Origin of the sequence: Arthrobacter mobilis (assembly GCF_012395835.1) — a bacterium.
GTDB classification, from domain to species: domain Bacteria; phylum Actinomycetota; class Actinomycetes; order Actinomycetales; family Micrococcaceae; genus Crystallibacter; species Crystallibacter mobilis.
This window is the reverse complement of the sequence record NZ_JAAZSQ010000011.1, coordinates 263-56,897: the sequence shown is the minus strand read 5'-3', so window position 1 is coordinate 56,897 and position 56,635 is coordinate 263. Positions and strand designations below refer to the sequence as shown.

Genomic DNA, 56,635 nt, shown 5'->3' with positions numbered 1-56,635 from the left:
GAGGACCGCATTCCGCCGGTGGTGTCCCGGGCAGCACGTACCGCGTGCATCGGGGGCCGGGGGACCTTCCATGCAATCTCACAAGCCGCAAGCCATTGGACGCCGCCAGGTGCTGGGCCTGTTCGGCGGAACAGCACTGGCCGGCCTGCTGGCCGGCCTGAACCCGCCGCCAGCTGCAGCTTTCTCCACCGGACAGGCCGCCGTCGTTCCCGCCACCCTGTCCGCCCGCGCCAAGGCCGAATACGCCACGGTCATGGACGCCACGGCGGGCCTGCGGGGAGGCCGCTGTTTCATCCGGCGGACCTCCACCTATGGATGGCAGCTGGGGTACCAGGTGGACCGCCTCCGCTGGGCGGTCTATACCTTGAAGGCCCCCACGGTGCCCGGGCCCAGACAGTCCTATGACCGGGTGCCCCAGCTGCACACGGCCTACATCCGGCTGGCCCGGAACCGCCACCGCTGCACGGACAGGACCCGCTGGAAGTACCCCGGAACCTGGTCAGTGCAGGAGTCCCACGGCTTTCTCAGAGCGCTGCCCGGTGCCGCTTCCGCCGCCTACTCGCTGCCGGCCGGTTCCCGCAGTATCTGTCTGCACACGGCCTCGCACGTGGCCAACGGGCTGGTACGGGTGAGCCTGGTGGACGGGAACGGCCGGCAGGTGGCCCTGGCTGGAGCGAAGACCGGCCGGCAGCTGCTCGAAGACGGCACCGTCACCGCCGCGCAGATAGCCGCCGGCGCCGTCTCCGGCTCCGCCCGCTACGTGGACACCTACGTTGCCGGCTCCTCCAGTGGCAGCGAGCACGCGCAGCTCCTGGCCGAAGACCTGGACCCGGCCCGTCGGTACACGCTGAAAGTATGGCCAGTCAACGTGACGCTTAAGGGCCGGATCAACAGGTATGCCGCCGTCTACGGTGCCTCGGTGGAGACCCAGCGCCCCGATGGGAAGACCACCTGGATCACGCTGGAGCGGATGGGCACGGCGGAGGCGACCCACTCGGCCCACGAGTACGCACTGAACGTGGACATCGGCGGCCGGAGTTTGTTCATCGGCGGCGTGCACGGCTACGAGGCACTGGTGTCCTTGGCGGTGTACGTTGACGGCAAACGGAGGAGCCTCAGGACCGGTCAGGTGGCCACGGGCAGGTTCGTCCGCATCCAGCGCAAGACCAGGCTCGACCATCCGGGCATCCCCAATAACGGCAAGGCTGCTGATGCCTGGGTGAGCTACTCGTTGGGCAGTCATGGACTGGTGGTCCGGCGTAAGGTCACCTGGGCGGTAGCCGGCACCTACCGCAGGCCCTATTTCGTCATGTGGCCCACCAGCCTCGAACGCGTCACCTGGGTGGGTGCCGACCAGACCTGGGACGCGAACCGGAGCCTGGGCAAGTCCGCGGACGCGCTGCTGGGATATCAGAAGTCGCTGACCTGCGTGGCCTGGAACCCGGGCTCGCGCCACGTGGGGGTTTGCGATTATCCAGAGGACGCAGTGGCCGGCTGGAAGTGGGGAACAGCGGACAAGCCGCAGGTGTACTACGAGGACCGTGCCGCCGGGCTGAAAAAACTCTATGTCTGCCCCCTGCCGCCGGGCAGGAGCCGGGCGTTTGCCGGCGGATCGACATTCCGGGCGGAATCCAAATACCGCATGGGCGTGGTTCCGGATGCGGATTCACTGCTGGACCGGCCCTGACCGGGGCCGGTGGCCAAACCCGGTAGGGTGGAATGGCAGGAAAAGGGTGCCGGGAGTACCGGAACGGGGAGGCAGGGGACTTGACGAAGCCGCGCGAAGAGCCGCTGACCATGGGGCGCAGGACCGCCCTGGGCTTCGCCGCCGGGTTGGCCTTGCCGCGGATCGTCACCCTTTCGGCGGGGGAGGTACCCGGGGAACCTTCCCGCCAGTCAGGGGACCTGCTGGGTCCGGCCGTGGCTGCCCGGATTGAGCTGGCCGAGGCCGGGACTATACGCCGGCCCTGGATCGGCGCGCGGGTCCGCGGAGAGCCGGCCGAAGCCTACCAGGGCGCCAAATACTATGACGCCACCCGGGACCTTGAGACCGAGCTGAAGGCAACCTTCGACATCGTCTCCTACTACCGTGCCGTCGGTGCCGAAACCGCCCGTTCCTACACTGCCGAAGTGGTGCCCGAACTGGAGCGCAGCCCGTCACGCAACATCATGTACGCGCTGGAAATCTGGAAGGAAAACCGGGAATTCATCCGCGAGATGGACGCCAAAAACGGCGTCTACCGGGACCTGGCGCGCCTGTTCCAGGCGATCGTCGACGGCGGGCACACGGACAGGGTCTACCTGGCACCCTTCCACGAAGGCAACGGGGCGGGCAGCTACCCCTGGCAGATGTACCGGGACACCGACGCCAACAGCCCCGCCCTGTACAAGGAGGCCTACCGGCGGATTGTGGAGCTGGCCCGCTCCATGGGTCTGGGCTCCCGGTTCATCCAGTGGTACCTGACCAGCAACGGCGGGGACGGGGACCCGTCCAACCTGGCCGAAGGGTTCGTGGGGGACGAGTGGGTGGACCTCGTAGGGGTCTCCTACTACAACCGTTCCAACGCCGAGGGCTACAGCGAGACCTGGCTGCCGGTGGGAGCGGAACTACGCCGGTTCGTCGGCCAGGTCGAGGCCATGTCTTCCCGCGGCATCTGGCTGTGCGAGACCGGCTGCGCCGCCAGCAACCAGGGCGAAGACAAGGGCCGGTGGTACTCGGACCTGATCCGGCTGGTGGCCTCCCCGGAACTGCCGCGGATCGAGGCAGCGATCCTGTTCCTGATCGATGCGCCCTCCACCGACATGCGGCTGGAAAACGCCGAACAAAAACGGCTGGTGGGCCAGGCCATCAATGCTGCCGCGCGGGTGAACCGGGCCGACCCGCCGGCGGACTACAGCCGGAACCTGCTGCCGCCGGCGGTCTCCGTGCCGGCGTCCACCGACACCTGGTCCCTGGCCGGGAAGGGCTCCAGCTTCGAGATCACCGCCAATGCCCCGTCCGGCATGGACAAGGGCACCACCAGCCTGCGGGTTGCCAAGCCGAAGTCGGACGGGAAATCCGACAACGACTACGCGGTGTACCGGCAGGTCCCCTCGGCCGAGACCGATTTCGAGCGGGGCAAGCCGCACGTCCTGACCTTCAAGGCCCGGGCCTCCTTCGACGGGTTCCGGCTCAGCGCCGGCCTGCGCCAGCCCGACAACGACGCGCTGTTCTCCGGCGACAGGGGCCTGCGCCTCGGCACCGTCTGGCAAAGCTTTACCGTCCCGTTCGCCGTCACCTCGGAGGACCAGGGCTCCTGGCGCTTCCCGTTCTTCCGGTACGGGCTGAACAAGGAAGCCGGCTGGTTCGAGATCACGGACCTGCAGATCGCCCGCGGCAGCTATCCGGGACCGAATATCGCCAAGACCCAGCGTCCGCGGGTCCGGGCCGCGGCGGACGCCGGCACCATCCGCTGGTCCTGCGAGCACGGGGAGATGTTCAAGGTGACACTGTCCGGGAACCGCACGCTCGCGCTGCCCTCCGGGCTGCCGCACGACGGCCAGGAACTGACCCTGCGGGTGAAGCAGGACAAGGCCGGAAACCGGCGGCTGGCCCTGGCCTCCGGATTCCGCAAATCCTCGGTGGCGCCGGAGCTGTCCAGTGCACCGGACGCCACCAGCCTGCTGACGTTCCAGTACGACGCCGACGCACGCAAGTGGGGCCTGGTGCGGGTAGTGCGCTGGGACTGAGCCCCGACAGGCGGCGCCGGCGGCTCAGCGCCGCAGTTCCGCCAGCACGCCGTCGGTGAACGCCGGCCATGCCTCGGCGGCCCACGGGCCGAAGTCGCGGTCGGTCAACGCCACGCAGGCCGCGCCGGCGTCCGGATCCACCCAGAGGAAGGTGCCGGACTGTCCGAAATGCCCGAAGGCGCGCGGTGAACTGCCGGTGCCGGTCCAGTGCGGGGACTTGGCGTTGCGGATCTCGAAGCCCAGGCCCCAGGCGTTGTCCTGCTGCCGGCCGAACCCGGGCAGCACCCCGGCCAGGCCCGGATACACCACCGTGGTGGCCGCGGCGACGGTGGACGGATCCAGGAGCGCCGGACGCTGCAGCTCCGCGGCGAAGAGCACCAGGTCCGCCACGGTGGACACCGCTCCGGCGGCGGGGGAGCCCTCCAGCGAGGTGTCCGCCATGCCCAGGGGATCCAGCAGTCCCTCGCGCAGGTAGTCGGCGAAGGGGATGCCGGCGGACTGCTCGAGGGTCTCGGCCAGCACCTCGAAGCCGGCGTTGGAATAGAGCCGCCGCTCGCCCGGCCGGTAGCGCACGGTGCGGTCGGCAAAGTCATAGCCGCCGCTGTGGGCCAGCAGGTGCCGGACGGTGGATCCTTCCGGGCCTGCGGGCTGGTCCAGCTCCAGCGCACCCTCCTCCAGTGCCACCAGCACCGCGCCGGCGGTGAGCAGCTTGGTCACCGAGGCCAGCTTGTAGCGGCGCCGCTGGTCCCCGTGGCTGCCCAGGACCTTGCCGTCGGCTCCGACGACGGCGGCTGCCGCGTTCTGCACGGGCCAGCCGCCGATTGCCTTCACGCTCTCCATGCTGTCTTGCTGCTCCTTATCTGGCGGGGCCGCCGCCGTAGTAGGCCGCCAGCCGCTTCAATCCTTCGTCGAGCCCGACCTCGGGCACCCAGTCCAGCACCTGGCGGGTCTGCCGCTGGTCGAACCAGTGGGCGGTGGAGAGCTGCTCGGCCAAAAACCTCGTCATCGGCGGCTCGTCGCGGACCCAGCCCCGGGCACCGGCCACCAGCCAGGCCTTTTCAACCACCGAACCGGCACCGCGGGCCAGCCAGCCGGGCACGCTCCAGGACGGGGGCCGTACGCCTGCCGCCGTGCAGATGCCGGCCAGCAGCTCGCCGACCGGGCGCGGCTGGCCGTTGGTGACCACCAGGGCCTGCCCCCGGGCCTGGTCCATCCGTTCCAGCGCCCGGACGATCGCGGCGGCGGCGTTGTCGATGTAGGTTGTGTCGATCAGCGCGGCACCGTGGTCCAGCAGCGGCAGCCGGCCGGCCGCGGCCCGTTTCACCACCCGTTCCACCAGCTGCGTATCACCCGGGCCCCAGACCACGTGCGGGCGGACGGCGGCGACCCGGAACGACGGCGCGTCCGCGGCCAGGGCGATCAGTTCGGCCGCGGCCTTGGACCGGGCATAGTTGCCCCGGGCCCGCTGCGGGTCCGCCCGTCCGGCACCTTCGCCGGCGAGGGCGTGGCCAAAATGGGCCACGGAGGGAGAGGAAACGAAAACAAAGTCCCGCGCGCCGGCGGCGCGGGCGGCATCGAGCAGGTTGCGGGTGCCGCCGATGTTGACGGCTGCGAACTCGTCCCAGCCCCCGGTGAAGGACACCTTGGCGGCCAGGTGGATCACGGCATCGGCCCCCTCGACGGCGGCCCGGACGGCGGCCGGATCCGTGACCGTGCCGGAGAGCACCTCCAGGCCTGGCCCGCCGGCAGTGTGCCGGCGCTGGAACGTACGCACCCGGTGTCCCTTGTCCGCGAGCAGCCGCGCGACGGCGCCGCCCAGCAGCCCGCTGGCCCCGGTGACCAGCACCTGGAGGCTCACGGCCTTTTCGCCTTTCCGCCGGCCAGCACCTCGGCGGCCCAAACGGCCAGCTCCGTCCGGTCGATCTTGGAGTTGTGCCGGATATCCGTCGGCAGGTCCTTCACTGTCAGCACTGCCGCCAGCTCCAGATCCGCCCCGTTCAGCACGGCGCTGCGGACCGCCTGGGCCAGTTCCTGCGGGGCCGGGCCCGCCGACTTGGCCGGCGGTACCGTCTCCAGGACGGCCACCGCCACCTGCGCGCCGGCCGGGCCGATGCCGACGACGGCAGCCCGGCCCGCGCCGTCGGCAGTTGCCGCCAGCTGCTCGGCCGCCACCGGCGTGCGCACGCCGTCCGCAGTAGTCAGGATGTGTCCCAGCCGGCCTTCGACCCACAGCCGGCCCTCGGCGTCGAGATGCCCGACGTCGCCGGTGCGGTGCCAGCCCGGCAGCGAAGCACTGTGCTCCTGCGTGATCCAGAGCCGGTCGTACCGGTCCTTGACATGCGGGGCGCTGACCAGGATCTCCCCCGTGACACCGGGCTCGGCGGACGCCTCATCCGCCACGCTGCCGTCCGGACGCAGCGCGGCCACGGCCACGCGCGCCCCGGCCACTGCAGTGCCGACGCAGACACCGTTGCCCGTGCCGGCGGCACGGATCTGCTCCAGGCTGATGTCGGTCACCGGCAGGGCCTCGGTCATCCCGTACGGGGTGTGCAGCGAGGCCGCGGGCAGCAGGTCCTGGACCTGCGCCAGCAGCGGCTCCGGGATGGGCGCACCTGCGGACAGCAGCAGCTCCACCCCTGCGAAGGCGTCGCGCTGTCCCGCCTGCAGGGTCCCGGCGGTGGCCAGCACATTGGCCAGGGCCGCCGGGGAGGCGAAGACGGCGGTGGCGCCGACGGCGGCGGCCGCGTCCGCCAGGGCGGCGGCACTGAGCGTGCGCGGGGCGGTGACGTCCATGTCCGGGGTGGCCGACGTGGCGCCGAGGGCCGGCCCGAGCAGCGCGAACGGGGCGAAGCCGGCCACCAGCGCGGTGCCGGCCTTCAGTCCGTAGGTCTGTTTCAGGGTGTCCCGCATGGCGGCCAGCTGCCGGTGGGTGTAGACGACGCCCTTGGCCGGGCCGGTCGAACCCGAGGTGAAGAGCACCGCCGCGTCCGCGTCGGGATCCGCCGTTGGCCGGCTAAGGCGCTCCGCGCCTGCATCGGGACCAGGTGGCCTGTCCGCCTCCAGCTCCGGCACGGTGTGCGCCACCCCGTACAGCCGGCGCACGGTGCTGCCCAGCTCCGTCGCGCTGATCCGCACGCCTGGCCAGCCGAACAGCCTGGCTGCGGCAAGGGCGCGTTCGACGCCGACCAGCCAGTCCGGTCCGGCCCCGCGGATGGCCCGGCTCAGGCCCTTGGTCCCCAGGCCGGTGTCGGCGACCACGATCACGGCACCGATCCGCAGGCATGCGTAGGCCAGGCAGGTCAGGTCGATACCCGGCGGCACCAGCAGGCTGACCCGGTCCCCGGCCTTGACCCCGATGCCGGACAGTCCTGCGGCGAGCCGGTCCACCCGCTGTGCCAGCTCGGCCCAGGTCAGTGTCACCGGCCCGGGCACGGCTCCGTCCGGTACCCGCGGTGCCATGTCGACGACGGCGGGGGAGCTGTCCTGGCGCCGCCCGTCCAGCTCCGCCAGCATCGGCACGAAGGCCTCCGCCTCCACCGCCGCCGGTCGAGGAAGGCCGTCGGCGGCCGCATCGGGATTGGCGCCGCCCCGGGACCCCAGCCAGCTGAACACCGGCCCGGCAACATCCACGTCCTCGGGCAGCAGGTGCCCGGCGCCCTCGAAGCGGTGCACATCCGCGTGCGGCAGCCGGTCCATCAGGTCGCGCAGGTAGCGGTCCGAGAACACCGGGTCCTCCGGGCCCCAAAGCAGCAGCGCCGGCACCTCCAGGTCCCGGATGTCTTCGGCCACCCGGGCCAGCGCCGGCCAGCTGGGGTGGGATTCGCCGGCCGGGATGTCCGCCACGAAGTTGCCCACGCCGGCCCGGCGCGCCGCGCCGCGGTACGGTGCCCTGAAGGCCGCACGCACTTCCCGGGCCAGGGCCGGCCGGGCCAGCGCATGGGTCACGCGCACGAAGGCGTCCGAGGTCGTTGTGCCCCACCGGTGCACCGCCGGGTGCAGGGCCAGCTGCAGCGGTGCCGGCAGCGGGTGGCCTGCCGGGTGCACGGCGGTGTTGGTCAGTACCACGCCGGCCAGTTGTTCGCGGTGCCGGGTTGCCCAGCCCAGGGAAATGATTCCGCCCCAGTCATGCCCGACCGTGACCACCGGCCCGGACAGGCCGAGCGCACCGGTCAGGTCGCCCAGGTCCGTAATCCGGTCCTCGAGCCGGCGGATGACCCGCGTGCGTGCCGAAAAACCCATGTCCAGCTGGTCGACGGCGATAACCCGCCACGGTGCGGACTGGCCGCTGCTGCCGGCGGCGAGCAGGCTGCGCCAGAGGTAGGACCAGGTCGGATTGCCGTGCACGCACAGCAGCGTCCCCACCGGGTCCAGGCCGCGGGCGGCCAGTTCCTCGCCGTTGTCCAGCAGATGCCAGTTGTGCCGGCTGCCTGCCGGGTCCGCGGCAGCGGTGGATGGAACGCGGATCCGCCGGGACCAGGCTGCCGGCACGCCGGGCCAGAGCTCTGCTACCACGCAAGCTCCATCATCGTGGTGTTCAGCCCGGACCCCACGCCCATGCAGAGCACCCGGTCCCCGGCGCTCAGCGACAGCGATTCCTGGGCCAGGGTCATCGGCAGCGAGGCCGGACCCACGTTGCCCCATTTCGGGAAGGTGATGGGCACCCGGTCGCGCGCCAGGTTCACCGCCTTGATGATGGCGTTGGTGTACGAGTTGGACACCTGGTGGGTGACGTACCGGTCCATGGACCGCCAGTCCCAGCCGTCCGCATGCGCCTCGTGCCAGGCGGTCACCACCAGGTCCAGGCCGCCGTCCAGCAGACCCTTGGTGTCGGTGAACATCCCGTCCGGGCCGCCCACGCACAGCTGGTGGTGCTCAGTGCCCGCGCGGGAGACGCCGCCGAGGATCCGGTGCGATCCCGGATGCGCGTCCGCCGGGCCGATGACGGCCGCCGCGGCCCCGCAACCCAGGGTCAGGGTGGCGAACTCACGCAGGTAGTCTTCCCGCGTGGACCCGGGGTGGTTCAGCCGCCGGAAGGTGTTTTCCTGGGTGGGCTGCGCGTCCTCGCCGGCCACGATCAGGGCGTACCGGATCTGGCCCGAATCGATCATGTTCGCCGCCAGGGTCACGCCGTTGACGAAACCCAGGCAGGCATTGGCCAGGTCGAAGTTCACCGCCGAGGAGGGCAGGTTCAGCCCGTGGTGGATCTTCACGGCCACGGAGGGTTCCAGGTTGCGCCGGGTCACCGAAGTGTTGATCAGCAGGCCGATCTGCGAGGGATCGACGCCGGACTCGGCCAGGGCCTTGGCGCCGGCCTCGATTGCGGCATCGTCGAATCCGGTCCCGGGGGACCACCAGCGACGTTCGGAGACGCCGGCCACCCGTTCCAGCAGACGCCTCGACAGGTGCAGGCGCTTCAGGCTGGGAGCCAGGCGTTCGTCGAAGTCCGCGGAGCTGACCACCACCGGGGCCTCAACGCTGCTCACGGCCAGCAGTGCCGCATTGTCATGTCGAAACGTCGCGTTACCGCTCAATATCCAGCCTTTATCTAATGTCCTGTCTGCGCCGCTGCCGCCGGTTTCCCGAAGAGGGCGCCGAAATCTTAACTATGCACCCGGAGACACCGATCCCGCACATGCCCGAACTTGCATAGATTCCGCTCCCCGGAGGGTCCTTCAGCACCCTCACTGATCCTCCACAACCGGGTTCCGGCGGCGCGAAACGCCCTGGAAACCGCGTCATTGCCGGGATCCTGGTCCTTGACAGGATAAATTGTTGGCAGGAAGACAGCGCTGCGGGAGACATACTTTGCATTTGAAAAGTCTGACGGTGCGGGGCTTTAAGTCATTCGCCTCCGCCACCACGTTCGACTTTGAGCCCGGCGTCACGGCTGTAGTGGGACCCAACGGCTCCGGAAAGTCGAACGTGGTGGATGCTCTCGCCTGGGTCATGGGGGAACAGGGCGCCAAGACCCTCCGCGGCGGCAAGATGGAAGACGTCATCTTCGCCGGCACCGCCGGCCGGCCGGCCCTGGGCCGGGCCCAGGTGTCCCTGACCATCGACAATACCGACGGCGCCCTGCCGATCGAATACTCCGAGGTCACCATCTCCCGGACCCTCTTCCGCGCCGGCGGTTCGGAATACGCCATCAACGGCAACAACTGCCGGCTCCTGGATATCCAGGAGCTGCTCAGCGATTCCGGCTTGGGGCGCGAGATGCACGTGATCGTCGGGCAGGGCCAGCTGGACCGCGTGCTGCACGCCACCCCGGAGGACCGGCGCGGGTTCATTGAGGAGGCCTCCGGCATCCTCAAGCACCGCCGGCGCAAGGAAAAGACCGTCCGCAAGCTGGAGGCGATGCAGGCCAACCTCACCCGGCTCACGGACCTGACTGCCGAGCTGCGGCGGCAGCTGACGCCGCTCGGCAGGCAGGCCGAGGTGGCGCGCCGGGCACAGCAGGTCCAGTTCGAGGTCCGGGACGCCCGGGCCAGGCTGCTGGCCGACGAGCTGGTCCGGCTCACGTCGGTCCTGGAGCAGGAAGCCGCGGACGAGGCAGCGGCCAGGACCCGGCAGGCCGAGGCGGAGAAGAACCTGGACGCCGGCCGCCGGCGGTTGGCCGAACTGGAACTGCTGGCCGCGGAAGCGACGCCGCGCGTGAACACGGCCCGGGATGCCTGGTACCGGCTTTGCGCGGCGCGGGAGCGCTTCCGTGCCCTGGCGAACCTGGCGGGGGAGCGCCGGCGGCTGCTGGGCAGCGCCGAGGCCCCCGCCGATGCCGGCCGGGACCCGGAGGTGCTCGAGCAGCAGGCCGCCCAGGTGCGCGAGGAACAGGTGGACCTGGAATTCGAGCTGGAAGAGCGTCAGGCGGCGCTGGAGGAAGCCGTCGGCCGGCGGGCCGCGGCCGAGCAGGCAGCAGCCGAGGAAGACCGGCGGCTGACCACTGTGCTGCGCGCCGCCGCGGACCGGCGGGAGGGTCTGGCCAGGCTTGCCGGGAAGGTGGGCACCGCCCGGTCGCGGGTGGAAGCTGCCGAAGCCGAACTCGGACGTCTGCGCGGTCTGATCGCCGGAGGCGAGGACCGGCGCCGGCAGGCCGAAGCCGAGTTCGCCGCGCTGGAGTCGCAGGCGGCAGGTGCCGAGGCGGGCGAGGAGCGGCTGGACGCCGCGTACGAGGAAGCGGTGGAAGCCCTCGAGGCCATCGAGGCCGAACTGGAGGACGCCGCGGCAGCGCGGCGCGAGGCCGAACGGGAGCGGGCCGCGCTCGCCGCGCGCAAGGAGGCTCTCGAGGTGGGGCTGCACCGCCGGGACGGCAGCGCCGTCCTGCTGGCCTCCGGGATCGACGGCGTGCTGGCCCCGCTGGCGGACCTGATTACCGTAAAACCCGGTTACGAGGCGGCCATCGCGGCAGCCCTGGGTTCCGCGGCCGAAGCCGTGGCCGTCCGCGATGCGCACGCAGCGGTCCGGGCGCTGGAGCTGATGAAGGCCGGCGACGCCGGCCGGGTGCACCTGGTCATCGCGGACGCTCCGGCCTCCGCCGGCCGGGGAGCGGGCGCCGTCGAACGTACCGATGCCGGGGCCGCCATCCTGCCGGCCGGAGCCACGCCGGCCACCTCCCTGGTCCAGGCCGCCCGCGGACTGGACGGCGCGGTCGCCGGCCTGCTCCGCGCCGTCGTCGTTGTCGAGGACCTGCAGACGGCCGGTGACATCATCGCCGTCCGTCCGGACCTGACCGCCGTCACCCGCGAGGGGGACGTGTTCACCTCCTGGCTCGTCCGCGGAGGTGCCGCCGGCGGTCCCAGCCTGATCGAACTGCAGGCTGCCGTGGAGGACACCGCCGCCCACCTGGAGGACGCCACGGCCCGCCTGGAACGGGCCAAGTTCGCCATCGCCGGCGCTTCCGCCCGCCGAAACGAGGCCAAGCAGCGCGCCGAGGCCGCCCTGGAGGAACTTAACTCTTCGGACGCACGGATTGCCGCCGTCGCCGAGCGCCTGGGCACCCTCGGCTCGATGCTGCGTTCCACGGAGGCCGAGGGTGCGCGGCTTGCGAAACTGGTGGCGGCCGCGGAGGAGAACCTGCAGGCCGAGCAGCAGGCGCTGGCAGAGATCACCGCCCGCTTGGGCGCCGCCCGGGATGCCGGCGACGAGCCGGAGGCCGGGGAACCGTCCACCCAGCGCCGGGATGCGCTCGCGGCCGAAGCCGCCGGCGCCCGGCAGGCCGAGATGGACGCCCGGCTGGCGCTGCGCTCGGCCGAGGAGCAGCTCACCGCGCTCAGCAACCGGGCCGCGGCGCTGGAGCGCGCCGCGGCCACCGAGCGGCAGGCCCGCGCCGCCGCGGCCGAACGCGCGCGCCGGCGGCAGCTGCAGGCAGCCAAGGCGGCAGCCGTGGCCCGGGGGGCCGAAGAGGTGCTCGCCTGGCTGGAGGTTTCCGTGGACACCGCGGCCCGGGAGCGGGACGCGGCCGAGGAGGTGCGCGCGGCCTGGGAGTCCGAACTGGCCGAGGTCCGCACGGCCACCGCGGCACTGGCCGAGGAACTGCGCAAGCTGACGGACGCGGTACACCGTGACGAACTGGCCCGGGCCCAGCAGCGGCTGCGGATCGAGGCGGTGCAGACCCGCGCCATCGAGGAGCTGGGCATGACCGCAGACCATCTGGTGGCGCACTACGGGCCGGACCAGCCGGTCCCGGTCACCCAGGCCCCGGCGGGCGGAAAGGGCAAGCCGGACAAGTGGGCCGCGCTGCGCGCCGAGGTGGACGAGGACGGCAACCCGGTCCTGGAGACGGTGCCGTTTGTGCGGGCCGAGCAGGAAAAGCGTCTGAAGAAGGCCGAACGGGACCTGGCTGCCCTGGGCAAGGTCAATCCGCTGGCCCTGGAGGAATTCGCCGCGCTGGAGGAACGCCACCAGTTCCTGAGCAGCCAGCTGGAGGATCTGAAGGCCAGCCGCAAGGACCTGCTGGACATCATCCGCGAAGTGGACGAACGCGTGGAGCAGGTCTTCGCCGAAGCCTTCAAGGACACCGCCGAGCAGTTCGTCCGCGTTTTCGGCCGGCTGTTTCCCGGCGGCGAGGGCCGGCTGGTGCTCACCGACCCGGACGACATGCTGGCTACCGGGATCGAAGTCGAAGCCCGGCCTGCCGGCAAGAAGATCAAGCGCCTGTCGCTGCTCTCCGGCGGCGAGCGCTCGCTGACGGCGGTAGCACTGCTGGTGTCGATCTTCAAGGCGCGCCCGTCCCCGTTCTACGTGATGGACGAGGTCGAGGCGGCCTTGGACGACACCAACCTCGGGCGGCTGATCACCATCTTCGAAGAGCTGCGCGAGTCCAGCCAGCTGATCGTGATCACCCACCAGAAGCGCACCATGGAGGTTGCGGACGCGCTTTACGGGGTCACCATGCGCGGAGATGGCGTCTCCACCGTGATCTCCCAGCGGATCACCGCCGCCAGCGCCTGAGCCCGGCCCGCGGCTTCCGCCCACCTCGCCTGCCCCACCCCGCCCGGCCAGGTCAGTGCCAGGCGTAGCGGTCCACGAAATTGCGCAGGATCTGCTGCGGGACGGTGACCTTGCTGCGGCGGACCACGGTGATGATCTCCTCCGCCTGCTCGGGCGGGAAGTAGCCGGCGTGGCGGTAGATCCGGATCCGGGTCACCAGGCCCTCGACGTCCAGCTCAGGATGGAACTGCGTGGCGTAGAGGTTGCGTTTGATGCGGAACATCTGCACCGGGCAGCTGGCTGATGCGGCCAGCAGTTCGGCACCGTCCGGAAGCCGGGAACAGCCTTCCTTGTGGCCTACGAACGCACGGAAGCGTTCGGGCACCCCGGCCAGCAGCGGATCGCGGGCGGCGCCGTCGGCGAGGACTATTTCGACGTCGCCGACGGGCTCGCCGAACCGCCGGTCCACGCTGCCGCCCTGGTGGACGCCCAGCGTCGACACGCCATAGCACGCGCCAAAGAACGGGAAATCGGCCTCCACCACTACATCCAGCAGCCTGGCCAGTTCGGCTTCCACCCGCAGTTGGGCCGGGGACTTCAGCTCCGGCGGGTCGCTCGACGTGAACGGGCTGCCTCCGAGGATGATGCCGCTGTAGTACCCCAGGTCGGTCTCCGGCATCGGTGCCGCCTCCAGCCGGACGCGGTGCAGTTCCGCCGGCTGCAGGCCTCCGATGCGCAGCACCGCCGCGTATTCTTCGTCCGCAGCCGGGTCCTCCGGCCTTGTCGACAGGAACAGGAAGGGTTTCATGACACGATGCTGCCGGCGGCCGGATCCCCTACTTCACGAGTGCGGCCGCCGGGAAATTCTTCCACGCCTGCCGGAACCGGGCCGCCGAGTCTGCCGCCCCGGCCTCTTCCAGGGCGTGCAGCCGGCCGTAGGTGAAACCGTTCTCACCCAGGCCAAAGGACTCGGCACCGAGCCGGCGCAGCAGCTGCCGGGCGACGACGCTGTCCTGGTGCCCGCCCAGGATGTCCTGGACCTCGTGGGCGGCGTCGGCCAGCCGCCGCGCCTGCTTGGGAGCGACCGAGGCGGCGGCCTCGGCGGCATAGCGCAGCCGTTTGGCACATTTGCGCGCTTCGTGCAGCAGCAGATCCGGGTTCTCCCCGGCGGGTGCACGCCTGGCCGCCTTGACGGCGCGCTTGAGCCGTTTCAGGTCCCGCTGGACCAGCTTCGGGACCACCTTGCGGGCAGGCTGCGAGCCCAGCTTCGTCAGCGGCGGGTCTGCCAGCAGCGCGTCCAGGGCATCCAGCAGCCGGAAGTACCGCTCTTCGTCCAGCGCCCGCAGCACCGCGGCGCGGGCGTCCCGGGAGGACTGTCCGAGGTCGATCTCGAGCCGGCGGCTGACCGGGCCCATCACCAGGTCGGCATCTTCGCTCTCGAGCATGCCAGCCACCCGCTCCTGCATCACGGCGGCATCCCGGGCATCGCCGAGGACATGGGCCAGCCACCTCAGCTCGCTGCGCAGCCGGCCGGCGGTGTCCGGCTCCAGCAGTTTCCGGTACGTGGCCAATGCCGAACGCAGGCGCCGGGTGGCCAGGCGCATCTGGTGCACCGAATCCTCGGCGTCCTGCCGCACCAGCGGATCCTGCTCCTTGAGCGCGCGGACCTGCTGGTCCAGGTAGGCGAGCACGACGGCGGCGGCGGGACCTTTGCGCCTTGGCTGCGGCGCCGCGGCCACCGCAGGGACCGGACGGCTGCCCAGCGCGCGCCTGAGCTTCGATTCGTGGGCGGCGGGCCGGATGCCGGCGCCGGCGAACAGGTCCTCCCCGGCATCGAGCAGCTCCGGCCGGCCGTCGGCCAGCTCGAGTTCCCACTCCCGCCACCGTGCGCCCACGGCACCGGTCACGGGAGAACGGGCCTGCACATGGTCGTCGCTCATATCGGCCAGGTGCACATCGCCGGGCCCGCGCAGCCGGTGCACGACCCGCCGGGTCTGCAGCCGTGCCACCGGAACCAAAATCCTGTCCCTTACATGCACGCGAACCAGCTGCAGCAGCGGAGCGGGCACATTGCCGGCATGGTCGCCGAGCGGTTCGTGGAATTCACGGCGGCCGCCGGCTGCCGGCATCTTCAGGTGCCAACCGGCGTCCTCGCCGCCGGTCCGGCGCCGCAGCGAGATACCCCGGGAGGCCAGCAGCAGGTCCTCGGTGTCGAAGTACACCGCTTCCAGCTGGTGCTCGACCGGCTGCTCGACCCGGCTCACGCCCGGCAGCTCGTGAAGCGGCGGCAGCGGGGAATGGTCGTCGACGTCGTATTTGCGTTCCAGCTCCACGAAACCGGAGGAGGCCATAGCCAAATCTTATGTCCGCGCCCGCGGAACCGACAGCCTCCAGGATTTCGGCCATGGTCCGCAATGTGAGGCAGCGTTAATACGCAGTTCACACCCGCGCCGTAGATTTGCCGGAGCGGATCGAGGACACCGAGGAAAGGACAGCCATGGAATCGGCACCGATTGCGCAGTGGTGGGACCGGCTGGAACCGGGAATCCGGGAATGGTTCATGGACAACCCCGGAACCGTCGTCCTGCCGCGGACGGTGGTCAACGCCATCAATGCCGCCGTGGGGGACGGAGACGGTCCCGGGCAGTTCGAAGTCTCCGAAGCGGACCGGCAGTTCGTCCGGGAACAGGCCGAAGCCCGCCGCAACGGGGACGCCGGCAGCTGACTGACGGTCCGGGCGCTGTGAGAAGCTAGGGACGTGAACGACGTAACCCTGATCATTCTCTACGCTGTCATAGCTATCGCCGTCGTCGGTTCCGTTGCGATCCTGCTGCTGAAGGGCCGCAGGACTCCGCCGGGCACCTACACCACCACGCGCGACGCCAACGACCAGGCACCGCTGGCCGGCGCCGGAACGGACACGCTCGAGGCCCCGCCGGCACGGCCGGAAGCCCCTGCACCGCCGGCACCCGAACCCGAGCTTCCGCCGGCCGATGTCGAGGTGGCCGAGGACCTGACCGGCATCGAGGCTGTGCCGGTCGAGACCCCGGCGCCGGTCCAGGGCCGGCTGGCCCGGCTGCGCGCCCGGCTGGTCAAGTCCAACAACGCCCTGGGCAAGGGCCTGCTGGCGCTGCTCTCGCGCGACAAGATCGATGAGGACGTCTGGGACGAGATCGAGGAGACGCTGCTGCTGGCGGACCTCGGGACCGAACCGACCACAGAGCTGGTGGACGCGCTGCGCGACCGGGTCAAGATCGCCGGCAGCCAGGACCCGGACGAGGTCAAGCAGATGCTGCGCGAGGAACTGATCAAGCTCGTGGACCCGGGGATGGACCGCAGCCTCGCCGTCCAGCGCCACGCCGACCGGCCCGCCGTCGTCCTGGTGGTCGGCGTCAACGGCGTCGGCAAGACCACCACCGTGGGCAAGCTGGCCCGCGTGCTGGTGGCCGAGGACAAGGACGTGCTGCTGGGGGCGGCCGACACCTTCCGCGCCGCGGCGGCCGAGCAGCTGGCGACCTGGGGACAGCGCGTGGGCGTGCCGACCGTGAAGTCCGACATCGACGGCGCCGATCCTGCCTCGGTTGCCTTCGAGGCGGTGAAGGCCGGCATCGACCAAGAAGTGGACGTCGTCATGGTGGATACCGCCGGCCGCCTGCAGAACAAGGTCGGCCTGATGGACGAGCTCGGCAAGGTCAAGCGCGTGATCGAGAAGCTGGCCACGGTGGACGAGGTGCTGCTGGTGCTGGACGCGACCACCGGGCAGAACGGGCTGAACCAGGCCAAGGTGTTCTCCGAGGTCGTCAACATCACCGGCATCGTGCTGACCAAGCTGGACGGGACCGCCAAGGGCGGCATCGTGGTAGCCATCCAGCGCAGCCTGGGCGTGCCGGTGAAGCTGGTGGGCCTGGGCGAGGGCCCGGACGATCTGGCCCCGTTCGAAGCCGAAAGTTTTGTCGACGCCTTGCTGAACTAGCCGGGAGACAGCTGATCTGCCGAAGGGCGGACGCGTCGGATAACGCGCCCGCCCTTCGGTTTGCCCCGGCAGTATTCCCACCGGCTGCCGGAGCGGCGTAGGATCGGCCCCTGAGCGGAAGAGGGCTGAGGCATGGGCAAGCATGTACGGGCCGGCGACCTGGACATCTGGGCCGAGCAGGCCGGCGACGGGCCGGACGTCCTGCTGATCGGCGGCCTGGGGGACACCGTCGAGTCCTGGCAGTTCCAGCTGGACGGGCTCGCCGGCAGTTTCCGGCTGACCACGTTCGACAACCGCGGCGCGGGCCGGACCGCCATGCCGCCGGGTCCGGTCACGGTGGAGCAGATGGCCGACGACGGCGCCGGCGTGCTGCGGGCGCTGGGCATTTCCTCGGCCCACGTGGCGGGCTTCTCCGGGGGCAGCATCATCGCCCAGGAGCTGGCGCTCCGCCATCCGGGGCTGGTCCACAGCCTCGTCCTGCAGAGCACCTGGCCGGTGATGGACACCTACCTGCGCCGCTGGGCGGACCTGGTCCGCTGGCTGGCGGAAAACGCCCCGACCGAGCGCGACTTCCTGCAGATGTTCTTCCTCGACATCTACACCAACCGGGCGCACGACGACGGGACGGTGGACCGGTTCATCGAGGACGTGCTGGCCTTCCCGCACAAACAGCAGACCGAGGAGCTGGTGCGTTTCCTGGACGCCTTCCGGGCGCACGACACCACGGAGCGCCTGCCGCAGATTGCCGCACCCACGCTGGTACTGGCCGGCGGCCGCGACTCAACCGTCCGCCCGGACCTGTGCCGGAGTGTGGCGCAGCTGATTCCCGGCGCACGCTTCGAGCTGCTGGAGGGCGAGGCCCACCAGCCCTTCCAAGAGGTTCCGGACGAGTGGAACGCCCGTGTCGCGGCGTTCTGGCGCGAAGTGGAGTAGCTAGGCGGGACGGTCCGGGCCTTGCTGCGGTTCCCGGATGAGTGTCTCGCGGCCGGATACCAGCCACACCAGCGCCGCGGCCAGGGCGATGGCGCCGGTGACCGCGAAGGCCCAGCCGTAGGAGAGCTGGTCCGCGAGCGCACCGGCCAGGACCGGCCCGAGGATCGCCCCGGCGTCGGTGGCCATCTGGAAGGCCGCCAGGACCTTCCCGCCGTTGCGTTGGTTGCCGACAATGTCGGCCACCGCTGCCTGCTGCGAGGGGTTCAGCAGGCCCGAGCCGAAGCCTGCCACCACCGAGAGCACCACGAACAGCGGCACGTTGTCGGAGAATCCCACCGCACCCAAGGCCAGTCCGGTAACTACCAGTCCGGTGATGACCATGGGCTTGCGCCCGATGGTGTCGGCCAGCCGGCCGGAGAAGGTCAGCGCCAGCGCGTTGCCGACTGCGAACACGGCCAGAGCCAGGCCGGCGGTGGAGGGACCGGCCAGCAGCACCGCCCCGGCAAAGAGCGGGATCAGGGACATCCGGACGCCGAAGTTCGCCCAGCCGTTGGCGACGGCGGCCACCAGCGAGGCCCGGTAGGTCCCGTCGCTGAGCGCCTCCCGGACGGTCAGCGGCGGCTGGACCGGGCCGCCGGCGCTGCCGGCGGCGCCCCGCGGCTCACGGAGCATGACGGCGACGACGGCGGCCGCGACCACCAGGGCTGCCGCATACACCAGGAAGGGTACGCGCAGCCCCCAGCCGGCCAGCAGCCCGCCGACCACCGGGCCGAGGATGCCGCCCATCAGGAAGGTGCCGGCGTAGGCGCCGGATACGCGCCCGCGGCCATCCGGCGGGGAGAGCCTGATCAGCAGCGCCATGGCGGAGACGGTGAACATGGTGGAGCCGATGCCGCCCAGGCCGCGGTACAGCAGCAGCTGCCAGTAGTCCTGCGCGAAGGCGCAGGCACCGGTGGACAGGGCGACGATCAACACTCCGGACACATAGACCTTCCGCTCGCCGAGCCGGGCGGTCAGGCTGCCGCTGGCCGGGGCGAAGACCAGCCGGGTGAACGCGAACACGCTCACGATGACCGACGCCGCCGCGACGCCGACGTCGAAACTTGCGGCGAACTGGGGAAGCACGGGGGCGACCAGTCCGTAGCCGAGGGCGATCACGAACGCGGCGGCGAGCAGGACCTTGATGTCCCGCGGCAGCCGCACCCGCGGGGCGGGCTCGGGACGGCCGGCGATGCCGGGCAGGCGGCGGAGAAGGGGCATGCTTCCCAGCGTAGTGCCCGAGGGACCCCAACCGGGCTTGCGAGGTTCGGGAGGGCACGGAGCGCTATCCGCCGAGGGCCCGGCCTCGGGCGCGCGGGATCCGGTCCGCCGGTTTCCCCCGTTGTGGGAATCTGCCCACGATTTAAACATGCAGCGGATTCCCAAAACGGGGGAGGGGGAGCCGGCGATGAGGGACCGGCCGGTCAGGTTCCGGAAACATGGCCGAAACACCGGCTTTATCGCCTTTTTACGCACCCGCCTTTCTTGTAACCAAGCAGAAATCTTCCGCTGGATCGGCGGAAACACTGCGGCGGCACTCTGGTGTTGGCGGGAATGGCCCGCCGGCGACGAGAGGACGTGAAAATGGATCTGACGGCAGGTCACGTCTGGGTGATGGTTTCCGCTGCCCTGGTGCTGCTGATGACACCGGGGCTGGCATTCTTCTATGGCGGAATGACCCGGGCCAAGGCAGCTTTGAACATGATGATGATGAGCTTTATCTCCATCGGCCTGGTCGCCGTGGTCTGGGTGCTCTGGGGCTACTCGATGAGCGGCGGCGAGGGCATCGCCCAGCTGTTCGGCAACCCGTTCGCGTCCTTCGGCATGGAAGGCCTGATCAGCACCGAGGATCTGATCGGTGCCGGCTACGGAGCCACTTTCGCCATCATCACCGTGGCGCTGATCTCCGGGGCGATCGCCGACCGTTCCAAGTTTGGTGCCTGGGCCATCTTCGTGCCCGTCTGGGCTACCCTGGTCTACTGCCCGATGGCCTTCATGGTCTGGGGCGGCGGCCTGCTCAGCGCCGATGGGGCCATCGGTGCCTGGGCCGGTGAGGCGATCGACTTCGCCGGCGGCACCGTGGTGCACATCAACGCCGGTGTGGCAGGCCTGGTCCTGGCGCTGATCATTGGCAAGCGCAAGGGCTTCGGCAAGGACCCGGCCCAGCGCCCGCACAACATTCCGCTGATCATGATCGGGGCCGCCCTGCTGTGGTTCGGCTGGTTCGGGTTCAACGGCGGCGCCGCCGGTACTGCCGAGGAAGCCGGCCTGATCTGGGTCAACACCATGGCCGCCCCGGCCGCCGCGATGCTCGGCTGGCTGGTCACCGAACGGATCCGCGACGGACGCCCGACGTCCCTCGGTGCGGCTTCCGGCGTCGTCGCCGGCCTCGTGGCGATCACCCCTGCCTGTGCCAACGTCTCCCCGCTGGGGGCGATCGGCCTCGGCATCGTGGCCGGTGTCCTGGCGGCACTGGCGGTCGGGCTGAAGTACCGGCTCGGCTACGACGACTCCCTCGACGTCGTCGGCGTCCACCTCGTGGCCGGTCTGGTCGGCACCCTGGCCCTGGGTTTCATCGCCCTGCCGGCCGAGGGCGCAGCCGGCGGCCTGTTCTACGGCGGCGGCCTGGCCCAGCTCGGCGCGCAGGCGGTAGCGGCGCTGTTCGCCGTCCTCTACTGCGCGGTCCTGACCGCCCTCATCGGCCTGGCCATCCACAAGACCATCGGCTTCCGCGTCAGCGAAGAGGAAGAGACGGCCGGCGTGGACCTGACCCAGCATGCCGAAACCGCCTACGAGTTCGGCGGCCTGGGCACCGGCGGCGCCTTCCAGCCGCTGGCAGCCTCCGGGGCAGCCGCAGCCACCGCCGCCAAGGAAGAGGTCAAGGCATGAAACTGGTCACCGCGATCATCCGTCCGGAAAAGCTCGACGACGTCCGCGGCAGCCTGGAAAGCTACGGCGTCCAGGGTCTGACCGTCAGCCAGGCCAGCGGCTACGGCCGCCAGCGCGGACACACCGAGGTCTACCGCGGCGCCGAGTACACCGTGGACCTGCTGCCGAAGGTGCGGATCGAGGTGCTGGTGGCGGACGAATGGGCCGGCGACATTGTCGACGTGCTCGTCTCCACCGCCAACACCGGTCGGGCCGGGGACGGCAAGGTCTGGGTCGTCAACGTCGAAGAGGCCCTGCGCGTACGCACCGGCGAGCGCGGCGAAGCCGCCATCTGACCCTCGCGCCAGCAGACCGCGAAAGCACCGCCCCTCCCTCTCAAAACCGGCCGGTAGTTGCAGGGCAGTAATTGGCCGGCAGATGTTCCCGCGGTACAGACCTTGGCCCGCCGCCCCCGAACCCCCGCACTGCGGGTGGGCCGGGGCGGCGGCCAAGGTCATTCCAGCGGGCGGTCCTGGCGGGAGGTTCCCCACCCTGCGGGGCCATGCGAACCTGCCGGATATTCCTCCAGCGGCACCTGGTTCTCCGCCCACGCCTGCAGCACGGGCTCGACAATCCGCCAGCAGTCCTCGGCGATGTCGCCGCGGACCGACAGCAGCGGATCCCCGGCGAGCACTCCTTCCAGGACTTCGCCGTAGGGAAGCAGGTCCGCCGAGTGCAGCTGCGCTTCCATGACCGCCCGGTCCAGCGTGAAAATGTCACCGGGGCCGTTGACATCGATCTCCAGCCGCAGGGTCTCCGGCCCGAAGCCGATGCGCAGCCGGGTGGGCTCGTCCACGCCTTTGAAGCCGGTGGGCAGGTGGTTCACCGGTTTGAAGGTGACGATGGCCTCCTTCTGCGGCCGGCCGAGCGCCTTGCCCGAGCGCAGGATGAACGGCACCCCGGCCCAGCGCTCGTTGTTGATCGAGACTTCGATCTCGGCCAAGGTCTCGGTACCGCGGGACGGGTCGATCCCGGCCTCGGCGGTGTAGTCCGGGATCCGCCGGCCCTCGATGTCGCCGGCCGTATAGCGCGCGCGGCGGGTGCTGCGGGCGAAGTCCGGGTTCACGGAACTGGCCCGGAGCACGCTGCCGATATGGTCGCGCAAATCCCGTTCCTTCAGACTCGCCGGGGCGTTCAGGGCCATCAGTGCCATCACCTGCAGCAGGTGGCTCTGGATCATGTCCCGCAGGGCGCCGGCGTGGTCGTAGTAGCGGGCCCGGCCTTCCAGGGCCAGGGACTCGTCGTAGTAGATCTCCACCTTGGCCACGTGCTGGTTGCTGAAGAGCGGCTCGAGCAGCCGGTTGGCAAAGCGCAGGCCCAGGATGTTGAACACCGTGGCCTTGCCCAGGAAGTGGTCCACGCGGTGGATGTTTTCCTCCGGCACCAGCCGCAGCAGCGTCCGGTTCAGCGACCGGGCCGATTCGAGGCTGGAACCGAACGGCTTTTCCAGCACCAGCCGGGTGCCCTCGGGAATGTCGGCGGGCCCGAGCACCTCGCAGGCCTTCTGGCTCACTGCCGGCGGCAGCGCGAAGAACACCGCTACCGGGCCCTCCAGGGCGGCGAGCAGGCCGGCCAGCGCCCCCTTCGCGGTCACGTCCAGCCGGTGGTAGTCGGTCTGGCCGGCGACCAGGCGAAGCTGCCGAACGCCGTTGTCATTGTCCGGGCGCTCGCAGTCCCGGAAGGCCCCGGCCACCCGGTCGCGCCACTGCTGCCGGCTCCAGTCATCCGAACCCGCGCCCACCAGCGTCAGCCCGGCGGTGCGTCCCAGGGCCAGCAGCCTGCCCAGTCCGGGCAGCAGCAGCCGGCCGGTCAGGTCCCCGGAGGCGCCCAGGATGAGCAGGGTGCGGATCCTCACGGGCCGGCCTGCCACGGCCTGGGCCGGTGCGCCCGTCGTTTCTGTGCTCACAGGTCCCACCTTGCCACGGGCCGCCGGTTCAGGGAATGTCCGGCGGGCACAACCGGCAGTAGACAAATTGGCTACCGTTGATTGGTAACCTAGGTAGTTGAACTCCGGCCCAGCCCGGGGAAGATGTCCTCGATAGACGAAAGAAGCACGGCGCGTGTTCAATTCACTCTCCGACCGGTTGACCTCCACCTTCAAGAACCTGCGCGGCAAGGGACGCCTGTCCGAGGCCGACGTCGACGCCACCGTCCGCGAGATCCGCCGTGCCCTGCTCGATGCCGACGTCGCCGTGCCCGTGGTGCGCGAGTTCGCCGCCCACGTCAAGGAGCGCGCTCTCGGCGAGGAAGTCTCGGCGGCGCTGAATCCTGCCCAGCAGGTCGTGAAGATCGTCAACGACGAGCTGGTCCGCATCCTCGGCGGCGAGACCCGGCGCATCCGCCTGGCCAAGACCCCGCCGACCGTCATCATGCTCGCCGGCCTGCAAGGTGCCGGCAAGACCACCTTGGCCGGCAAGCTGGCCAAGTGGCTCAAGGGCCAGGGCCACAGCCCGCTGCTGGTGGCCGCCGACCTGCAGCGCCCCAACGCCGTCACCCAGCTGCAGGTCAACGGCCAGCGCGCCGGCGTGCCGGTCTTTGCGCCGCATCCGGGCGTGCAGTCCGAGTTCGAGGCCGCCACCGGCGATCCGGTGGCCGTGGCCCGCGACGGCGTCGCCGAGGCGCGGCAGAAGCTGCACGATGTCGTCATCGTCGATACCGCCGGCCGGCTGGGCATCGACGCCGAGATGATGCAGCAGGCAGCGGACATCCGCGCCGCGGTCAACCCGGACGAGGTGCTGTTCGTCATCGACGCGATGATCGGCCAGGACGCGGTCAATACCGCCCAGGCGTTCCATGAGGGCGTGGACTTTACCGGCGTCGTGCTGTCCAAGCTCGACGGCGACGCGCGCGGCGGTGCCGCGCTCTCCGTCGCCTCCGTGACCGGCAAGCCGGTCATGTTCGCCTCCACCGGCGAAGGCCTGGATGACTTCGAGATCTTCCACCCGGACCGGATGGCCAACCGCATCCTGGACATGGGCGACATCCTCACCCTGATCGAGCAGGCGGAGAAGGCCTGGGACAAAGACGAAGCTGCCCGGATGGCGAAGAAGTTCGTCGACCAGGAGGACTTCACCCTCGAAGACTTCCTCGCCCAGATGCAGCAGATCCGCAACATGGGCTCGATGAAGAAGCTGCTGATGATGATGCCCGGCGCCGCCGGCATGCGCGAGCAGCTGGAGAACTTCGACGAGCGCGAGATCGACCGGGTGGAGGCGATTGTGCGCTCCATGACCCCGCACGAGCGCCTGGCGCCGAAGATCATCAACGGCTCGCGCCGTGCGCGCATCGCCCGCGGGTCCGGCGTGCAGGTCTCCGAGGTCAACGCCCTGCTGGAGCGTTTCGGCCAGGCCCAGAAGATGATGAAGAAGCTCGCCCAGGGCGGCGGCATCCCCGGCATGCCCGGGCTCGCCGGCCCCGGCGGCTTCAGCGGAGGAGCCCGGAAGGGCAAGCAGGCGTCCAAGGGCAAGAAGAAGGCCCGTTCGGGCAACCCGGCCAAGGCAGCCCAGGAGCTGGCAGCGGCGGAGGCCCGCAGGGCCAATGCCGCCAAGGCGCTGCCCACCGGGGCGGCCTTCGGTGCGCAGGAGCAGGAGTTCGACCCCTCGGCACTGAACCTGCCCAAGGGGTTCGAGAAGTTCCTCGGCAAGTAAGGACCAGGGAGGACGGACGGCGGAGCGGCTCCAGCTCCAGGGATTCCACGTATGCGCCTGCACAGCTTGCCCGAACGGATGGTCTTCGTCCACGGTGCCGGACTGTACGGTGCCGCCGCGTGGACCAACCTGCACGGGATGGCGCTGGAGTACGACTGCCTGTTCCTCCGCCGGCACGGTTTCGACCCGCAGGCCGAACCGCTGCCCACCGATTTCGACGCCGACATGCGGATCGTGCTGGAGAACCTGGGCACGGGCGGGCATGTCGTGGCCCACGCCGAAGGTGCGGTGGCGGCGATGATGGCCGCCGTGGAGCGCCCGGACCTGGTCCGGTCCCTGGCGCTGTTCGAGCCCGCCTGCCTGTCCCTGACCGCGGACCTGCCGGTAACCACGACCTACCGTGAACGCCGCGGACCGCTCTTTGCCGCCCGGGACCGGCTCGACGACGAACAGTACAGCCGCGAGTTCTCCCGAGTGCTCTTCGGGCTGGAAGCCGGGCCGTTGCAGACCGGGCCGGACCGTGTGGCCGCGCGCCGGCTCCGGCTGCAGGCCCCGCCGTGGGAGGCGCCCCTGCACATCGTGCCCGGACTGCCCACCCTGGTGGTCACCGGCGGCTGGGAGCCGCTGTACGAGGAGGTGGCGGAGTACCTGGCCAGCACCGGCGCCGTCCACCGCCACGCGGGCGGGAACCACCGGCCGCAGGACACCACCGAGGGCAGGGCGCTGTTGACGGCATTCCTCCGTTCCGTGACCGGGCGGGTGGGCCGCCCGTAGGGTCCCCGCGGGCCAGGACGGCAGCAGGGGTCTGCGCGTTTACGGCGTGCGGGGAAGGGCGGCGGACGATAGCGTTGACCTATGAGCCAATCCGCCTGGGAGCCGATCGACGGTCAATTGTGGTGGCCGTGGCCGCTGGACGAGGCCGGGGTCGCCGCGCTCGTCCGGGAACTGTCGGACCGTTCCCTGCTCGGGGCGTTCACCGGCGGCAGGCCGCGTGCCGGACAGACAGTGGTCGGAGTGGTCCTGGCCCGCGATTCCGAGGGCCGGGTGGCCGTGCTGGACGCGGCGGGGGAGGCAGTGCCCGGTCCGGACTACCGGATGGCTGCCCAGACGCTGGCCCTGGCGCTGGGTGCTGCCGTGGAGTTGGATGACTTCGACTTCGAGGCCCCGCCGGCGGATGCCGCCCTTGAGCTGGAATCCACGCCGGAGCTGCCGGATCCGCCGGACGAAGCCGCCGACGTCGAATCCCTGCGTACCGTGCTGGTCGGCAGGTTCCGCCGGGCGGACCTGGTGCTGTTCGGGGCGCTGAACCACGTGGACCTGTATGTTCTGGAGGACGTAGCGCCGGGGGACCGTTCCCTGGTGCTGGTCCGGGGCGAGGTGGCGCCGGGGCTGTTCAACTGGCCGGTCGAATCCAAGCCGGTGGTCGCGCTGATGAACCTGGACGGCTTCCGGGCCGTCGAGGCGTGGCTGCCCGGCAAGCGCAAGGATCCCGCAACCAATTTCTGGCACGCGTGGGAGCCGCCGGCCAAGCCGTTTCCGTCCACCTCCCGGGCCTCCGGCTCCGCCCTGCGCCTGCTCGGGCGGCTGGTCCGGCCGGGCAGCCCGGACACCGCGCTGCTTGCTTCCTCGCTGGGGCTGGGCCCGGACACAGTGGCCCGGCTGCGGGAGCTGCTCTGCGAACAGGACGGGCCCCAGGTGCTGGTTGCTGCCGCCCGGCTGCTGGGGTTGCCCGAACTGGCCGGCCAGCTGGCCGAGGGAACGGTGGATCCGTTCGTAGTGGAGAACATGTCCTGCCTCCCGGCGCTGCCGCTGGGCAAGGCCGTCCTTGAGGTCATGTCCACTCCGGGATCCGGTGGGTCGCCGGCTGCCGTCTGGCACCGGGCAGTCCTGCAGCGGCCGGGGCTGCTGGCCGGCAGCGCGGCAGTGGCCGGTGCCGCCGCCGCCGCCCTGTACCGCTCGGCTGCACGGCGCCCCTCCGGCGCCGCGGGACTGCTCCGGGCCGGGGCACTGACGCTGGCGGCCCAGGCTGCGGGGGACCTGGCCTTCTACGGCTACCTGAAGTACCGGAGCCGCCGGCGCTGAGCCTGTCCGTCCGCGAAGCGTCGGGGGCAGCCTGCGGCTAGGCTTGGGCCCATGCGTTCCGTCCTGCACCTCACCGGCCACATCCTCACCTCCCCGGCCGAGGAACGCGCCGAAATGTGGGTGGTGGACGGCCGGATCACCTTCCATGATCCCGGCCGTGTTCCGGACCGCACGCTCAGCGGCTGGGTGCTGCCCGGCTTCGTGGACGCCCACTGCCACGTGGGCCTGGACCAGCACGGCGAGGCCTCCGCGGAGACGGCCGAGCGCCAGGCCGCGGCGTCGCGGGATTCGGGCGTGCTGCTGATCCGCGACGCCGGCGTGCCGGGGGACAACCGCTGGGTCCAGGCGCGGGCGGACCTGCCCCGGCTGATCCGCTGCGGACGCACGATCGCTGCCAGCAGGCGCTACTACCGGAACTTCGCCGTCGAGGTCGGACCGGGAGGGCTGGTGGAGCAGGTGCGCCTGCAGGCCCGGCGCGGGGACGGCTGGGTGAAGCTGATCGGGGACTGGATCGACCGGGCGGCAGGGGACCTGGCCCCGGCGTTCGACGGCGGCGAACTGGCCGACGCCGTGGCTGCCGCGCACGCCGAGGGCGCGCGGGTGACCGCGCATTGCTTCGCCGAGCAGACGCTGGATCTGATGCTGGATGCGGGCATCGACTGCATCGAGCACGCGACCGGGCTGCTGGACCGGCACCTGCCGCGGTTCGCGGAGCAGGGGGTGGCAATCGTCCCCACGCTGGTCAACATCGCCAGGTTTACCGAGTACGCGGCCCAGGGTGAGCCGAAGTTCCCCGCCTATGCCCGGCACATGCGGGACCTGCACCACCGCCGCTACGAGACCGTCGGCAAGGCCCATGAGGCAGGCATCAGGATCATTGCCGGCACCGACGCCGGTTCCGTCGTCGGCCACGGGCTCATTGCCGAGGAGTTGCTCGAGTTGACCAAGGCAGGGCTGCCGCCGGCTGCGGCCCTGGATGCGGCGTGCTGGGACGCCCGGCGGTGGCTGGGGGCCGAGGGGATCAGTGAAGGCGCCAGTGCCGACGTCGTGGTGTTCGCAGCCGATCCGCGCGCGGACATCACCGAGACGGCCCGCCCGCGCCATCTGGTGCTGCGCGGTGAAGTCCTGCGCTGAGGAGAGGTGCAGGGCTGGAACAAACATGAAGCTTCAAGTATTATATTTACGTGAACCTTCAAGCAAAGAACCAGGACCTGCTCCCCGCCGACCTGACCATGGGCACCGTCATGCTCAAGGTGGGGGACATGCAGAGGATGACCGCCTATTACCAGGAGGCCCTGGGCCTGGAGCCGCTGGCCGAGGGGCTCGGCGGCGTCTACCTCGGCCGCGGCAACCGGCCGCTGGTGCACCTGGCCCCGGCCTCCGGGCTGCGGCTGCCCTCCCGGGGCGAGGCCGGCCTGTTCCACACCGCCTTCCTCTTTGCGGACCGGTCCGCGCTCGCGGCCACCATCGCCTCCGCCGCGCGCTATGAGCCGCGCCTGTACGCCGGAAGTGCGGACCATCTGGTCAGCGAGGCCTTCTATTTCACCGATCCCGAAGGCAACGGCATCGAGCTGTACTTCGACAAGCCCCGCGATACCTGGGAATGGATCCTCGGCGCGGACGGCCGCCGGGAAGTCCACATGGACAATGTGGCCCTGCCGCCGCACCTGTACCTGCAGAACCATCTGACCGAGGAAGCGGCCGCAGGCCAGCGCGAGGCGGGCGCCGCCATCGGGCACGTCCACCTGCAGGTCGGCGACACGCAGACCGCGGAGGAGTTCTATGTGAACACCCTGGGCTTCGAGCGCACCGCCGGCTGGCATGGCCAGGCCATCTTCGTTTCCGCCGGCGGCTACCACCACCACATGGCGATGAACGTCTGGAACAGCCGCGGCGCCGGTCCGCGCAAGGACACCCTGGGCCTGGGCGAGGTGCTCATCCATGTTCCGCACGAGGATGAGGTGGGCGCCCTGGCCGAGCGCCTGACGTTCGCCGGCGTGGCCCACCACCACACCGGGGCCGAGCTGCGCTTCGAGGATCCGTGGCGCAACCGGCTGCGCGTGGCCGCCGGCTGACCTGCCGGTTTCCGCACGCCGCGGCAGATGGCTAGTCTGGTCAGGACCAGGTAGTCCAGTGCGGGAGCAGGCATGTCCAGTATCACGGAAATTTTCGTAGCCACCCATGATGCGGCGGTCCGCCGGGCTTCGGCCCTGGACGCCGCCGCGGCGGGCAGCCCGGCCGCCAACGTGCCGGATGCCCCGCACGTGCGGATCAACGGCATCAGCGACCTGGAGGTCGAGATCCTCGGCTCCCTGGCCGGCAAGGCGGTGCATGCCGATGAGGATGCCGCCCTGGACCTGGCCGACGTCGCCAGCGATTCGCTGATGGTGGCGCCGGATTCCATGGTCCGCTCGCTGGCGGAACTGCTCACCCGGACCGACGACGAAGGCGACTCCCTGATCCCCCGCGTCGCCGACGTCTGGGCCGCGGAGGAGGACATGCCGTTCGGCGCCGCGGAGGCCGAGGAGATGGTCCGCCGGGTCGCCGAACTGGCCGCGTCGGTGCCCGAGGATGACCGCCACCAGCTGTACGTCTGGAGTATTTCCTCCTGACCGCCGGGGCCCGGTGCCGTCAAGTCGCGCAAGGCGCACATATTCTGGCACAATGGACGGGTACTCGATCCGGGCGGACCCCTCTCTCCGCGCGTGCATCTTGTCCTCAGAGCCCCAACCATGGCCCGCCCCACGGGAGCAGACATACGGGCTCGCCCACTTTCAGAACCAGGAGAGACCACAACAGTGGCCGTTAAGATTCGTCTCAAGCGCTTCGGTAAGATCCGTGCGCCGCACTACCGCATCGTCGTCATGGACTCCCGCGCCCGCCGCGATGGCCGCGCCATCGAGGAGATCGGCAAGTACCACCCGACCGAGGAGCCTTCGTTCATCGAGGTCAACTCCGAGCGCGCGCAGTACTGGCTGGGCGTTGGCGCGCAGCCGACCGAGCAGGTTGCCGCGATCCTGAAGATCACCGGCGACTGGCAGAAGTTCAAGGGCCTGCCGGGCCAGGAAGGCACCCTGAAGACCAAGGGCGCCAAGGAAGCCTTCGTGGCTCCCGAGAAGGACTCCGTCATCCTCCCCGAGGCCATCACCAAGAAGGGCAAGGCCGAAGCTCCGGCCGAAGAGGCCGAGTCTGCCGACGAGACCGCAAAGGCCGAGTAAATGCTGGCAGAGGCGCTCGAGCACCTGGTCCGCGGCATCGTTGACAGTCCTGAAGACGTCAAGGTCGCGATGAAGAACAACCGCCGCGGTGACATCATCGAGGTGCGCGTTCATCAGGATGACTTGGGCCGCGTCATCGGCCGGCAGGGCCGGACCGCCCGCGCGCTGCGCACCGTGATCAATGCCCTCCCGGGCGGCGAGCAGGTGCGCGTGGACGTGGTGGACACGGACCGCCGCCGCTGACGGAACCCGCCCGCCCGGCGCCCGGCGCAGGACAGGCAAAAATTGCATAACCTCCGGCTCCTGCACCAGATCCTGGTCCAGGAGCCGGAGGCATTTTTCGGATGAGGAGAATCATGCAGCTACAGGTTGCCCGGATCGGCAAGCCCCACGGCATCCGCGGGGAAGTCACCGTGCAGGTGCTCACCGACGCCCCGGAAGAGCGTTTCGTGGTGGACGCCGAGTTCGTGGTGGAGCCGGCCCGGCTCGGGCCGCTGACGCTGCGCAGCGCCCGCTGGAACAAGGAGATCCTGCTGCTGGGCTTCCATGAAGTGCCGGACCGCAACCGGGCCGAGGAACTGCGCGGAGCCAGGCTGTTCGTCAACACCGAGGATGTCGAGGATGACGAGGACGCCTGGTACGAGCACGAGCTCGTGGGCCTGTCCGTGCTGGTCGACGGCCGCGAGGTCGGCAAGGTCTCCGGGCTGAACACCATGCCCGCCCAGGACCTGCTGGTGGTCGAGGCGCTGGACGGGCAGGAAGTGCTGGTGCCGTTCGTGGCCGCGATCGTGCCCGAGGTGGATGTCCAGGGAGGGTTCGTCGTGCTGACGCCGCCGGCCGGGCTGTTCGAGCTCAACTCCCCGGAAGCCGCCGGCGAACCGGACGACGGCGGCGGGGAGCGCTAGGTGCGGATCGACGTCGTCAGCATCTTCCCGGAGTACCTCGCGGCCCTGGACCTGTCCTTGATCGGCAAGGCCCGGCGGGACGGGTTGCTGCAGCTGAACGTGCACGACCTGCGGGACTTTACCGCGGACCGGCACCGCACCGTGGATGACACCCCCTACGGTGGCGGGGCCGGCATGGTGATGAAGCCGGAACCCTGGGCCCTGGCGCTTGAATCCATCCTGGATACCGCCGGTTCGGCAGGGCGCGAAGCGGCCGATCCGGTACCCGAAGCCGGCCGTCCGGTCCTGATCGTGCCCTCTCCGGCCGGCGAGGTCTTCAACCAGGCGCTGGCCTGGGAACTGGCCGAACAGGACCACCTGGTCTTCGCCTGCGGCCGCTACGAAGGCATCGACGAGCGCGTGCTGGAATGGGCCGCAGGGTCTTTCACCGTCCGCCCGGTCAGCCTCGGTGACTACGTGCTCAACGGCGGGGAAGTGGCCGTGCTGGCCATGGTGGAGGCCATCGGCCGGCTGCTTCCGGGCGTCGTCGGCAATCCCGAGTCGCTGGTGGAGGAATCGCACGCGGACGGGCTGCTCGAGTACCCCGTGTACACCAAGCCCTCCGAGTGGCGCGGCCGCGACGTCCCCAACGTCCTGCTCAGCGGCAATCATGCCCGGATCGCCCGGTACCGCCGGGACGAACAGCTCCGGCGCACCGCAGCCCGCCGCCCGGACCTGATCGAGGCCCTGGACCCGGCCGCCCTGGACAAGGCGGACAAAGCTGCGCTCGAAGCGCTCGGCTACGCCGTCACGCCCGCCGGGGTCCGGCCGGTGCCGGCCGTGGAGCCGTCCGCCTGAATTGTTGCCGCACCGTGTGATGTGGCAGAATGAATGACTGTGTTTGCTGGGTTCGCGCCTGCCACAGGGGGCCGCGCAGCCTGACAGCCAAATACGCCGGCGGCCGATTCCCGGACGCGCCGGAATGTGAACTTTCGGCCTCCGCTCCGCGCACTGTGCGGGCAGCGGGGCCGTGACCAAAGTGAATGACCTGTGGCGTTCACCAGGAGTGAGAGAATGCATATCCTCGACGCAGTCGACGTCGCATCCCTGCGCAGCGACATCCCCGAGTTCCGCCCCGGTGACACCGTCAAGGTGCACGTGAACATCATCGAAGGCAAGAACACCCGAGTCCAGGTGTTCCAGGGCTTCGTAATGGGCCGCCAGGGCGATGGCGTCCGCGAGACCTTCACCGTCCGCAAGGTGTCCTTCGGCGTCGGCGTGGAGCGGACCTTCCCGGTCCATTCCCCGATCCTCGAGAAGATCGAGGTTGTCACCAAGGGCGACGTGCGCCGCGCCAAGCTCTACTACATGCGTGACCGCCGGGGCAAGGCCGCCAAGATCAAGGAAAAGCGCGACTACACCGCCGCCAAGTAATCCGGCCTGCCTGCGCAACGCCGAATTAGCTGAACCACCTGAACTGGCAGTGCAGCAGCCTCCAGCCGACCAAAGCTCCACGGGTCGGCAGGCAAAACGCCGGTCCGGATTTCCGGGCTGGCGTTTTGCGTGCCTGGCCCTGGTGTGCGCCGTCCTGGCCAGCGCCGTCGTCCGGGCCACGCTGGTGGATGTCTACTACATTCCCTCGGGCTCGATGGAGCCGCTGCTGCGGACCGGGGACCGGGTCCTGGTCTCCCGCACCGACTACCGGTCGGAACCGATCCGCCGCGGGGACCTGGTGGTGTTCGACGGCCGGGGCAGCTTCGCCCCGTTCCGCAGCGGGAATCCGCCCTTTGTCGACGCCGTCCTGGGGCTGGGGCAGTGGCTCGGCGTGGCCGGCAGCGGGACCGTCTATGTCAAACGGGCCATCGGGCTGCCGGGGGATACCGTGGCCTGCTGCGCACCGGACGGGCGCCTGACGGTCAACGGCGCGCCCGTGACGGAGGACTATGTGTTTCCCGGCGACGCTCCCAGCGGGATGAAGTTCATTGCCGAGGTGCCGGCCGGACGGCTGTGGCTGATGGGTGACCACCGTTCCAAATCCGCGGACTCACGGTCCCTGCTGGGGGCACCGGGTGGCGGTATGGTTCCAATAGACCGGGTAATCGGCCGGCCGGTGGGCATCATCTGGCCGCTGGAGCGCAGCACGCCGCTGGCCCGGACGGCGCTGGGCGGGACTGCAGGAACGGACGAAGGACGGTGAACGAAGGACTGTGAAGATGGAGCAGGATCCCGCGGACAACCCGGAAACCCGGGCGGACGTTGAAGGGCCGGGCCGGCGCAGCCGGCGGTCGGGCAAACGCCGCGGATCCGCCGCCAAGTCCCCGCTGCTGTCCTGGCTGCGCGAAATCGGCATCATCATCGGCGTCGCGCTGGTGCTGTCGTTCCTGATCAAGACCTTCCTGTTCCGCGCCTTCTACATTCCCTCCACCTCGATGGAGGACACCCTGGAAGTCGACGACCGGATCTTCGTCAACCTGCTGGTGCCGGAGCCGTTCGCGCTCGGCCGGGGCGACGTTGTCGTCTTCCGGGACGATCTGGGCTGGCTGCCGCCGAACGGCGGCGGCGCGGGCCAGAACTGGTTCCAGCAGGCACTGACCTTCGTGGGGCTGCTGCCGGACAGTTCCCAGCAGCACCTGGTCAAGCGCGTCATCGGTGTCGGCGGCGACAAGGTGGTCTGCTGCGACGCGGACGGGCGGATTTCGGTCAATGGCCAGCCGCTGGAGGAGCCGTACCTGGCGCCGGGGTCGGACAATGAACGGATTCCCTTCGAGGTCACCGTGCCCGAGGGCAAGCTCTGGATGATGGGGGACAACCGCAACCACTCTGCCGACTCGCGCGAACACCGGCAGGAGCCGTCCGGCGGCTTCGTCGATGCACAGTCGGTGGAGGGCAAGGCCGCAGTGATCGCCTGGCCGCTGGAGCGGGCGGGCTTCCTGGGCAGCTACCCCGAGGTGTTCGAGTCCGTGCCCGCCGACCCGGCGGCCAGGCCGGTCCAGCACGGCGCCCAGTAGCAGCAGGACCCCGATCCCCATGAGCAAGGACGCTACCCTCCGCTTCGAGCGATCCTTCGCCGCCGGCGGCCACCGCTTCGTCGCCGGGGCGGACGAGGTCGGCCGCGGTGCGCTTGCGGGGCCGGTCAGCGTCGGCATGGTGGTGGTGGACACCGCCGGGCTGAAGCACCTCAAGGGCGTCCGCGACAGCAAGCTGCTGGCCCCTGCCGAACGGGAACTGCTGGTGCCGCGCATCCGGGCGTGGGCGGCTGCCTGGGCCGTCGGGCATTCCACCGCCGCCGAAATCGATGAACTCGGCCTGACCGCCGCACTGCGCCTGGCCGGGACCCGTGCCTGGCTGCAGGTCGCCGCCGTCGTGCGGCCGGACATCGTCATCCTGGACGGCAACTACAACTGGCTCTCGCCCGCCCAGGCCACCCTGTTCGACGCCGGTGAGCCCGGCTGCGATGCCCCGGTGCACACGCGGATCAAGGCCGACCTGCAGTGCCTGAGCGTGGCGGCCGCCAGCGTCCTGGCCAAGGTCGAGCGGGATGCGCAGATGGCACGGCTGGCGCTGGAGCATCCGGGCTACGGCTGGGAGGTCAACAAGGGCTATGCCACCGAGGCGCACCGGGCCGCGATCCTGGCCCGGGGTGCCTCCGAGTTCCACCGCCGCAGCTGGCGGCTGGCCCCGGCGCAGCCGCCCGGGGTCTGAACTGCCGCCGGCGTGGGGGAAGATAGAGGTATGAGCGCCGAAGATCTTGAGAACTATGAGACGGACATGGAGCTGCAGCTCTACCGCGAGTACCGGGACGTTGCCGGGCTTTTCAGCTATGTGGTGGAGACGGAGCGGCGCTTCTATCTGGCCAACCACGTGGACCTGCAGGCACGCTCGGCCGACGGCGAAATCTACTTCGACCTGACGCTGCAGGATGCCTGGGTCTGGGATGTCTACCGCTCCGCCCGCTTCGTCAAGAGCGTCCGGGTGATCACCTTCAAGGACGTCAACATCGAGGAACTGACCAAAAACGATGACCTGGCCCTGCCCAAGGGCGGTGCTCTGGGCAGCTAGGGCCGAGGGACCCACCGCGGGCGAAGCGAGCGGCGGGCAGGCCCGACGCGCTAGCGAGTGGGGTGCTCCCGCAGTGGCAGCGAAGCGGCCACGGCGGGAGCACCCCACTCTGGGGGACCCGTCCCTGGGGGACCCGTCCCTGGGGGACCCGTCCCTGGGGACTTGTCCCTGGGGACTTGTCCTCCACAGGGCCGGCCACTGGCCGGGTGTCCACCTCCGCGCTGCGGCCTCTGTGCCTGCGGCCCGCGGCCGGACACGCTGGAGGGCATGAGACCCAAGGACATACTCGGCAGGCACGGCGAGGAGCTCGCCGCCGGTTTTCTCGAACGCTCCGGCCAGCATGTGGTGGACCGCAACTGGCGCGGACCGGCGGGGGAGCTGGACATCGTTGCGCTGGAGGGCGCCACCGTGGTGGTCTCCGAGGTCAAGACCCGGCGGACCCCGGACTACGGGCATCCCTTCGAGGCGATCACCCCGGCCAAGGTCCACCGGCTGCAGATTATTGCCCGGCAATGGCTGCGTGCCCACGGGATGGACGCTGCCGGCCTGCGGATCGACGCGGTGGCGGTCCTCGATGACGGCACCGGGGATCCGGTCATCGAGCAGCTGAAGGCGATCGGCTGATGGCACTGGGCAGGACCTTCGCCGTGGCGCTGGTGGGGCTGGACGGCTACCTGGTCGAGGTCGAAGCGGACATCTCCCAGTCCCTTCCGGCATTCATCCTGCTGGGACTGCCGGACGCGGCACTGAACGAGGCCAAGGACCGGATCAAGTCGGCGGCGAAGAATGCCGGCATCCCGCTGAGCCGGCGCAAGATCACTGTCAACCTGGTGCCGGCATCGCTGCCGAAGAAGGGCTCCGGCTCCGACCTGTCGGAACGTCAATAAGGACGTTATTTGATGAAGGGAAGGAACCGCCATGACCACCAAGTACACAGCACCGGCCGGATTCGTTCCGCGTCCCGCACAGCCGGACGGTCTCGGGGCCGACGACTGGCTGGGACCCTCGGCCGGGCTGGTCAGCACCAGCTGGGACGAGGGCCTCACGATGGTGCACGTTAACGTGGAGGACTATGTGACCGTGGACGAGGCACGGCAGCTGCTGGTCGACCTTACGGCGGTGCTGGCGAAGTTGGAGGGCGCGGAATAGCCTGAGAGTCCACCGGGGCCGCCTGTGACTGGATTGAGGGGTGGACGGCTCCGGTGTCGGCCAACCTGCAACGCTTCCGCGTCCGGCGGGTCCTTTCGTCCGGCGTGAAGTAGAAGCTACCGTGGCCGCATCCGTCGGGCGGACTTCCTGTTCATGCCGTCCTGCCCCATGTGCCCGGGGGGCTCTCCAGCGGTGCGGACCCCGGTTGCTGCCCTCAGCGGCACCGGGGGCCCTTTGCTCCGGCTGGACAGGCGCACCCTGTATTTCCTTCGATCCGGCACCTATGGTGATATGACCGCCGAAGGACTGCGGAGCTGGTCAAGGAGCTGGCCGGCATGATCCCGCAGCTGCTGGCGGCGGGCCACCTTAGCGTCGAGTAGGGCCGGCCAGAGCGGCCTGGAGCGGTGGGGGTCCAGGCCGCTTTCTTGTGTGTGCCGGTTTACAACGGCTTTCCACAGGCTGTGGAAGGGCCCCGGCCGTATTGGGGGATCGGTCGGGACCCTTCCATTCGTTGCCCCGCCGGCCTGGCACTTGGGGGATGCCGGGCACGTCGGACCACGGACAGTCTGCCAGCTGCAGGCAGCCTTGCCTAGTCCGGGGCGCATGGAAGGTGGGTCTTTGCACAACGGTGTCTCAAGCCTTTGCTCCTCTTCGCAAGGTGCACCAGCTCTGCGGAATGGCCTCAGGCAGGGTGGAGTGCCGGTGGGTCAAGGGTTCGGACGCGTTGTCCGGCCATTCAAGCTCAAGTAAGCTCCCGTCCGGCCGGTGCGGCCAGGGGCCGGTACCTTCACGCGAGACGAGTTCGAACTCGATGCCGGGCTGGGCTGCGGTCACCTCGGCGGCATGCGCGTAGGCGTCGGCGAGGGTCGCGTGCGGTACGGGTTCCCCGGTGACGGGGGAGTAGGAGGAGAACAGGGCGGCCCATTCCTTGGCGGGGGCGGCGATGGCGGTGGTCATGACCGCCATGTGTACGGCAGGGCCGGCGGCCCTCACCGGGCCGCCGGGGGTCCGGCTACTGCCCGAGGTTGTCGCCGCGGATCTGCCGGATGCCGTCTAGGAATTCCGGATCCTGGGCCAGCCCTGCGGCGATCTGCCGGGTGAACTGCGGACCTGCCAGCCAGATCTCTTCGGGGCCTGTGACGATCAGTGCGGAGACATCGGTGCCGATCACGTCCCGGACATCGTGTGCCCGGGCGTAGTCGTGGAGGACCTCTTCCGCCGTCCCGGTGTCAATCGGCGCAATGGCGGCAGGAGCTTCGGTCGTCTCGATCACGGCATTGAACCCGTTCACGAAATCGTCCGTGGGGATGGCGACAACGTGCCCGCCGGCCATCATCTTAATGCCCTTCCATTCCTTGACCGGGTAGCCGTCGGGAGGTGGAGCCTGATCCGGGCTACCGTGGGAAGGCTGGTTTTCCTTGGGCATGTTCCTCACCTTGCCTGCAGTGAAACGAGGACGTTTATCACCAGAAAGATGACCGGAAGTGCCGGCAGGACGGCGCCTGCTCCCACAACCTTTGCCTGGAGGACCAGACGGTTCCTGTCCTGCACCGGCTTGGTGATCTTTCGATGGGGCATGCCCCTTTCGGCGCCGGGGCTCATCCCGGTCAGCCTGGAGATGCCCGTGGATCATATTGTGGGCAGCCGGCGTTACCGGCGCGTCACACAATCAGAGCAAGACGTCGATGGCCAGCTTATCCAGACCGGCACGCAGCCGGGCACAGGCGTCCTCGATGCTCTCGATCGGGCTGACTTTGACGGCGAGGTCGGTGCCGGCCAGGCCCACATAGTCGACGGCCGCCTGCCGGCCGCGCCCGTCCAGGGAGGTAAGCCGGACCAGGACCATATTGGGGTGCCCGTCAATGGGGGACTCGGAAGTCTCGGGGTTCGGAGCGTTCCGGTCAGGCGTGGTCTTGGTGCGCATGGGTCCCCATGTGTGCGGTGGGCGGCGGGCTCCTCACCGGGCCGGCCTAAACGGGTTGGCAATCCGGTAATCGATACGGTGCCTGCCGGGGTTACGGCGCTCCCGGCAGGTTCTGCTCCGGGAAGTCCTGGAGGAACAGGTCGGCGACCTCGTAGTCGACGCCGCGCCGGCGGTTCAGCTCGGCGACCGCGAGCATGTGGAACCGCGCCAAGCCCATACCGGGCCGGCGAGGCAGGGACAGGATCGGCACCGGGTCGGTCTGGTCCGCTTCCAGGCCGGTGCCGTCAATGTCGGAAACCCAGGAGCGCACCGCCGTCGCCTCGAAGCCGTCCCGGGTGCAGACCGAGGTCAGGGTGACGATCTCCTGGGGCAGCTCCGGGTCGATGAAGCCGAAGACCGGCCAGGCGGTGGTCCGGCGCTTGGTGGTGCCCATGACTGAATCCTCCACCCGGGCGCCGGAGTTGGGAAGACCGGGCCGCCACGCTGTGGATAAGCGCAGCGGCCGGCGGTCCGGATGCTGCGGCCAGGCCTGCCTGGTGGCGCCGGCCGGCAGGCTCCCGGTGCTGGCGGATGTTCGGGTACACCAGCAGGGCCTCCACCCTGGTGGCCGTGGCGGCATCCAGTTCTTCGGCAGCCAGCTTCTTCTGCGGGGTCCCGGGGGTCATGATGTCGTCTCGGCCGTGCTGCGAAATTCGCGCGGATGAGACCAGCTGGATGGACAGCAGCAGATCGTTGCTATCGCTGTTGGAGGCCAGCGCAGAGGTTCTCCTGACATTCACACTGCCGGGCCTGACCTCCAACTCAACGGCTTCCCGGCCTCCTTCCCGTGGTCCGGCAGCCGCTCCCGGCAGTTCCTGCAGGCGGCCAACGTCGTCGCCCCGCAGGTGGCCGCTGCCCTGCTGGCCGAAGCCTCTTGACGCGGGTACCGCGCCGCGGCCTGACGTCAGGTGGCGTCGGGGCCGGGGATATCGGTCCTGAGGCGGCGCAGCAGCCAGGATCCCGAGGGTGTCCGGAACTCCGTCACGACCCCGTATTTGCTGCTGAAGAGGGCGGAGGCGTGGTATTCCGCGTCCTCCAGGTAGACCAGTGACAGCAGTACGTCATCGCCCCGGCGCTTTGCCCCGGTGATGCGCAGGTCGTCGGAAAAGCCGCCCCAGATCCGCATTCTCAGCGGGTAGAACAGCTGGACGGGTTGCGGCATCCAGTCATTGCGCTCGTGTCCCAGGGACTCCGCCGAGCCGTCGGCGTCCCGGAAGACCAGGCCTTCGCCGGGACTGTAGGAGGTGACACAGCCGTCCTCTTCGAGCCGCCAGGACCCTGTGTGCCCATCGACCCTCGCCACGGCGTCGGTTCGCTTTCCGTCGGGATCACTCACCTCGACGTCTGCGGCCAGCGGAGGCCGGATGGCCTCGTTGCGCGTCACCGACAGGAGGTACAGCAGGGCGTCGAAATCTTCGCGTGCGTCCATCGCGCGGCTCCTCCTTGCCGGTGCCAACCAGCGCTGTCCTGATGGTCCCAACATATGCGGAACAACGGTCCGGCGGGAGCCTCCGTCTGCACTCGTAAGTTTGGACCGGTCGGGCTGGATAAATACCGAGCATCGGGCGGCGCGGCGCGCATGGGTGGGGCGGTGATGCGCTCCGTATCGTTTAGCCATGACTCCAGAGACCCCGGCACCCGTGGATCCGAGCCTGCGCGCCCTGGCGGCGTCCGCGGAGCGCGGCGACGAATGCCCGTACATCTACCTGCTCACGGGCGGCTGACTGGTCGCCGGCTTCCCGGCCAGCAGCGGCCCGGTTCCGGGAAGCGACGGGGCAGGACCCGCAGCGCCAGCTGGCCCGGACACCGAAGGCCAGGGAATTCCGGGGTCCGCAGGAGCAGCTGCAGTCGATGATCTTGGACAAGATCAATCCGATGATGGCCGCCTTAGGGCCTGGCGGGGACGACGGCGAGGTGTTGAACCTGCTCGGTGCCTCCATGACCACGCCGGGCGGCCAGGTGCTCAGCGTGCCGGCGCTGCGGGTCCAGCTGCACACGGTCAGCGCCTGGTGGGCAGCCCGCCACATCGTCGAGGAAGCGCCCTCACGCGGCGGGGTTGTCGGCTTCGTGGGCGTTCAGACGACCTTCTGAAATCCGGACCTGCCCGGCCTGGGAGCCCGGCCGCGAAGTTCTAGCCGCCTGAGACGCCCTGCTCTGGCCCGGCTTCGCTACGCCGCTTCGCGCGGGCTTTTACAACGCCCACAGTCTTTACAGCGCCCACGGTCACGGCCACACTGGCCCCAAGCTCATGGGCCATCGCCGGGGAAGGGGCGGGCATGAGACAGATTCTGATTCGCCAGGCTGACGGGACGTGGAGGGAGCCCGCGGACGCCGGCTATGCGCTGGAGGCCGACCTGCAGGAACTCCTGGCGGCACACCCGGACCTGATTCCGGGGGTCGGCCCGCAGGCGGCGGTGTGCCGGGAGTTTCAGTCCGCGGCCGGTCCTGCCGACATCGTGATTGTTGATGCAGACGGCGAGGTGACGCTGGTCGAATGCAAGCTGGCGGCCAACCCGCAGGTGCGCCGCGAGATCGTGGGGCAGATGTTTGATTATGCCGCCCGGCTGTGGAGGATGGACGTGGAGGAATTCGATGCCCGGTGGCGCGCCCGCACCGGCGACTCCCTCTTTACCGACCACAGCGGGAACCCTCTTTTCCGGGACACCGTCGCGCGGAACCTGGCCGAGGCGAGGTTCCGCATTGTGCTGGCCGTGGACGCTATCAACGAGCCGTTGAAACGGATGGTTGAGTACCTGAACGCCATGTCCGGGCCCGGCACCTCGGTCATCGCCGTCGAGTACGCCCGCCGCGCCCTGGGCCCGGTCGAGGTCCTTTTGCCCGAGGTCTACGGGCAGGAACTGGCCGAAGCCAAGTCCGTCGCCGAGGATGACCGGAAGGTATGGGACGCGCCGACCTACCGTGCCTGGCTGGAGACGAACGAACCGGCGCTGGTCGGCAAGTTCGACGCCTTCATAGCGGAGGCCGCTGCCCGGGACCGGGTCTTTGTCGGATCGCCGCGGGCCACCAGCCCGTCCGGGGGCCTGCCGGTCCGCGATGCCCGGGGAAGGCAGCTGGGTACGGTGTCGCTGTTCCACTTCAGCGTGCAGGGAACCTCGATTGAGTTCAGCTTCATCAGGATGTCCAGGATGCCCGAGGAGGAGCTGCCCGACCAGGAGCTGCTCGAAAGGTTCCTGCATGACCTTGGAAACATCCCCGGGCTGGCCGAAGTCGCCGCCAATCTGCGCTCAAGCCGGTTCGCTTCCAGAAAACCGAACATACCCTTGTCGGCACTGACCGAGGATGCGCTCCGACAGGCCGTCGCAGCTGTTGCCGTCCTCGCCGAGCGGCCCTGACCCTGTCGAGTTCTGTCGCAATACAGCATCGGTAACGAGCCGCGCGAGGAGTACATCGGACGGGAGGGATGGGGCGCCCATCTGTGCGCGGATGACCTTCGCCTGGTGGAACGCGACGGCAGCGGCCTGTGCCTGTGAACAGTCCGCTAGGTGTGCGCCTGCCTTCCAGAGGAAACCAACTACCGCGCGTTACCACTCCACCGACTCGGACAGCCTCAGCTTCTCCACGACGTCGTCGGAATCATCGAGATGCTCCACCGGACAGTCACCGCCGTAGTGCCTGGAGGGGGAGCACAGCCAGAAGACCAAGTCCTCGTTGCCCAGGCCCAGTTCCCGGGCGGCGGAGACCAGCCTAGGGATGGCTTCCAGTACACGGCCGGTGCGCCGGTCGAACTGAAACCCCGGGTACACGGTCTCCTGCCACAGCCGCACGCCGAGGAGGCTGCCGTTGCCGGGCAGGAGGTCCGGGTCTGTTCCGAGCAGTATGGCCACCTCGGCGCGGCCCGGCAGGCCCCACTCACGGTCCACGTACAGCCAGAACGCCTCGGTCGCCTCGTTCACCCCGGCCTCCACACAGTTGCAACGGACCTTAATTGTGCAGCCTCCAAGGCCCGCCGGGTTAGAGCCAGATGCCGGGTTCCTGGTAGGTCCGGTGGGGTGAACTGGCCGGGGTGCCCGTTGTGCCCGCGCGGTTGCCTGGCCGCGGTCCGTGCCGCCTTGGGCTGGGCGTTGAGCATCCGCCGCTCGGCCTTCTTCCACGCGATCCCGGCCAGGTCCCGCTCGCTGACCCGGCGGCCCTGGGAGTCGGTGTAGGGCAGGCGGCTGTAGGGGTGCTGTTCCGCGCCGAGGGGCCCGTAGGCGCCGGCGACGTAGATGGCTCCGCCACTGTAGCTTCGGCCGTCGCAGCCGGCTGCGGTGGTCAGCGGCCGGTGAGCAGATCCTTCATCTTGTCGATTTCGGCCTGCTGGTCCTTGATGACCTTTTCCGCCAGGGCGATCACCTCCGGGTTGGAGCCGTTGGCGACCTCCTCCTTGGCCATCTGGATGGCGCCTTCGTGGTGCGCGGTCATCTGGGTCAGGAACAGGCGGGCGGCGTCGTCGCCCCGGGCGGCCTTGAGCCTATCCAGGTCCTCTGCGCCCATCATGCCTTCCGTGGCTCTGCCGGCGTCCATCTGGTGGTGCCCGCCGGAGGTGCCGGCTTCGGCCCAGCCCTGGAGCCAGCCCTCCATTGTTTTGATTTCGGGGCCCTGGGCGGCCTTGATGTCGTCGGCAAGCTGTTTGATCTGCGGGTCGAGGTCCTGCTTGGCGAGCATGATCTCGCTCATCTGCACGGCCTGCTCGTGGTGGGGAATCATCGACTGCACGAACCTGGTGTCCGCGCTGTTGTGGTCGGCCGGTGCACTGGCGGTGGCCGCCGTTGTGGGGGCCGGGGTCGCGGCGGTGTTGGAAGCGGTGTCGGCGCCGCAGCCGGCCAGGACAAGGGCGGCGGCGAGGGCGGTCGCCGAAACGGAGGTAAAGCGCTTCATGTCATTGCCGTGGTTCATCGTTCCCCGCCTCCCGTTTGCTGTCTTCCGGGGCCGTTTCCAGAATATCGGCAGACCCGGCTGCGGGTGAATCCCGCGGTCGTCCCTTCGTCTTGGTCCTGCCCTGATGTGGCGGCGCGCCGGGCCGGTGGGCATGGAGCGCGATCGGCGGGTGTGCCTGCATAGGCTGGGCAGGAAGCCATCGCACTCCCTGGGGGGAACCATGACCGATCACCGCCGTACCTTCCGGGCCAGGACACTGTCGTCGCTGGCCGCCGTGACCCTGTCCGCCTTCGCCCTGGCCGGGTGCGGGCCCACTACTGTCGAGAGCGCACCGCCGGCAGCCACGGCCATCGAGGCGCCCCGGGCGCAGGAGACGAACACCCCGGCGGCCGCGACCACCCCTTCCAAGACCGCGGAGTCGAAGAAACCGGCTCCGGCCCCGAAGAAGGAGAAGCCGGCCGCCAAGGGCACCGCCCTGGCCCTGCTGGAGACCACCCCGGTCAAGGGCCGGGCCCCCAAGACCGGGTACGACCGCGATGAGTTCGGCAGCGGCTGGCAGGACCCGGACCGCAACGGCTGCGATGCCCGCAACGACATCCTCGCCCGGGACCTGGTGAATGAGACCTTCAGGCCCGGCACGAACAACTGCATCGTCACCTCCGGCACCCTGGCCGATCCGTTCACTGCCACGACCATCCGTTTTGTCCGCGGCAACGCCACCAGCACCGCCGTGCAGATCGACCACGTCATCCCGCTGTCCCTGGCTTGGCAGACCGGCGCGCAGCAGCTGGCCCCGAACCAGCGGGAGGCCTTCGCCAACGACCCGCTGAACCTGCTGGCCGTGGACGGGCCCACCAACGGGTCCAAGTCCGACTCGGACGCTGCGACCTGGCTGCCGCCGAACCGGGCCTTCCGCTGCGAATACGTGGCCCTGCAGACCGCGGTCAAGGCCAAGTACAAGCTGTGGATGACATCCGCGGAGAAGGCCGCCATCGCCCGGGTGCTCTCCTCCTGCCCGGACCAGCCGGTCCCGGACGATGACGGCGGGGTCACCGTCCCGTTGGCCGCCAAGCCCAAGGCCGAGCCCAAGGCCGCACCGGAGCCGGAGACCCCCGCGTTGCAGGAACCGGCCCCCGGCGGGGACATCTTTTACCAGAACTGCTCGGCGGTCAAGGCCGCCGGCAAGGCCCCGATCCGGGCCGGCGACCCCGGCTGGGAGCCCAAGTTCGACCGCGACGGCGACGGGCTCGGCTGTGAGTCTTGACCGCCGGGGGCGGCCTGGCCCGCGCCTGCTGTTGAAGGAAAAAGGAACGGACCCGCAGGTCTGGGTGCCCAGGCCGTTCACAGACCAGGACGCCGGCCCCGAACAGTGACCTCCCACGGCTCCCTCACCATCCTGCTGGAACCGGAAATCGCCCGCGGCGTCGCACCTGTGGTCGGCCTGGTCGCCGGGTAAGCCGCTGAAACCAGAAGGCGCCCCGCCCGTCCCGGGCGCGGCGCCTTTGCTCTGTTCGTGGCCGCCGGTGGATCAGCGGTTCAGGGGGAGTATGGTGTACAGGATGGTCCGTCAGAAGAACCTGTCCTTCGGGTCGTTGGTCTGGCGCATTTCGTGGGTTGCCGGGATGTTCAGTTCCTGCCGGGCCGGCGGTGCGCGCCCCCAATTCACACGCTGTGACCCATGTCACGTGCAAAACGGTAGGATGGGCGCCCGGTCCCGTCCCGGCAACACGCAGCAGGTTTCCCTGAGGAAGATGCCCGGACTGCCGGTCTCGCCGAGAAGACCTGCCACGTCCTGCACATCCCACGGTGTGGCTTGCGGCCGTGGCAGCCGGCACGGCGCCGTTCCGGCCAGTGTCCTGTCTTATTTGAGGATATTCAGGGAATCGTCTTGTCCACCCCGGTAGGCTCGCAGCAGTACCAGCCACACCCGGACGCCCCGCCAGCGGCCGGACCACATCTTCACGCACCTGAGGACACCGCATGCCACAACCTGCCTTCCGGCTGACCGCCGGGGCGACAGCCGCCACCTGCCTGTCGCTGTTGTTCGGTTCGATCATCCCCGTTACCGCGGCGGCCGCCGAGCTGCCCGACAAGGCGGCCGGACCGGTGCGCGAGGCAGCTGCGGACGGAGGCTCCGACCGGTTCATCGTCAAGTTCCGGGACAAGGCCGCCGGCAACTCCATGCTGCGGGACCGTGCCTATGACCGGGCCGCCGGTGCCGTGGGAACCGGGGCGGAGGAGAAGCGCACCACCGCCGGCGGGGCGAAGGTCATCGAAACAGGCCGCCCGCTCGATGCAGCCGAGACCAGGGAGCTCACCGAGGCCCTGGAATCCCGCGACGATGTTGAATACGCCGAACCGGACCTGCTGCTGACGCCGGTCATGGTGCCCAACGACACCCACTACAACCTGCAGTGGGACCTGTACGAGGACCTGGGCGGGATGCGCATGCCCGAAGCCTGGGACCTGTCCACCGGGGAAGGCACGGTCGTGGCAGTGGTCGATACCGGCATGACCGCCCACTCCGACCTGGACGAGAACGTCCTGCCCGGCTACGATATGATGTCCCATCCGGGGATGAGCCGGGACGGGGACGGCCGCGATGCGAACCCACAGGATGAGGGCGACTGGTACGGCTGGGGCGAGTGCGGCACCTCCGACAGCAGCACCTCCTCCTGGCACGGCACCCACGTGGCCGGCACCATTGCGGCGGTAGCCAATAACGGCAAGGGCGTCACCGGCATCGCCCACCACGCCAAGGTGGTGCCGGTGCGTGCCCTGGGCGCCTGCGGGGGTTACCTGTCCGACATCTCCGACGCCGTCATCTGGGCCACCGGGGGCAGCGTGCCGGATGTTCCGGCCAACCCGAACCCTGCCGATGTGATCAACCTCAGCGTCGGCGTACGGTCCTCCTGCACGGCGAGCATGCAGACCGCCGTCGACTTCGCCGTGGGCCGCGGCGCCGCCGTGGTCGTGGCCGCCGGCAACGAGGACGAGCCCGCCGCCAACGTCATGCCGGCCAACTGCGCCGACGTCATCACCGTGGCCGCCTCCGGGCCGGGAGGCACCCTGGCCCCCTACTCGAACTTCGGCGATGCGGTGGATGTGACCGCCCCCGGCGGGGACATGTCCGCGGGGGACGAAGGCGGCATCGCCTCCACGGTCAACGCCGGTGCCACCACGCCCGCCAGCGAGGACTACGGCTACTCCCAGGGCACTTCCATGGCCGCCCCGCACGTGGCCGGGCTGGCCGCCCTGATGGTCTCGGCCAACCCCGGCCTGACCCCGGCCCGGATCGAGGAACGGCTCAAGGCCACCGCCCAGGCCTGGTACTGCAGCCCCGGCTGCGGCGCGGGACTGGTCGACGCTGCCGCCGCCCTGGGGGCACTGCCGGCCGTCGTCGCCGCAACCCCGTCCATTATCGGAGCCCCTGTCGTCGGCGCCGAACTCACCGCCTCCGCCGGCACCTGGTCCCCGGCACCGCTCACCCTGGCCTGGCAGTGGAACCGGAACGGGACCGCCATTCCCGGGGCCACCGGAGAGGCCTACACCCCCGTGGCCGCCGATCTTGGAAGCGCCCTGACCGTGACCGCCACCGGCACCCGGGACGGCTACCGGCCGGCCTCGGCCACCTCGGCCGCCACCGGCAAGGTCGGCCCGGGCACCCTGTGGCTGGCCCTGCCGTACATCACCGGGCCGGTGATGGTCGGCTCCGAGCTCACCGTGACTATCGGCAGCTACTCCCCGGGGGCCACCCTGTCGTACCAGTGGTACCGTTCCGGCACGGTCATTGCCGGGGCGACCGGCAAGGCTTTCAGGCCGACCGCGGCCGAGGAAGGCCACACCCTCACGGTCCGCATCACCGCCAGGCAGGCCGGGTACACCAGCCTGAGCAGCGAATCGGACCCCACCTTCCCGGTGGACAAAGGCATCCTGTCCTACGGCTCGCCGAAAATCGGCGGGACCCTAAAAGTCGGGAACACCCTCACCGCCTACAAGGGCACCTGGACCGCCGGCACCTCGTTCAGCTACCAGTGGCTGCGCGACGGCAAGGTCATTGAGAGCGCCACCGGAAACACCTACAGGCTCACCGGGCAGGACGCCGGCAAGACCATCAGGGTGCGGATCACCGGGACCCTGACCGGCTACAACGGGGACACCCGGGTCTCGGCCGCCACCGCGAAGGTCGCCAAAGGCACACTGACGGCTGTCACCCCGAAGATCACGGGCACGGCCAGGGTCGGCAGGACCCTCACCGCCTGGAAGGGCACCTGGAGCCCGGGCAGCTCGTTCACCTACCGGTGGCTGCGCGACGGCCAGGCCATCAAGGGTGGCACGAAGGCCACCTACAAGGCGACAGCCGCCGATGCCGGCCGGAAACTTACCGTCAAGGTCACCGGCTCCCTGGACGGATACACGACCTTGGCGAAGACATCGGCGGCCACCGCCACGGTCGCCAAAGGCACCCTGACAGCGGTGCAGCCGAAGATCACCGGCACCGCGAAGGTCGGCAGCACCCTGACCGCCAGGACCGGCACCTGGACGTACGGGACCACCATCAGATACCAGTGGTACCGCTCGGGCAAGGCCGTCAAGGGCGCCACCGCCAAGACCTACAAGGTGCAGGCCGCTGACCGCGGCGACCGTCTCAAGGTCAGGGTCACCGGCGCCAAGCCCGGCTACACCACCACAGCGAAATACTCCGCGGAAACCAAGCGCCCCTGACTCACAGCGGGGCCGGGCCGGCCCGCTGCGCCGCCCGGCCCGGCTGGGCAACTCCCCAGTCTGCCCGGAACCGGGGCCTGGCTGGTAGCGGCGGGCATATTGTCCACACCGGTCCTGCCTGCCGGACGCAGGCTTCACAGCCGGCAGCGCCGTCGCCTAGCCTGAGCCGAGGTGGTGGAACTGCTGGGCCCGTTCGATGCCGGCGCCATGCCAGGGAACGGGGAATGGCAGGCGCCGTTGGCCGACCATGACGGCCTGGGCGTGGAGGAGCTGCTGCTGCTGGACGCCCTGCCCGTCCGGCAGGGCGTGCCGGCCAGGAAGCTTGCAGTGGTGGCCGGGCTGCCGGTCCAGCGGGTGCTCGCGGGCCTGGGACGGCTGGAGCTGAACTCGCTGGCCGTCCAGGACGGGACCGGCTGGCGCCGGGCCCGCCGCCAGTAGCTGGGCCGCCCTGCTACCTCCCGGAACCAGTTGGAGCAGCCCGGATCAGCGGGAGGATCCGGGCTGCTCCGTGCGCCTCCTTGAGTTACCCCCGGCGGGGAACCACAGTTGAGGGATGACGCGAAGCGATGGACCCGGACCGGACGGCCTGCCGCGGTGGCCTGCGGAGTTTGCCGCCGCTATGGACGGATTTATGCGCTACCTCAGGGCCGAGCGGGCGCGGAGCGAACATACGGCCCGGGCGTACTCTGCCGACATTGCGGACCTGCTGTCCTACGCGCTGGCCGGCGGGGCCGCCACCTTGGAAGACCTCACGCTGGCCACCCTGCGTTCCTGGCTCGCAGCCATGAGTTCGGCAGGGCAGGCGCGGTCCAGCATCGCCCGCCGGGCGGCCTCGGCCAGGGCGTTCACGGCCTGGGCGCTGCGCGAGGAGCTCATCCGGACGGACCCCGCCTTGCGGCTGCGGGCACCAAAGCGGGAGAAAACCCTGCCCGCGGTCCTGCAGCAGACCCAGATGCAGGCACTGTTCGGGAACCTGGCGGCCGGGGCTGCGGAAGGGGATCCGGTGGCCCTGCGGGACCGGGCAATGGTGGAGCTGCTCTATGCCGCGGGCATTCGGGTCAGCGAGCTGGCCGGCCTGGACCTGGAGGACGTGGACCACGAACGCAGGACTCTGCGCGTGCTGGGCAAAGGCAATAAGGAACGCACCGTCCCGTTCGGGATACCTGCGTCCAAGGCCCTCGATGACTGGCTGCGGCGTGGACGCGGCCGCCTGGCCACCGAGGCCAGCGGGCCTGCCCTGTTCCTGGGTCGGCGTGGCCGGCGCGTGGACCCGCGCCAGGTGCGCTCCCTGGCGGCCAGGCTGTTCGGCCAGCTGGGGGACACTGCGGCGACGAGCCCCCATGCCCTGCGGCACAGCGCGGCGACGCACCTGCTCGACGGCGGTGCGGACCTGAGGTCGGTCCAGGAAATCCTGGGGCACAGCAGCCTGGCCACCACCCNTCGACGGCGGTGCGGACCTGAGGTCGGTCCAGGAAATCCTGTTTTTTACATTTCGGTGGACAGGCTCCGCCGAAGTTACGAGCAGGCCCACCCGAGGGCCTGACTCCACAGTCAGGGCAGGGCAGGTGTGCGACAAATGTAGTTACACTGGCAGAAACCGGGCGCGTACGGCAGAATGAGTGCCGTACTCTAGGGAGGGACCTGAATAGCAAGACTGTAATTACCATGGCGCCGTGCTGGACGGCTGTCCTGCTGCTGCAGATCGTAGGGGAAGACGTATCTACAGCAAATAGGAGGATGGGATGTCTGTTGTGATGACGCGCGGGGTGCTTTTCGTGCATTCGGCACCGACTGCACTGTGCCCGCATATTGAGTGGGCCATCGGGTCCGTCGTGGATAAACGCACGGATCTTGAATGGACCCCTCAGCCGGCTGCGCCGGGTATGTTCCGGGCCGAGCTGTCGTGGGTCGGTCCGCAGGGGACCGGGGCCCTGCTGGCCTCTGCCCTGCGCGGCTGGGCCCATCTGCGCTATGAAGTCACCGAGGAGCCCAGCAGCGGCGTGGACGGCGGACGTTGGTCCCATACTCCCGAGCTGGGCATTTTCCACGCCATCACGGACGTCCATGGGAACATCATGGTTTCCGAGGACCGGATCCGCTATGCCTACGAGGCCGGCGCCGGTGATCCGGCAGCTGTCTACCATGAGCTGTCGCTGGCCTTGGGCGAGGCCTGGGACGAGGAGCTCGAGCCGTTCCGCCACGCCGCCGAGGGCGCACCGGTCCGCTGGCTGCACCAGGTGGGCTAGCCCGCCGGGACCTGCACGTCCCGCCTCCTGCTGAGAACGTCGAAGGGCGGCCAAGCCGAAGCTTGGCCGCCCTTCGTGCATCCCGGATCCCGCTGCGCGGGGCAGCGGTGCCCCGCGCGCTAAATGCTGCGGAAGACGACGACGGCGTTGTGCCCGCCGAAGCCGAAGGAATTGTTCAGCGCCACAATGTCGCCGGCGGGCAGGTTCCGGGGGGACGTGACGACGTCCAGCGGAATCTCCGGATCCTGGCGCTCCAGGTTGATGGTCACCGGGGCCTGGCGCTCGTAGACGGCCAGGGCGGCCATCACGGACTCGACGGCACCCGAGGCACCGAGCAGGTGCCCGGTCTGCGACTTGGTGGCCGACACGGCCAGGTTGTCCACGTGCGCGCCGAAGGTTGCCTTCAGGGCCGTGTACTCCGGCTTGTCGCCCACCGGGGTGGAGGTGGCGTGCGCATTGATGTGCACGACGTCCTCAGGCTGCACGCGCGCGTCGAACAGAGCGGCCTTCAGGGCACGGGTGGCGCCCAGGCCCTCGGGGTCGGGTGCGGTGATGTGGTAGGCGTCGGCGGTGACGCCGGCACCGGCCAGTTCGGCATAGATCCGGGCGCCGCGGGCGAGGGCGTGTTCCTCGGCCTCGAGCAGCAGGGCACCGGCACCTTCGCCCATGACGAAGCCGTCACGGTCGACGTCGTAGGGACGTGACGCGTGCTCCGGGTCGTCGTTGCGCCTGGACAGGGCCTGCATGGCACCGAAGGCCGCGATCGGCATCGGGTGGATGGCTGCCTCGGCACCGCCGGTCATCACCACGTCCGCCTTGCCGGTGCGGATCAGGTCAATGCCCATGGCGAGAGCCTCGGTGCCCGAGGCGCAGGCGGAGACGGGCGTGTGGGCCCCGGCGCGGGCGCCGAGGTCCATGCTCACCGCTGCCGCAGGACCATTTGGCATCAGCATCGGCACGGTCATGGGCAGCACGCGGCGGGGTCCCTTTTCGCGCAGGGTGTCCCAGGCGTCCAGCAGCGTCCACACGCCGCCGATGCCGGTGGCGAAGGCCACGGCCAGGCGGTCGTGGTCGATCTCCTCAATGCCCGAATCCCTCCACGCCTCGCGCGCGGCTACGACGGCGAACTGGGTGGAGGGGTCCATGCGCTTGGCCTCAACGCGGCTGAGGACCTCGCCGGCCGGGTTCGAGGCACGGCAGGCGAACGTGACCGGCAGGTCGAATTCGGCTACCCAGTCATCCTCGAGGGTGCGGGCACCGGAGACGCCCTTGAGCGCGTTCCTCCACATGGTGGGCACGTCGCCGCCGATGGGCGTGGTGGCACCGAGACCGGTGATGACTACTTTGCGTGGCATTGGCTCAATCTCTCAAAGTGTTCGGGGAAATCTCAGCGGTAAATGCACAAAGGGGGCGGCCGGACCGGGCCTGTCGGCGCGGTCCGGCCGCCGTCCCCTCGCGGATGGCTATGCCTGGGCCTTGGCGATGTAATCGACGGCGTCGCCGACGGTCTTGAGGTTCTTGACCTCTTCGTCCGGGATGCGCACGCCGAACTTCTCCTCGGCGTTGACGACGATGGTCATCATGGAGATGGAGTCGATGTCCAGGTCGTCGGTGAAGGACTTGTCCAGCTCCACGGCCTCCGGGGCCAGGCCGGTCTCTTCGTTTACGATCTCGGCAAGGCCTGCCAGGATTTCTTCGTTGCTCGCCATGAATGGCTCCTTTTCTCGTGGCGCCGGCACGGTGTCCGGCAGGGGTGTCAAACCGCTGTTGACGGCTTGGTACGGGAACTCTGTGGATACTACGGCAGGACGATCACCTGCGCGCCGAACACCAGTCCGGCGCCGAAACCGATCTGCAGGGCCAGCCCGCCGGAGAGCTGCGGGTTCTCCTGCAGCAGCCGGTGCGTGGCCAGCGGGATGGACGCGGCGGAGGTGTTGCCGGCGTCGGCAATGTCACGGGCCACGGCGACGCTTTCGGGCAGCTTGAGCTGCTTGACCATCTCGTCGATGATCCGCATGTTCGCCTGGTGCGGCACGAACGCGGCGAGGTCCTCCGGCTGCACGCCGGCGGCATCCAGGGCGCGCTTGGCGGTCTTGGCCATCTCCCAGACGGCCCAGCGGAAGACGGACGGGCCGTCCTGGCGCAGCGTGGGCCAGAGCTTGTGGCCGTCCTCCCCGAGGTCGGCCGCGGCGGCGGCCAGCGAACCGGCGGCCTCGGCGGCGAGCGAGATTTCGCGGACCTCGTTCAGCGAGTGGGTCATGCTGATCACGTCCCACTTGCTGCCGTCGGAGCCCCAGACCGAGGGGCTGATGCCCGGGACGTCCGAGGGGCCCACGACGGCGGCGCCGGCGCCGTCGCCGAGCAGGAAGGAAATCGTGCGCTCCGTGTTGTCGATGACGTCGGAGAGCTTCTCCGCCCCGACCACCAGCACGTAGTCGGCCGTCCCGGAGCGGACCAGGGCGTCGGCCTGGGCGATCCCGTAGCAGTATCCGGCGCAGGCGGCGGAAATGTCGAAGGCCGGGGCCGGGGTCGCGCCGAGCCGGTCCGCCAGCGCGGCGGCCGCCGACGGCGTGGCGTAGGGGTGGGAGATGGTGGAGACGATGACGGCGCCCAGCTGGGAAGCTTCGATGCCGGCTTTCTGCAGCGCTTCGCGCGCTGCCCCTTCGGCCATATCGATGACGGAGACATCGGCCTTGGCGCGGTGGCGGGTGACGATGCCGGTGCGCTGGCGGATCCATTCGTCCGAGGACTCGATCCACTGGCAGACGTCGTCGTTGGTCACGATGACGTCCGGACGGTAGGCGCCCAGGCCCAGGACGCGGGAGTGCGCACGCGTCGGAGCCTGCAGCATGGCGGGGGTACTCACTAGTTGGTTTCTCCAGATTCGGTGACAGAGCTTGCATCGGAGACGGCCGGGACGAGGCTGGTGTGCTCGGCGATGAACGCACGGGCGGCATCCAGTTCGTCAGGGGTCTTCAGCGCCATGGTGGCTACGCCCTTCATGCCCCGTTTGGCCAGCCCGGTCAGGGTTCCGGCCGGCGGCAGTTCCAGGATCCCGGTAATGCCGACGGAGAGCATTTCCTCCATGCACAGATCCCAGCGTACCGGCCGCGAGACCTGGGCGATGAGGCTGTCGAGGTTTTCTTCGCCGCCGGCGACCGGTTCCCCGTCGTAGTTCGACAGCAGCGTCAGCACCGGCGACGCCGGGGAAAGCTGCGGCCGCAGGGCCTCAAGCGCCTGCATCGCCGGTTCCATGTGGTGGGTGTGGAAGGCGCCGGCCACCTTGAGCGGGATGATCCGGGCCTTGGCCGGCGGGTTGTCGGCCAGCGACTGCAGCTGGGCCAGGGTGCCTGCGGCGACGATCTGGCCGGCGCCGTTGGCATTGGCCGGAGTGAGGCCGGCTGCATGGATGGCGGCGAGCACCTCCTCCGGGTCCCCGCCGAGCACGGCGCTCATCCCGGTTTCGGCCTCGGCGGCGGCCCGGGCCATGGCGTTGGCCCGCGTACGGACAAAGGTCATGGCGTCGGCTTCGTCGAGGGCCCCGGCGATCGCCGAGGCGGTAATCTCGCCTACCGAGTGACCGGCGACGACGGTGGACAAGTCCAGCGGCGCCCCGGCCGTTAGGGCACGCGCCGCGACCAGGCCGGCGGCGACGATCAGCGGCTGGGCCACGGCGGTGTCCTTGATCGTTTCCTCGTCCGAGGTGGTGCCGTGGGCGGCCAGGTCAAGGCCGGCAATGCTGCTCAGCTGCTCAAGATGGTCGGCGGCGCCGGGCACGTCCAGCCACGGGCGGAGAAAACCTGGCGTTTGGGAGCCCTGGCCGGGGCAGACGATTGCAAGCACGTATCCAGCTTTCCAAAGAGGTTGCGGTTCTTACGGTGTTTGGGCGAACTAAGCTCGCCGGAACGCTTTGTAGGAAGTCTACAATGACCGTACCCTACTGCCGAGTAGGCCCGCGGTCCTGGGCGGGGCGTGCCGCAGCCAGCAGGCGGCCCACAGCCAAGGCCGTCTGGAGCACGAAGGCCTCGCGGGGCAGCAGCGGATCCCAGCCGGTGACGTCGCAGACCCGGCGCAGCCGGTAGCGTACCGTGTTGGCGTGGACGAAGAGTTCCCGGGCGGTCGCCTCCAGCGAATGGCCCAGCGACAGGTAGCTGGAGAGGGTCTCCACCAGGCCGTTGCCGGCGTTGAGCAGCGGCACGTAGATGTACTTGTAGAGCTCGCGCCGCGCCGCGTCATCGCCGGACATCACCCGCTCGGGCCAGAGGTCGTTGGCCGCCACCGGCCGCGGGGCGCCGGGCCACGCCGGAGCGGCATTGAGCCCGGCGAAGGCGGCCTGCGCCGAAGCGCTGGCCTCGATCAGCGAGGCCGCCTCCGGGCCGTAGACCACCGGGCCCGGGCCGAAGAGCTCGCTGAGCCGGGCGAAGGCCGAGTCGAGGTCGCCGTCGTGGTAGCCCAGCCCGCCCAGCACCAGGATGAGGCGGTCGCCCTGGATGCCCACCAGGGTGTCGTCGGCGAAGCGGGAGCTGGCGCGGCGCAGTTCGTTGACGAAGGACGGGCTCGGTTCGGCGGGGGAGCTGCCCACCATCACGGTAATCCGGCCCTGGGACTTCCAGCCCACCGCGGCGATCCGGGAGCGCAGCGCATCGGAGCTCTCCCCGCGCAGGATGGCGTCCACCACCAGGGCCTCCAGCCTGGTGTCCCAGGCGCCGCGGGTCTCGGCCGCCCGCGCGTAGACGTCGGCGGCCGCGAAGGCAACCTCGCGGGAATAGCGCAGCACGGCCTCGCGCAGCGGCGCCTCCCCGGTATCACCGGCCAGGTCCGGCACCTGGTCCTCCACGGCCTCGACCACCACGCGGATCAGCTGCAGGGCACGCTGGAGGCTGATCGAGCGGGTCAGCTCGGTCGGGGCGGTGCCGAACACGTCGTTCATCACCCAGGCCGGGGAGGCGGGCCGTTCGTACCAGGTGACAAAGGATGCGATGCCCTTCTGGGCCACCAGGCCCAGCGCCGCCCGCTCGTCCGGACGCAGGGTCCGGTACCAGGGCAGGTCACTCTCCAGCCGCTTCAAGGTGGCAGTGGAGAGCGCACCGATCTTCGAACGCAGCCGTTCCAGCAGTTCGGGATTGCGCTGCTGCCCCGCCCCGGTGTTGCGGGCATGCGGGGCTGCGGGAGGTGCGGAACGGGGCTGGGACATGCATTGAGCATACGCGCGCGGCGGCGCGCCGCTCCATTTCCGATTTGTGCGGTTCCTACTAAATCCCGCCCCACCCCCCGCGTAAAACGCGGTCCGCAGTTGTCCCCTGGTGGCGGTGAAGAAAGTGGCGCCGGCCATTCCCCGGGAGGGGAATGCAGCGGCGGCGGGCTCCCGTTGCCGGGAACCCGCCGCCGTCCTTCACTTGCCGTCCTGCTGGACTGTGACTCAATGGGCCGGCGCAGGCCGGTCCCGGGAGCCGTCCGGGTCAGGCATCGCCCCCGGCATTGCCGGAGGTGCCGGCGTTGACGTCGTTGAGCTTGTAGCGCTCGAACGCCTCCTTCGGGGCATTCTGGTCGACTTCGCCGCGGCGGGCGAGCATCTGCAGCGCCCGGACCACGATCGAGTGGCTGTCGATCTTGAAGTACCGGCGGGCCGCGGCCCGGGTGTCGGAGAAGCCGAAGCCGTCCGCGCCCAGGCTGGCGAACTCGTTGGGCACGAACTGGCGGATCTGGTCCGGGACGGCCTTCATGTAGTCGCTGACCGCGATGACCGGGCCGGCGGCCCCCTCGAGCTGGCGGGTGACGAAGGGCTTGCGCGCCTCGGCGCCCGGGTTCAGGAACGCTTCCTCCTCGGCGGCCAGGCCGTCGCGGCGCAGTTCGGTCCAGCTGGTCACGGACCAGACGTCGGCGGAGACGCCCCATTCCTCGGCCAGGATCTGCTGGGCATCCAGTGCCCACGGCACCGCGACGCCGGAGGCGAGCAGCTGGGTGCGCGGCCCGTCCACCGTGGCCGGGGCCAGCAGGTAGATGCCCTTGACCAGGCCCTCGACGTCCAGCTCCTCCGGTTCGGCCGGCTGGACGATCGGCTCGTTGTACACCGTCAGGTAGTACATGACATTCGGATCCGGGTGGTTCCCGCCGTACATGCGCTCCAGGCCGGTGCGCATGATGTGGCCGATCTCGTAACCGTAGGCCGGGTCATAGGTGATGACCGCAGGGTTGGTCGAGGCGAGGATCGGGGAGTGCCCGTCGGCGTGCTGCAGGCCCTCGCCGGTCAGCGTGGTCCGGCCGGCGGTCGCACCGATCACGAAGCCGCGGGCCATCTGGTCCGCCGCCGCCCAGAAGAAGTCGCCGGTGCGCTGGAAGCCGAACATCGAGTAGAAGATGTAGATCGGCACCAGCGGCTCGCCATGGGTGGCATAGGAGGTGCCGGCGGCCGTCAGTGCGGAGGTCGAACCGGCCTCGTTGATCCCGGTGTGCAGGATCTGGCCCTGCGGGGATTCCTTGTAGGCCAGGACCAGGTCCCGGTCCACCGACAGGTAGTTCTGCCCCTTGGGGTTGTAGATCTTCGCCGTGGGGAAGAACGAGTCCATGCCGAAGGTCCTGGCTTCGTCCGGGATGATCGGCACCACGCGGGCACCGAACTCCTTGTCCCGCATCAGGTCCTTGAGCAGGCGCACGAACGCCATGGTGGTCGCCGCCTGCTGCTTGCCCGAGCCGCGCCGGGCCACCTCGTAGGCCTTTTCGTCGGGCAGGTGCAGCGCGGTGTGCTTGGTGCGCCGTTCG

53 protein-coding genes and 1 pseudogene are annotated in these 56,635 nt (G+C 69.8%); 33 read left to right on the top strand and 21 right to left on the bottom strand.

Annotated features, from left to right (window positions below; all coding sequences use genetic code 11):
* Positions 1-70 precede the first annotated feature (70 nt).
* Both HGG74_RS12415 and HGG74_RS12410 read left to right on the top strand, forming a co-directional pair.
* Entirely contained in the window at positions 71-1,687 is a 1,617-nt protein-coding gene (locus HGG74_RS12415) for a hypothetical protein (RefSeq protein ID WP_168486766.1), read from the top strand.
* An 80-nt stretch (positions 1,688-1,767) separates the two neighbouring features.
* The gene (locus tag HGG74_RS12410; RefSeq protein ID WP_168486764.1) at positions 1,768-3,729 is read left to right on the top strand and encodes a glycosyl hydrolase; all 1,962 of its coding nucleotides are present in this window, start codon (positions 1,768-1,770) and stop codon (positions 3,727-3,729) included.
* Between the two features lie 24 nt (positions 3,730-3,753).
* Here HGG74_RS12410 and HGG74_RS12405 read toward each other — a convergent pair whose 3' ends face one another.
* From HGG74_RS12405 to HGG74_RS12390, 4 genes are read right to left on the bottom strand one after another with little or no spacing between them, the layout of a single operon-like run.
* Positions 3,754-4,569 carry a serine hydrolase domain-containing protein gene (locus HGG74_RS12405; protein ID WP_168486762.1) on the bottom strand — a complete coding sequence of 272 codons (816 nt, stop codon included), beginning with the start codon at positions 4,567-4,569 and terminating at the stop codon, positions 3,754-3,756.
* 16 nt (positions 4,570-4,585) lie between these two features.
* The gene (locus HGG74_RS12400) at positions 4,586-5,587 is read right to left on the bottom strand and encodes an NAD-dependent epimerase/dehydratase family protein (RefSeq protein ID WP_312856833.1); all 1,002 of its coding nucleotides are present in this window, start codon (positions 5,585-5,587) and stop codon (positions 4,586-4,588) included.
* A complete protein-coding gene (locus HGG74_RS12395) occupies positions 5,584-8,241 on the bottom strand; it encodes an alpha/beta fold hydrolase (protein ID WP_168486758.1) in 2,658 nt (885 codons plus the stop codon). The genes HGG74_RS12400 and HGG74_RS12395 overlap by 4 nt, the downstream gene beginning before the upstream one ends.
* Positions 8,235-9,260, bottom strand: coding sequence for a 3-oxoacyl-ACP synthase III (locus HGG74_RS12390; RefSeq protein ID WP_205761815.1), 1,026 nt, complete (start codon positions 9,258-9,260; stop codon positions 8,235-8,237). Before HGG74_RS12390 ends, HGG74_RS12395 begins: the two co-directional genes overlap by 7 nt.
* A 274-nt stretch (positions 9,261-9,534) precedes the next feature.
* Between HGG74_RS12390 and smc the strand changes: the two genes are divergently transcribed.
* Positions 9,535-13,173 (top strand): chromosome segregation protein SMC, encoded by a 3,639-nt coding sequence (gene smc / locus HGG74_RS12385; RefSeq protein ID WP_205761814.1) that lies wholly within the window; start codon positions 9,535-9,537, stop codon positions 13,171-13,173.
* Between the two features lie 52 nt (positions 13,174-13,225).
* Here smc and HGG74_RS12380 read toward each other — a convergent pair whose 3' ends face one another.
* Positions 13,226-13,960: a glutamine amidotransferase gene (locus HGG74_RS12380; RefSeq protein ID WP_168486756.1), complete on the bottom strand. Its 735-nt coding sequence runs from the start codon at positions 13,958-13,960 to the stop codon at positions 13,226-13,228.
* Positions 13,961-13,988: 28 nt separating this feature from the next.
* Entirely contained in the window at positions 13,989-15,503 is a 1,515-nt protein-coding gene (locus tag HGG74_RS12375; RefSeq protein ID WP_168486755.1) for a CYTH and CHAD domain-containing protein, read from the bottom strand.
* Between the two features lie 146 nt (positions 15,504-15,649).
* Here HGG74_RS12375 and HGG74_RS12370 point away from each other — a divergent pair, with 146 nt between their 5' ends.
* The 3 genes from HGG74_RS12370 to HGG74_RS12360 all read left to right on the top strand — a co-directional run bounded on the left by HGG74_RS12370 (position 15,650) and on the right by HGG74_RS12360 (position 18,058).
* The gene (locus HGG74_RS12370; RefSeq protein ID WP_168486753.1) at positions 15,650-15,877 is read left to right on the top strand and encodes a hypothetical protein; all 228 of its coding nucleotides are present in this window, start codon (positions 15,650-15,652) and stop codon (positions 15,875-15,877) included.
* 33 nt (positions 15,878-15,910) lie between these two features.
* The gene (gene ftsY / locus HGG74_RS12365) at positions 15,911-17,125 is read left to right on the top strand and encodes a signal recognition particle-docking protein FtsY (protein WP_168486751.1); all 1,215 of its coding nucleotides are present in this window, start codon (positions 15,911-15,913) and stop codon (positions 17,123-17,125) included.
* Positions 17,126-17,257: 132 nt separating this feature from the next.
* Positions 17,258-18,058: an alpha/beta fold hydrolase gene (locus HGG74_RS12360; RefSeq protein WP_168486749.1), complete on the top strand. Its 801-nt coding sequence runs from the start codon at positions 17,258-17,260 to the stop codon at positions 18,056-18,058.
* On the opposite strand, the gene HGG74_RS12355 is transcribed toward HGG74_RS12360, so the two are convergent.
* The gene (locus HGG74_RS12355) at positions 18,059-19,318 is read right to left on the bottom strand and encodes an MFS transporter (RefSeq protein ID WP_168486747.1); all 1,260 of its coding nucleotides are present in this window, start codon (positions 19,316-19,318) and stop codon (positions 18,059-18,061) included.
* 363 nt (positions 19,319-19,681) lie between these two features.
* On the opposite strand from HGG74_RS12355, the gene HGG74_RS12350 reads away from it, so the two are divergent.
* A complete protein-coding gene (locus HGG74_RS12350; RefSeq protein WP_168486745.1) occupies positions 19,682-20,986 on the top strand; it encodes an ammonium transporter in 1,305 nt (434 codons plus the stop codon).
* A complete protein-coding gene (locus HGG74_RS12345) occupies positions 20,983-21,321 on the top strand; it encodes a P-II family nitrogen regulator (RefSeq protein WP_168486744.1) in 339 nt (112 codons plus the stop codon). Before HGG74_RS12350 ends, HGG74_RS12345 begins: the two co-directional genes overlap by 4 nt.
* A 158-nt stretch (positions 21,322-21,479) precedes the next feature.
* Here the strand turns inward: HGG74_RS12345 and HGG74_RS12340 are convergent, their stop codons facing one another.
* Positions 21,480-22,931, bottom strand: coding sequence for a glucose-6-phosphate dehydrogenase (locus tag HGG74_RS12340; RefSeq protein WP_312856832.1), 1,452 nt, complete (start codon positions 22,929-22,931; stop codon positions 21,480-21,482).
* 154 nt (positions 22,932-23,085) lie between these two features.
* Between HGG74_RS12340 and ffh the strand changes: the two genes are divergently transcribed.
* The 18 genes and pseudogenes from ffh to HGG74_RS12250 all read left to right on the top strand — a co-directional run bounded on the left by ffh (position 23,086) and on the right by HGG74_RS12250 (position 36,064).
* Positions 23,086-24,672, top strand: a complete 1,587-nt coding sequence (ffh, locus tag HGG74_RS12335; protein WP_168486742.1) for a signal recognition particle protein — start codon at positions 23,086-23,088, stop codon at positions 24,670-24,672.
* A gap of 51 nt (positions 24,673-24,723) precedes the next feature.
* Entirely contained in the window at positions 24,724-25,446 is a 723-nt protein-coding gene (locus HGG74_RS12330; RefSeq protein ID WP_168486740.1) for an alpha/beta hydrolase, read from the top strand.
* An 81-nt stretch (positions 25,447-25,527) separates the two neighbouring features.
* Entirely contained in the window at positions 25,528-26,754 is a 1,227-nt protein-coding gene (locus HGG74_RS12325) for a hypothetical protein (protein WP_168486738.1), read from the top strand.
* A 51-nt stretch (positions 26,755-26,805) separates the two neighbouring features.
* Positions 26,806-27,888, top strand: a complete 1,083-nt coding sequence (locus HGG74_RS12320) for an amidohydrolase family protein (RefSeq protein WP_168486736.1) — start codon at positions 26,806-26,808, stop codon at positions 27,886-27,888.
* Positions 27,889-27,986: 98 nt separating this feature from the next.
* The gene (locus HGG74_RS12315) at positions 27,987-28,829 is read left to right on the top strand and encodes a VOC family protein (RefSeq protein ID WP_205761824.1); all 843 of its coding nucleotides are present in this window, start codon (positions 27,987-27,989) and stop codon (positions 28,827-28,829) included.
* A 72-nt stretch (positions 28,830-28,901) separates the two neighbouring features.
* Positions 28,902-29,366 carry a hypothetical protein gene (locus HGG74_RS12310; RefSeq protein WP_168486732.1) on the top strand — a complete coding sequence of 155 codons (465 nt, stop codon included), beginning with the start codon at positions 28,902-28,904 and terminating at the stop codon, positions 29,364-29,366.
* 186 nt (positions 29,367-29,552) lie between these two features.
* On the top strand, positions 29,553-29,972 hold the full coding sequence (gene rpsP, locus HGG74_RS12305; protein WP_168486730.1) for a 30S ribosomal protein S16: 420 nt from the start codon (positions 29,553-29,555) through the stop codon (positions 29,970-29,972).
* Entirely contained in the window at positions 29,973-30,215 is a 243-nt protein-coding gene (locus tag HGG74_RS12300; protein WP_168486728.1) for an RNA-binding protein, read from the top strand.
* 113 nt (positions 30,216-30,328) lie between these two features.
* Entirely contained in the window at positions 30,329-30,877 is a 549-nt protein-coding gene (gene rimM / locus HGG74_RS12295) for a ribosome maturation factor RimM (protein WP_168486726.1), read from the top strand.
* Positions 30,878-31,714, top strand: a complete 837-nt coding sequence (gene trmD / locus HGG74_RS12290) for a tRNA (guanosine(37)-N1)-methyltransferase TrmD (RefSeq protein ID WP_168486724.1) — start codon at positions 30,878-30,880, stop codon at positions 31,712-31,714.
* Between the two features lie 216 nt (positions 31,715-31,930).
* A complete protein-coding gene (gene rplS, locus HGG74_RS12285) occupies positions 31,931-32,290 on the top strand; it encodes a 50S ribosomal protein L19 (protein ID WP_168486722.1) in 360 nt (119 codons plus the stop codon).
* 142 nt (positions 32,291-32,432) lie between these two features.
* Positions 32,433-33,053 carry a signal peptidase I gene (gene lepB / locus HGG74_RS12280; protein WP_376766138.1) on the top strand — a complete coding sequence of 207 codons (621 nt, stop codon included), beginning with the start codon at positions 32,433-32,435 and terminating at the stop codon, positions 33,051-33,053.
* Between the two features lie 16 nt (positions 33,054-33,069).
* Positions 33,070-33,864, top strand: coding sequence for a signal peptidase I (gene lepB, locus HGG74_RS12275; RefSeq protein ID WP_168486719.1), 795 nt, complete (start codon positions 33,070-33,072; stop codon positions 33,862-33,864).
* Positions 33,865-33,883: 19 nt separating this feature from the next.
* Positions 33,884-34,558, top strand: coding sequence for a ribonuclease HII (rnhB, locus tag HGG74_RS12270; RefSeq protein WP_168486718.1), 675 nt, complete (start codon positions 33,884-33,886; stop codon positions 34,556-34,558).
* Positions 34,559-34,588: 30 nt separating this feature from the next.
* Positions 34,589-34,915 carry a DUF2469 domain-containing protein gene (locus HGG74_RS12265; protein ID WP_168486716.1) on the top strand — a complete coding sequence of 109 codons (327 nt, stop codon included), beginning with the start codon at positions 34,589-34,591 and terminating at the stop codon, positions 34,913-34,915.
* 267 nt (positions 34,916-35,182) lie between these two features.
* Positions 35,183-35,539: a YraN family protein gene (locus HGG74_RS12260; protein ID WP_168486715.1), complete on the top strand. Its 357-nt coding sequence runs from the start codon at positions 35,183-35,185 to the stop codon at positions 35,537-35,539.
* Positions 35,539-35,790: pseudogene (locus tag HGG74_RS12255) on the top strand (magnesium chelatase domain-containing protein); the annotation flags it as partial. The gene HGG74_RS12260 and the pseudogene HGG74_RS12255, both read left to right, overlap by 1 nt.
* Before the next feature lie 43 nt (positions 35,791-35,833).
* Entirely contained in the window at positions 35,834-36,064 is a 231-nt protein-coding gene (locus HGG74_RS12250; RefSeq protein WP_168486714.1) for a hypothetical protein, read from the top strand.
* 633 nt (positions 36,065-36,697) lie between these two features.
* Here the strand turns inward: HGG74_RS12250 and HGG74_RS12245 are convergent.
* From HGG74_RS12245 to HGG74_RS12225, 5 genes are all read right to left on the bottom strand, one after another.
* Positions 36,698-37,021 carry a hypothetical protein gene (locus HGG74_RS12245; protein ID WP_168486713.1) on the bottom strand — a complete coding sequence of 108 codons (324 nt, stop codon included), beginning with the start codon at positions 37,019-37,021 and terminating at the stop codon, positions 36,698-36,700.
* A 55-nt stretch (positions 37,022-37,076) separates the two neighbouring features.
* Positions 37,077-37,490: a hypothetical protein gene (locus HGG74_RS12240; RefSeq protein WP_168486712.1), complete on the bottom strand. Its 414-nt coding sequence runs from the start codon at positions 37,488-37,490 to the stop codon at positions 37,077-37,079.
* A gap of 243 nt (positions 37,491-37,733) precedes the next feature.
* Entirely contained in the window at positions 37,734-37,988 is a 255-nt protein-coding gene (locus HGG74_RS12235) for a hypothetical protein (protein WP_168486711.1), read from the bottom strand.
* 91 nt (positions 37,989-38,079) lie between these two features.
* A complete protein-coding gene (locus HGG74_RS12230) occupies positions 38,080-38,421 on the bottom strand; it encodes a hypothetical protein (RefSeq protein WP_168486710.1) in 342 nt (113 codons plus the stop codon).
* 510 nt (positions 38,422-38,931) lie between these two features.
* The gene (locus HGG74_RS12225; RefSeq protein ID WP_168486709.1) at positions 38,932-39,456 is read right to left on the bottom strand and encodes a hypothetical protein; all 525 of its coding nucleotides are present in this window, start codon (positions 39,454-39,456) and stop codon (positions 38,932-38,934) included.
* Positions 39,457-39,878: 422 nt separating this feature from the next.
* Here HGG74_RS12225 and HGG74_RS12220 point away from each other — a divergent pair, with 422 nt between their 5' ends.
* Both HGG74_RS12220 and HGG74_RS12215 read left to right on the top strand, forming a co-directional pair.
* A complete protein-coding gene (locus HGG74_RS12220) occupies positions 39,879-40,118 on the top strand; it encodes a hypothetical protein (protein WP_168486707.1) in 240 nt (79 codons plus the stop codon).
* A 185-nt stretch (positions 40,119-40,303) separates the two neighbouring features.
* Positions 40,304-41,380 carry an endonuclease NucS domain-containing protein gene (locus HGG74_RS12215; RefSeq protein WP_168486705.1) on the top strand — a complete coding sequence of 359 codons (1,077 nt, stop codon included), beginning with the start codon at positions 40,304-40,306 and terminating at the stop codon, positions 41,378-41,380.
* A gap of 189 nt (positions 41,381-41,569) precedes the next feature.
* On the opposite strand, the gene HGG74_RS12210 is transcribed toward HGG74_RS12215, so the two are convergent.
* Positions 41,570-41,941, bottom strand: coding sequence for a hypothetical protein (locus HGG74_RS12210; protein WP_168486703.1), 372 nt, complete (start codon positions 41,939-41,941; stop codon positions 41,570-41,572).
* 358 nt (positions 41,942-42,299) lie between these two features.
* Positions 42,300-42,923 (bottom strand): DUF305 domain-containing protein, encoded by a 624-nt coding sequence (locus HGG74_RS12205; RefSeq protein WP_246262868.1) that lies wholly within the window; start codon positions 42,921-42,923, stop codon positions 42,300-42,302.
* 202 nt (positions 42,924-43,125) lie between these two features.
* Between HGG74_RS12205 and HGG74_RS12200 the strand changes: the two genes are divergently transcribed.
* The 5 genes from HGG74_RS12200 to HGG74_RS12180 all read left to right on the top strand — a co-directional run bounded on the left by HGG74_RS12200 (position 43,126) and on the right by HGG74_RS12180 (position 49,876).
* On the top strand, positions 43,126-44,169 hold the full coding sequence (locus HGG74_RS12200) for a GmrSD restriction endonuclease domain-containing protein (RefSeq protein WP_168486701.1): 1,044 nt from the start codon (positions 43,126-43,128) through the stop codon (positions 44,167-44,169).
* Positions 44,170-44,885: 716 nt separating this feature from the next.
* Positions 44,886-47,630, top strand: coding sequence for a S8 family serine peptidase (locus tag HGG74_RS21600; protein WP_246262867.1), 2,745 nt, complete (start codon positions 44,886-44,888; stop codon positions 47,628-47,630).
* 171 nt (positions 47,631-47,801) lie between these two features.
* The gene (locus tag HGG74_RS12190; RefSeq protein ID WP_168486700.1) at positions 47,802-48,068 is read left to right on the top strand and encodes a hypothetical protein; all 267 of its coding nucleotides are present in this window, start codon (positions 47,802-47,804) and stop codon (positions 48,066-48,068) included.
* A 115-nt stretch (positions 48,069-48,183) separates the two neighbouring features.
* The gene (locus HGG74_RS12185) at positions 48,184-49,173 is read left to right on the top strand and encodes a tyrosine recombinase XerC (RefSeq protein WP_168486698.1); all 990 of its coding nucleotides are present in this window, start codon (positions 48,184-48,186) and stop codon (positions 49,171-49,173) included.
* A gap of 199 nt (positions 49,174-49,372) precedes the next feature.
* Positions 49,373-49,876: a DUF3145 domain-containing protein gene (locus HGG74_RS12180; RefSeq protein WP_168486697.1), complete on the top strand. Its 504-nt coding sequence runs from the start codon at positions 49,373-49,375 to the stop codon at positions 49,874-49,876.
* Positions 49,877-49,995: 119 nt separating this feature from the next.
* Here HGG74_RS12180 and fabF read toward each other — a convergent pair whose 3' ends face one another.
* From fabF to HGG74_RS12150, 6 genes are all read right to left on the bottom strand, one after another.
* Complete coding sequence (fabF, locus tag HGG74_RS12175; protein WP_168486695.1) at positions 49,996-51,231, bottom strand: beta-ketoacyl-ACP synthase II; 1,236 nt, start codon at positions 51,229-51,231, stop codon at positions 49,996-49,998.
* Between the two features lie 108 nt (positions 51,232-51,339).
* Positions 51,340-51,585 carry an acyl carrier protein gene (locus tag HGG74_RS12170; RefSeq protein WP_168486693.1) on the bottom strand — a complete coding sequence of 82 codons (246 nt, stop codon included), beginning with the start codon at positions 51,583-51,585 and terminating at the stop codon, positions 51,340-51,342.
* Positions 51,586-51,674: 89 nt separating this feature from the next.
* On the bottom strand, positions 51,675-52,727 hold the full coding sequence (locus HGG74_RS12165; RefSeq protein ID WP_205761817.1) for a beta-ketoacyl-ACP synthase III: 1,053 nt from the start codon (positions 52,725-52,727) through the stop codon (positions 51,675-51,677).
* 14 nt (positions 52,728-52,741) lie between these two features.
* A complete protein-coding gene (locus HGG74_RS12160) occupies positions 52,742-53,719 on the bottom strand; it encodes an ACP S-malonyltransferase (RefSeq protein WP_168486689.1) in 978 nt (325 codons plus the stop codon).
* A gap of 94 nt (positions 53,720-53,813) precedes the next feature.
* Positions 53,814-55,070, bottom strand: coding sequence for a PucR family transcriptional regulator (locus HGG74_RS12155; protein WP_246262865.1), 1,257 nt, complete (start codon positions 55,068-55,070; stop codon positions 53,814-53,816).
* A gap of 265 nt (positions 55,071-55,335) precedes the next feature.
* Positions 55,336-56,635 (bottom strand): transketolase-like TK C-terminal-containing protein (locus tag HGG74_RS12150; RefSeq protein WP_446680205.1); only part of this gene is annotated, 1,300 nt, incomplete at its 5' end.

What these genes read in the sequence shown, in the direction of transcription:
- HGG74_RS12245 (WP_168486713.1), bottom strand. Translation starts at nt 37,021, where the DNA reads ATGACCACCGCCATCGCCGCCCCCGCCAAGGAATGGGCCGCCCTGTTC.
- HGG74_RS12370 (WP_168486753.1), top strand. Translation starts at nt 15,650, where the DNA reads ATGGAATCGGCACCGATTGCGCAGTGGTGGGACCGGCTGGAACCGGGA.
- rnhB (WP_168486718.1), top strand. Translation starts at nt 33,884, where the DNA reads ATGAGCAAGGACGCTACCCTCCGCTTCGAGCGATCCTTCGCCGCCGGC.
- HGG74_RS12220 (WP_168486707.1), top strand. Translation starts at nt 39,879, where the DNA reads ATGATCTTGGACAAGATCAATCCGATGATGGCCGCCTTAGGGCCTGGC.
- rimM (WP_168486726.1), top strand. Translation starts at nt 30,329, where the DNA reads ATGCAGCTACAGGTTGCCCGGATCGGCAAGCCCCACGGCATCCGCGGG.
- HGG74_RS12405 (WP_168486762.1), bottom strand. Translation starts at nt 4,569, where the DNA reads ATGGAGAGCGTGAAGGCAATCGGCGGCTGGCCCGTGCAGAACGCGGCA.
- HGG74_RS12380 (WP_168486756.1), bottom strand. Translation starts at nt 13,960, where the DNA reads ATGAAACCCTTCCTGTTCCTGTCGACAAGGCCGGAGGACCCGGCTGCG.
- HGG74_RS12180 (WP_168486697.1), top strand. Translation starts at nt 49,373, where the DNA reads ATGTCTGTTGTGATGACGCGCGGGGTGCTTTTCGTGCATTCGGCACCG.
- HGG74_RS12250 (WP_168486714.1), top strand. Translation starts at nt 35,834, where the DNA reads ATGACCACCAAGTACACAGCACCGGCCGGATTCGTTCCGCGTCCCGCA.
- HGG74_RS12235 (WP_168486711.1), bottom strand. Translation starts at nt 37,988, where the DNA reads ATGCGCACCAAGACCACGCCTGACCGGAACGCTCCGAACCCCGAGACT.
- HGG74_RS12205 (WP_246262868.1), bottom strand. Translation starts at nt 42,923, where the DNA reads ATGAACCACGGCAATGACATGAAGCGCTTTACCTCCGTTTCGGCGACC.
- HGG74_RS12375 (WP_168486755.1), bottom strand. Translation starts at nt 15,503, where the DNA reads ATGGCCTCCTCCGGTTTCGTGGAGCTGGAACGCAAATACGACGTCGAC.
- HGG74_RS12240 (WP_168486712.1), bottom strand. Translation starts at nt 37,490, where the DNA reads ATGCCCAAGGAAAACCAGCCTTCCCACGGTAGCCCGGATCAGGCTCCA.
- HGG74_RS12415 (WP_168486766.1), top strand. Translation starts at nt 71, where the DNA reads ATGCAATCTCACAAGCCGCAAGCCATTGGACGCCGCCAGGTGCTGGGC.
- HGG74_RS12355 (WP_168486747.1), bottom strand. Translation starts at nt 19,318, where the DNA reads ATGCCCCTTCTCCGCCGCCTGCCCGGCATCGCCGGCCGTCCCGAGCCC.
- HGG74_RS12265 (WP_168486716.1), top strand. Translation starts at nt 34,589, where the DNA reads ATGAGCGCCGAAGATCTTGAGAACTATGAGACGGACATGGAGCTGCAG.
- HGG74_RS12300 (WP_168486728.1), top strand. Translation starts at nt 29,973, where the DNA reads ATGCTGGCAGAGGCGCTCGAGCACCTGGTCCGCGGCATCGTTGACAGT.
- HGG74_RS12345 (WP_168486744.1), top strand. Translation starts at nt 20,983, where the DNA reads ATGAAACTGGTCACCGCGATCATCCGTCCGGAAAAGCTCGACGACGTC.
- HGG74_RS12360 (WP_168486749.1), top strand. Translation starts at nt 17,258, where the DNA reads ATGGGCAAGCATGTACGGGCCGGCGACCTGGACATCTGGGCCGAGCAG.
- HGG74_RS12320 (WP_168486736.1), top strand. Translation starts at nt 26,806, where the DNA reads ATGCGTTCCGTCCTGCACCTCACCGGCCACATCCTCACCTCCCCGGCC.
- HGG74_RS12165 (WP_205761817.1), bottom strand. Translation starts at nt 52,727, where the DNA reads ATGCTGCAGGCTCCGACGCGTGCGCACTCCCGCGTCCTGGGCCTGGGC.
- lepB (WP_168486719.1), top strand. Translation starts at nt 33,070, where the DNA reads ATGGAGCAGGATCCCGCGGACAACCCGGAAACCCGGGCGGACGTTGAA.
- HGG74_RS21600 (WP_246262867.1), top strand. Translation starts at nt 44,886, where the DNA reads ATGCCACAACCTGCCTTCCGGCTGACCGCCGGGGCGACAGCCGCCACC.
- HGG74_RS12260 (WP_168486715.1), top strand. Translation starts at nt 35,183, where the DNA reads ATGAGACCCAAGGACATACTCGGCAGGCACGGCGAGGAGCTCGCCGCC.
- HGG74_RS12350 (WP_168486745.1), top strand. Translation starts at nt 19,682, where the DNA reads ATGGATCTGACGGCAGGTCACGTCTGGGTGATGGTTTCCGCTGCCCTG.
- rplS (WP_168486722.1), top strand. Translation starts at nt 31,931, where the DNA reads ATGCATATCCTCGACGCAGTCGACGTCGCATCCCTGCGCAGCGACATC.
- HGG74_RS12330 (WP_168486740.1), top strand. Translation starts at nt 24,724, where the DNA reads ATGCGCCTGCACAGCTTGCCCGAACGGATGGTCTTCGTCCACGGTGCC.
- HGG74_RS12170 (WP_168486693.1), bottom strand. Translation starts at nt 51,585, where the DNA reads ATGGCGAGCAACGAAGAAATCCTGGCAGGCCTTGCCGAGATCGTAAAC.
- HGG74_RS12215 (WP_168486705.1), top strand. Translation starts at nt 40,304, where the DNA reads ATGAGACAGATTCTGATTCGCCAGGCTGACGGGACGTGGAGGGAGCCC.
- HGG74_RS12315 (WP_205761824.1), top strand. Translation starts at nt 27,987, where the DNA reads ATGGGCACCGTCATGCTCAAGGTGGGGGACATGCAGAGGATGACCGCC.
- HGG74_RS12230 (WP_168486710.1), bottom strand. Translation starts at nt 38,421, where the DNA reads ATGGGCACCACCAAGCGCCGGACCACCGCCTGGCCGGTCTTCGGCTTC.
- fabF (WP_168486695.1), bottom strand. Translation starts at nt 51,231, where the DNA reads ATGCCACGCAAAGTAGTCATCACCGGTCTCGGTGCCACCACGCCCATC.
- HGG74_RS12155 (WP_246262865.1), bottom strand. Translation starts at nt 55,070, where the DNA reads ATGTCCCAGCCCCGTTCCGCACCTCCCGCAGCCCCGCATGCCCGCAAC.
- HGG74_RS12325 (WP_168486738.1), top strand. Translation starts at nt 25,528, where the DNA reads ATGAGCCAATCCGCCTGGGAGCCGATCGACGGTCAATTGTGGTGGCCG.
- HGG74_RS12225 (WP_168486709.1), bottom strand. Translation starts at nt 39,456, where the DNA reads ATGGACGCACGCGAAGATTTCGACGCCCTGCTGTACCTCCTGTCGGTG.
- HGG74_RS12310 (WP_168486732.1), top strand. Translation starts at nt 28,902, where the DNA reads ATGTCCAGTATCACGGAAATTTTCGTAGCCACCCATGATGCGGCGGTC.
- HGG74_RS12200 (WP_168486701.1), top strand. Translation starts at nt 43,126, where the DNA reads ATGACCGATCACCGCCGTACCTTCCGGGCCAGGACACTGTCGTCGCTG.